Annotated in this window: 48 protein-coding genes, 1 tRNA gene and 1 other annotated feature (1 of these 50 running past the window's edge); of the genes, 23 read left to right on the top strand and 26 right to left on the bottom strand. The window is 39.5% G+C overall.

Going from position 1 to position 57671, the window contains the following annotated elements:
- A protein-coding gene (topA, locus tag AABS66_RS18685) for a type I DNA topoisomerase (RefSeq protein ID WP_206086097.1) crosses the window boundary here: on the bottom strand, window positions 1-1676 show its 5' portion. Its footprint begins 931 nt before the window's first position; 1676 of the gene's 2607 nt are visible here — the first part of the coding sequence; it begins with the start codon at window positions 1674-1676; the stop codon falls past the left edge of the window.
- 289 nt (window positions 1677-1965) lie between these two features.
- Here topA and AABS66_RS18680 point away from each other — a divergent pair, with 289 nt between their 5' ends.
- The gene (locus AABS66_RS18680) at window positions 1966-2223 is read left to right on the top strand and encodes a DUF2498 family protein (RefSeq protein WP_206086098.1); all 258 of its coding nucleotides are present in this window, start codon (window positions 1966-1968) and stop codon (window positions 2221-2223) included.
- A 92-nt stretch (window positions 2224-2315) separates the two neighbouring features.
- Here the strand turns inward: AABS66_RS18680 and sohB are convergent, their stop codons facing one another.
- The gene (gene sohB, locus AABS66_RS18675) at window positions 2316-3362 is read right to left on the bottom strand and encodes a protease SohB (RefSeq protein ID WP_206086099.1); all 1047 of its coding nucleotides are present in this window, start codon (window positions 3360-3362) and stop codon (window positions 2316-2318) included.
- Window positions 3363-3540: 178 nt separating this feature from the next.
- On the opposite strand from sohB, the gene AABS66_RS18670 reads away from it, so the two are divergent.
- The 3 genes from AABS66_RS18670 (at window position 3541) to AABS66_RS18660 (ending at window position 7532) form a co-directional block, all read left to right on the top strand.
- Entirely contained in the window at window positions 3541-4305 is a 765-nt protein-coding gene (locus AABS66_RS18670) for a YciK family oxidoreductase (RefSeq protein WP_430225273.1), read from the top strand.
- Window positions 4306-4311: 6 nt separating this feature from the next.
- Window positions 4312-4902 (top strand): cob(I)yrinic acid a,c-diamide adenosyltransferase, encoded by a 591-nt coding sequence (cobO, locus tag AABS66_RS18665; RefSeq protein WP_206086101.1) that lies wholly within the window; start codon window positions 4312-4314, stop codon window positions 4900-4902.
- A 482-nt stretch (window positions 4903-5384) separates the two neighbouring features.
- Window positions 5385-7532 (top strand): filamentous hemagglutinin N-terminal domain-containing protein, encoded by a 2148-nt coding sequence (locus AABS66_RS18660; RefSeq protein ID WP_430225272.1) that lies wholly within the window; start codon window positions 5385-5387, stop codon window positions 7530-7532.
- Window positions 7533-7593: 61 nt separating this feature from the next.
- Here the strand turns inward: AABS66_RS18660 and aphA are convergent, their stop codons facing one another.
- The 4 genes from aphA to rnm form a co-directional block, all read right to left on the bottom strand.
- Window positions 7594-8307 carry an acid phosphatase AphA gene (gene aphA, locus AABS66_RS18655; protein WP_225819487.1) on the bottom strand — a complete coding sequence of 238 codons (714 nt, stop codon included), beginning with the start codon at window positions 8305-8307 and terminating at the stop codon, window positions 7594-7596.
- Window positions 8308-8659: 352 nt separating this feature from the next.
- Entirely contained in the window at window positions 8660-9577 is a 918-nt protein-coding gene (gene rluB, locus AABS66_RS18650; RefSeq protein WP_206086104.1) for a 23S rRNA pseudouridine(2605) synthase RluB, read from the bottom strand.
- Window positions 9578-9741: 164 nt separating this feature from the next.
- The gene (locus AABS66_RS18645) at window positions 9742-10362 is read right to left on the bottom strand and encodes an L-threonylcarbamoyladenylate synthase (protein ID WP_206086105.1); all 621 of its coding nucleotides are present in this window, start codon (window positions 10360-10362) and stop codon (window positions 9742-9744) included.
- A gap of 148 nt (window positions 10363-10510) precedes the next feature.
- Complete coding sequence (gene rnm, locus AABS66_RS18640) at window positions 10511-11407, bottom strand: RNase RNM (RefSeq protein WP_206086106.1); 897 nt, start codon at window positions 11405-11407, stop codon at window positions 10511-10513.
- 141 nt (window positions 11408-11548) lie between these two features.
- Window positions 11549-11651: a sequence feature (Trp leader region), on the top strand.
- Between the two features lie 26 nt (window positions 11652-11677).
- On the opposite strand from rnm, the gene AABS66_RS18635 reads away from it, so the two are divergent.
- From AABS66_RS18635 to AABS66_RS18600, 8 genes are all read left to right on the top strand, one after another.
- Window positions 11678-13252: an anthranilate synthase component 1 gene (locus AABS66_RS18635; protein ID WP_206086107.1), complete on the top strand. Its 1575-nt coding sequence runs from the start codon at window positions 11678-11680 to the stop codon at window positions 13250-13252.
- A complete protein-coding gene (locus tag AABS66_RS18630) occupies window positions 13252-13863 on the top strand; it encodes a glutamine amidotransferase-related protein (protein WP_206086108.1) in 612 nt (203 codons plus the stop codon). The genes AABS66_RS18635 and AABS66_RS18630 overlap by 1 nt, the downstream gene beginning before the upstream one ends.
- A 20-nt stretch (window positions 13864-13883) precedes the next feature.
- The gene (gene trpD / locus AABS66_RS18625) at window positions 13884-14885 is read left to right on the top strand and encodes an anthranilate phosphoribosyltransferase (protein WP_206086109.1); all 1002 of its coding nucleotides are present in this window, start codon (window positions 13884-13886) and stop codon (window positions 14883-14885) included.
- A gap of 1 nt (window position 14886) precedes the next feature.
- Window positions 14887-16263 carry a bifunctional indole-3-glycerol-phosphate synthase TrpC/phosphoribosylanthranilate isomerase TrpF gene (trpCF, locus tag AABS66_RS18620; protein ID WP_430225271.1) on the top strand — a complete coding sequence of 459 codons (1377 nt, stop codon included), beginning with the start codon at window positions 14887-14889 and terminating at the stop codon, window positions 16261-16263.
- A gap of 59 nt (window positions 16264-16322) precedes the next feature.
- Complete coding sequence (trpB, locus tag AABS66_RS18615) at window positions 16323-17513, top strand: tryptophan synthase subunit beta (protein ID WP_272539865.1); 1191 nt, start codon at window positions 16323-16325, stop codon at window positions 17511-17513.
- Window positions 17513-18319, top strand: coding sequence for a tryptophan synthase subunit alpha (trpA, locus tag AABS66_RS18610; protein WP_206086112.1), 807 nt, complete (start codon window positions 17513-17515; stop codon window positions 18317-18319). The genes trpB and trpA overlap by 1 nt, the downstream gene beginning before the upstream one ends.
- A gap of 509 nt (window positions 18320-18828) precedes the next feature.
- On the top strand, window positions 18829-20985 hold the full coding sequence (locus AABS66_RS18605) for a filamentous hemagglutinin N-terminal domain-containing protein (RefSeq protein ID WP_206086113.1): 2157 nt from the start codon (window positions 18829-18831) through the stop codon (window positions 20983-20985).
- Between the two features lie 530 nt (window positions 20986-21515).
- Window positions 21516-23195 carry a ShlB/FhaC/HecB family hemolysin secretion/activation protein gene (locus AABS66_RS18600; RefSeq protein ID WP_206086114.1) on the top strand — a complete coding sequence of 560 codons (1680 nt, stop codon included), beginning with the start codon at window positions 21516-21518 and terminating at the stop codon, window positions 23193-23195.
- A gap of 345 nt (window positions 23196-23540) precedes the next feature.
- Here the strand turns inward: AABS66_RS18600 and ompW are convergent, their stop codons facing one another.
- Window positions 23541-24191, bottom strand: a complete 651-nt coding sequence (gene ompW, locus AABS66_RS18595; RefSeq protein ID WP_206086115.1) for an outer membrane protein OmpW — start codon at window positions 24189-24191, stop codon at window positions 23541-23543.
- A 417-nt stretch (window positions 24192-24608) separates the two neighbouring features.
- Here ompW and AABS66_RS18590 point away from each other — a divergent pair, with 417 nt between their 5' ends.
- On the top strand, window positions 24609-25364 hold the full coding sequence (locus AABS66_RS18590) for a YciC family protein (RefSeq protein ID WP_206086116.1): 756 nt from the start codon (window positions 24609-24611) through the stop codon (window positions 25362-25364).
- Between the two features lie 63 nt (window positions 25365-25427).
- On the opposite strand, the gene AABS66_RS18585 is transcribed toward AABS66_RS18590, so the two are convergent.
- Window positions 25428-27227: a SulP family inorganic anion transporter gene (locus AABS66_RS18585; RefSeq protein ID WP_206086117.1), complete on the bottom strand. Its 1800-nt coding sequence runs from the start codon at window positions 27225-27227 to the stop codon at window positions 25428-25430.
- 225 nt (window positions 27228-27452) lie between these two features.
- On the opposite strand from AABS66_RS18585, the gene AABS66_RS18580 reads away from it, so the two are divergent.
- Window positions 27453-28010, top strand: a complete 558-nt coding sequence (locus AABS66_RS18580; RefSeq protein ID WP_206086118.1) for a septation protein A — start codon at window positions 27453-27455, stop codon at window positions 28008-28010.
- Between the two features lie 68 nt (window positions 28011-28078).
- Here AABS66_RS18580 and AABS66_RS18575 read toward each other — a convergent pair whose 3' ends face one another.
- Entirely contained in the window at window positions 28079-28276 is a 198-nt protein-coding gene (locus tag AABS66_RS18575; protein WP_206086119.1) for a YqaE/Pmp3 family membrane protein, read from the bottom strand.
- A gap of 290 nt (window positions 28277-28566) precedes the next feature.
- Between AABS66_RS18575 and yciA the strand changes: the two genes are divergently transcribed.
- The gene (gene yciA / locus AABS66_RS18570) at window positions 28567-28995 is read left to right on the top strand and encodes an acyl-CoA thioester hydrolase YciA (RefSeq protein ID WP_430225270.1); all 429 of its coding nucleotides are present in this window, start codon (window positions 28567-28569) and stop codon (window positions 28993-28995) included.
- A 67-nt stretch (window positions 28996-29062) separates the two neighbouring features.
- Here yciA and AABS66_RS18565 read toward each other — a convergent pair whose 3' ends face one another.
- Complete coding sequence (locus AABS66_RS18565) at window positions 29063-29782, bottom strand: TonB family protein (protein WP_206086121.1); 720 nt, start codon at window positions 29780-29782, stop codon at window positions 29063-29065.
- Window positions 29783-29908: 126 nt separating this feature from the next.
- Entirely contained in the window at window positions 29909-30082 is a 174-nt protein-coding gene (locus tag AABS66_RS18560; protein ID WP_206086122.1) for a YciY family protein, read from the bottom strand.
- Between the two features lie 285 nt (window positions 30083-30367).
- Here AABS66_RS18560 and cls point away from each other — a divergent pair, with 285 nt between their 5' ends.
- Together cls and AABS66_RS18550 are read left to right on the top strand one after the other, a co-directional pair.
- Window positions 30368-31828 (top strand): cardiolipin synthase, encoded by a 1461-nt coding sequence (cls, locus tag AABS66_RS18555; RefSeq protein ID WP_206086123.1) that lies wholly within the window; start codon window positions 30368-30370, stop codon window positions 31826-31828.
- 22 nt (window positions 31829-31850) lie between these two features.
- Entirely contained in the window at window positions 31851-32183 is a 333-nt protein-coding gene (locus AABS66_RS18550; protein WP_206086124.1) for an HI1450 family dsDNA-mimic protein, read from the top strand.
- A 35-nt stretch (window positions 32184-32218) separates the two neighbouring features.
- On the opposite strand, the gene AABS66_RS18545 is transcribed toward AABS66_RS18550, so the two are convergent.
- The 8 genes from AABS66_RS18545 to AABS66_RS18510 all read right to left on the bottom strand — a co-directional run bounded on the left by AABS66_RS18545 (window position 32219) and on the right by AABS66_RS18510 (window position 42178).
- Window positions 32219-33610 carry an SMI1/KNR4 family protein gene (locus AABS66_RS18545; RefSeq protein WP_272573174.1) on the bottom strand — a complete coding sequence of 464 codons (1392 nt, stop codon included), beginning with the start codon at window positions 33608-33610 and terminating at the stop codon, window positions 32219-32221.
- Between the two features lie 175 nt (window positions 33611-33785).
- Window positions 33786-34787, bottom strand: a complete 1002-nt coding sequence (oppF, locus tag AABS66_RS18540) for a murein tripeptide/oligopeptide ABC transporter ATP binding protein OppF (protein WP_206086126.1) — start codon at window positions 34785-34787, stop codon at window positions 33786-33788.
- Window positions 34784-35773 carry an ABC transporter ATP-binding protein gene (locus AABS66_RS18535; RefSeq protein WP_430225269.1) on the bottom strand — a complete coding sequence of 330 codons (990 nt, stop codon included), beginning with the start codon at window positions 35771-35773 and terminating at the stop codon, window positions 34784-34786. The genes oppF and AABS66_RS18535 overlap by 4 nt, the downstream gene beginning before the upstream one ends.
- Window positions 35774-35784: 11 nt before the next feature.
- Entirely contained in the window at window positions 35785-36693 is a 909-nt protein-coding gene (gene oppC / locus AABS66_RS18530) for an oligopeptide ABC transporter permease OppC (protein ID WP_206086128.1), read from the bottom strand.
- A 13-nt stretch (window positions 36694-36706) separates the two neighbouring features.
- Entirely contained in the window at window positions 36707-37627 is a 921-nt protein-coding gene (gene oppB / locus AABS66_RS18525; protein ID WP_206086129.1) for an oligopeptide ABC transporter permease OppB, read from the bottom strand.
- A gap of 67 nt (window positions 37628-37694) precedes the next feature.
- A complete protein-coding gene (gene oppA, locus AABS66_RS18520; protein WP_273803157.1) occupies window positions 37695-39335 on the bottom strand; it encodes an oligopeptide ABC transporter substrate-binding protein OppA in 1641 nt (546 codons plus the stop codon).
- Between the two features lie 90 nt (window positions 39336-39425).
- Window positions 39426-41033: an ABC transporter substrate-binding protein gene (locus tag AABS66_RS18515; protein ID WP_371007206.1), complete on the bottom strand. Its 1608-nt coding sequence runs from the start codon at window positions 41031-41033 to the stop codon at window positions 39426-39428.
- Between the two features lie 500 nt (window positions 41034-41533).
- Window positions 41534-42178 carry a YchE family NAAT transporter gene (locus tag AABS66_RS18510; RefSeq protein ID WP_206086132.1) on the bottom strand — a complete coding sequence of 215 codons (645 nt, stop codon included), beginning with the start codon at window positions 42176-42178 and terminating at the stop codon, window positions 41534-41536.
- Window positions 42179-42679: 501 nt separating this feature from the next.
- Here AABS66_RS18510 and adhE point away from each other — a divergent pair.
- Window positions 42680-45388, top strand: coding sequence for a bifunctional acetaldehyde-CoA/alcohol dehydrogenase (adhE, locus tag AABS66_RS18505; RefSeq protein WP_206086133.1), 2709 nt, complete (start codon window positions 42680-42682; stop codon window positions 45386-45388).
- A 180-nt stretch (window positions 45389-45568) separates the two neighbouring features.
- Here adhE and AABS66_RS18500 read toward each other — a convergent pair whose 3' ends face one another.
- Window positions 45569-46198: a thymidine kinase gene (locus AABS66_RS18500; protein WP_430225268.1), complete on the bottom strand. Its 630-nt coding sequence runs from the start codon at window positions 46196-46198 to the stop codon at window positions 45569-45571.
- 530 nt (window positions 46199-46728) lie between these two features.
- On the opposite strand from AABS66_RS18500, the gene hns reads away from it, so the two are divergent.
- Window positions 46729-47139 (top strand): histone-like nucleoid-structuring protein H-NS, encoded by a 411-nt coding sequence (gene hns / locus AABS66_RS18495; protein WP_206086135.1) that lies wholly within the window; start codon window positions 46729-46731, stop codon window positions 47137-47139.
- Window positions 47140-47591: 452 nt separating this feature from the next.
- Here hns and galU read toward each other — a convergent pair whose 3' ends face one another.
- Together galU and rssB are read right to left on the bottom strand one after the other, a co-directional pair.
- A complete protein-coding gene (galU, locus tag AABS66_RS18490) occupies window positions 47592-48503 on the bottom strand; it encodes a UTP--glucose-1-phosphate uridylyltransferase GalU (RefSeq protein ID WP_206086136.1) in 912 nt (303 codons plus the stop codon).
- A gap of 163 nt (window positions 48504-48666) precedes the next feature.
- Window positions 48667-49677, bottom strand: a complete 1011-nt coding sequence (gene rssB / locus AABS66_RS18485) for a two-component system response regulator RssB (protein WP_206086137.1) — start codon at window positions 49675-49677, stop codon at window positions 48667-48669.
- A gap of 125 nt (window positions 49678-49802) precedes the next feature.
- On the opposite strand from rssB, the gene AABS66_RS18480 reads away from it, so the two are divergent.
- The 3 genes from AABS66_RS18480 (at window position 49803) to AABS66_RS18470 (ending at window position 51483) form a co-directional block, all read left to right on the top strand.
- Entirely contained in the window at window positions 49803-50276 is a 474-nt protein-coding gene (locus tag AABS66_RS18480; RefSeq protein WP_206086138.1) for a YchJ family protein, read from the top strand.
- Between the two features lie 112 nt (window positions 50277-50388).
- Window positions 50389-51237: a formyltetrahydrofolate deformylase gene (gene purU / locus AABS66_RS18475; protein ID WP_206086139.1), complete on the top strand. Its 849-nt coding sequence runs from the start codon at window positions 50389-50391 to the stop codon at window positions 51235-51237.
- A 161-nt stretch (window positions 51238-51398) separates the two neighbouring features.
- Window positions 51399-51483, top strand: a tRNA-Tyr gene (locus AABS66_RS18470).
- Window position 51484: 1 nt separating this feature from the next.
- Here the strand turns inward: AABS66_RS18470 and AABS66_RS18465 are convergent.
- Window positions 51485-52360: a LysR family transcriptional regulator gene (locus AABS66_RS18465; RefSeq protein ID WP_206086140.1), complete on the bottom strand. Its 876-nt coding sequence runs from the start codon at window positions 52358-52360 to the stop codon at window positions 51485-51487.
- 541 nt (window positions 52361-52901) lie between these two features.
- On the opposite strand from AABS66_RS18465, the gene xthA reads away from it, so the two are divergent.
- The gene (gene xthA, locus AABS66_RS18460) at window positions 52902-53714 is read left to right on the top strand and encodes an exodeoxyribonuclease III (protein ID WP_206086141.1); all 813 of its coding nucleotides are present in this window, start codon (window positions 52902-52904) and stop codon (window positions 53712-53714) included.
- A gap of 46 nt (window positions 53715-53760) precedes the next feature.
- On the opposite strand, the gene AABS66_RS18455 is transcribed toward xthA, so the two are convergent.
- From AABS66_RS18455 to AABS66_RS18445, 3 genes are read right to left on the bottom strand one after another with little or no spacing between them, the layout of a single operon-like run.
- Window positions 53761-55689, bottom strand: a complete 1929-nt coding sequence (locus tag AABS66_RS18455) for a DNA topoisomerase III (RefSeq protein ID WP_206086142.1) — start codon at window positions 55687-55689, stop codon at window positions 53761-53763.
- Between the two features lie 3 nt (window positions 55690-55692).
- Window positions 55693-56736 (bottom strand): selenide, water dikinase SelD, encoded by a 1044-nt coding sequence (gene selD, locus AABS66_RS18450; protein ID WP_206086143.1) that lies wholly within the window; start codon window positions 56734-56736, stop codon window positions 55693-55695.
- A gap of 10 nt (window positions 56737-56746) precedes the next feature.
- On the bottom strand, window positions 56747-57298 hold the full coding sequence (locus tag AABS66_RS18445; protein WP_206086144.1) for an NAD(P)H nitroreductase: 552 nt from the start codon (window positions 57296-57298) through the stop codon (window positions 56747-56749).
- Window positions 57299-57671 lie beyond the last annotated feature (373 nt).

The following is a 57671-nucleotide window of genomic DNA, read 5'->3' as shown; positions in this document are numbered from 1 at the left end:
TGATTTGCAACATGGTCGAGCTGGTTTTCCATGCGTGCGGTAAAATCGTAGTTCATCAAATCGTTGAAGTTTTCTTCTAAACGATCAGTAACGATTTCCCCCATTTTTTCCGCATAGAAGCGACGGTTTTCAACTTTGACATATCCTCTATCTTGGATAGTCGAAATAATTGCCGCATAAGTTGAAGGACGACCAATTCCACGTTTTTCGAGTTCTTTAACCAGTGAAGCTTCACTAAAACGTGCAGGCGGTTTAGTAAAGTGCTGACTTGGCAATAATTCAATTAATGATAGTTCCGTACCCACTTGAATTGGCGGTAAGGTTTTATCTTCATCGTTTTTGCGCAGTGCAGGCATTACTTTCGTCCAACCATCAAAACGTAACGTACGCCCTTTGGCTTTCAGTTCAAAGTCTCCCGCTTTCACTGTTAAGGTCGTAGAGTCATATTTCGCTGGCGTCATTTGACACGCAACAAATTGGTTCCAAATTAATTGGTACAACCGTTTTGCGTCATTTTCCATATCTTTTAGCGAATCAGGTAATACATCAACACTAGAAGGACGGATGGCTTCATGCGCCTCTTGGGAATTATCTTTGCTGCTATATACATTGGCATCTTTCGGCAGATATTTCGCCCCAAAGTTGTCATTGATATAACCACGAACCATATCCAACGCATCTTGACTCAAGTTAGTTGAGTCAGTACGCATATAAGTAATGTAACCCGCTTCATACAGACGCTGGGCCATCATCATGGTTTTCTTCACCCCAAAGCCTAAACGCGTACTTGCCGCTTGTTGCAATGTTGAAGTGATATAAGGTGCACTTGGTTTACTTGATGTAGGGCGGTCTTCACGGTCAATAACCTCAAAGCGCGCCTTTTCAAGTAATTTTACCGCAGCGGTAGTTTGCGCTTTATTAACAGGTTTGAACGATTTACCTGCTTGCGACGTCACTTCCATGCGTAAATTTGCAATATCTTTATCTGCTAAGTCCGCGTGTAATTCCCAATACTCTTCAGGAACAAACGCTTTAATTTCTCGTTCGCGTTCAACAATCAGTTTCACTGCAACAGACTGAACACGCCCCGCAGACAAACCTCTAGCCACTTTTTTCCACAATAATGGAGATACCATGTACCCCACAACGCGATCCATAAAGCGACGTGCTTGCTGCGCGTTAACCCGATCAATATTTAGCTCACCTGGGCTATCAAATGCTTGGGTGATGGCGTTTTTCGTGATTTCGTTAAATACAACACGACTAAAACGCGAATCATCACCACCAATCACTTCACGTAAATGCCATGCGATCGCTTCCCCCTCGCGGTCCAAGTCCGTTGCGAGGTAGATGTGATCGGCATCCGCAGCCAGAGATTTCAGCTCAGAAACCACCTTTTCCTTACCTGGTAGAATTTGGTAATTCGCCTTCCAACCATGATAAGGGTCGATACCCATGCGATTCACTAATGCATCGCGTGGATCTTTTTTAACTTTCTTTGTTTTCTCGGTAGATGAGCCTGTACTCTTTTGTGAGCCGGTTTGTGAACCAGAGCCGCTTTTCGGCAGATCACGAATATGGCCGACGCTGCTTTTCACAACGTAGCCACTGCCAAGGTATTTATTAATTGTCTTGGCTTTTGCCGGGGACTCCACGATAACAAGAGCTTTACCCATATTTACCTTTACCTAAATATCAACTATGACGCACTTTTACATTAAAATGCGTAAAATGAGAATCTGTTTTTTATATTGCGACACAATCACAATATATCAATATATTTTCAATCAATTATTTGTGTTGAAACAAAACTTATAATCTCAATCACGTTATTCTACAAGTCATGAAAGTCTTCTAGCTGACTGATTTTAACCATATAAAGGCATTAAGCCATAATTGAAAACCACACACTCTACCTGATAAAATGCGAGAAGCAACCAATTATTTTTTCAAGGGAGCCCTATTATGCAAGACGATCTACCGTACATTACAAAAACAGAGTTACTTGAAAAAGCTAACGATATCATACAGAAACATGACGAATATATTCACGGTATGTTTGTAGACACCGTGGAGCAGCATCGTGGTACGCTGGTTTTTAAAGGGGAATTCTTTCTCGATGAAAATGGTATCCCAACATTAAAAAGTACCGCTGCTTTTAATATGTACAAACATCTTGCCCATGTTCTTTCAGAACAATACCAATTACGTGAAAATGATTAATTAACATTCAATAATTGATAAAAAATTACCGGCTTCAGTGCCGGTAATTAATAGTAGAATTAAAACAGAATATTTGCGAGGCGACTATTCATTTATAACATTGGTTTTTGGCCACGCTGCCACCAACGCAATAAAAGGTTATCAACACTATTTGCTGCGCTTCCCATGACTTTATCCACCATTTTTTTACTTAGAACATAACGGACACCAACAATCTCTTTAGCATCAACTGCATCAATAATAATGTCATCACTGACGCCAATGCTATCCACAAGCCCTTTTTCTAACGCCTGTGACCCGTACCAGTATTCACCCGTTGCAACTTTATCAATATCTAATGACGGACGATTTTGATGAACAAATTGCTTGAAAAGATCATGCGTTGAATTTAAATCTTCCACAAACTTTTTACGGCCTTGCTCGGTATTTTCCCCGAGCAATGTCAGCGTTCTTTTATATTCACCTGCCGTATGAAGTTCAACATCAACATCATGTTTTTTCAATAAGCGATGAATATTAGGAATTTGTGCCACAACACCAATTGAGCCAATAATAGCAAATGGTGCAGCAACAATTTTATCTGCAATACAGGCCATCATATAGCCACCACTTGCTGCCACTTTATCAACAGCAACCGTCAACGGAATATTCTTTTCTTTTAAACGACGTAATTGTGATGCTGCAAGCCCATAACCATGGACCATACCGCCAGGGCTCTCCAAACGCAGCAAAACTTCATCTTGTGTATCAGCAACAGCCAGAACTGCACTGATTTCCTCCCTCAAAGATGCCACTTCGCGTGCATCCATGCTGCCTTTAAAGTCTAAGACATATAAACAGGGCTTTTTAATGGATGTTTGCCCAAGTTTAGCCCCTGATTTCTCACTTTTTGATTTTGCTTTTTGCTGTTTTTTGAATGCCTTGAGCCATGCTTTATGCTCAGATTCATTCATTTTCACTTGCTGCATCTGACGCTGGCGTTCGCGATAATTCTCACCCAAATCAGTGAGTTTTAACGAACCTTTAGCACTTTGGCGACGCATACCTACACCAAAGACAAAAACAGCCAGCAAAACGATAGCCACCACGATAGTGACAACTTTTGCTAAAAATAATCCATACAAAGAGAAATACTCCACAACATGATCCTTCTGATATTTATCTTCAACACAAAAATAATCTCACGATTATGGGTAAACAACCAGAAAAAATCGTATTTCACACCATAAACTACGTAGATATCTATGTTAGATTAGCCAAAAAACCAAATCAGTGCGATGATACCGTTACATTTAATTCACAATCATAGGAAAGAATATGCTTCAATATCAGCCTAGACAAGACCTATTGAAAGGCAAAACGATACTCATAACTGGCGCAGGCGATGGCATTGGTCGTGAAGCCGCCCTAACCTATGCCCGATTCGGTGCATCATTGGTTCTTGTCGGAAGAACGCAACATAAATTAGACGCTGTTAGCCAAGAAATCACTGCAATTTCTGGCAAGAAATCGCCATGTTATGTTTTAGATTTATTGACAGCAACCAATGAAAACTGCCAATCATTAGCCACGCAAATATCTAACACTGTTCCTTATCTAGATGGCGTCTTGCATAATGCGGGTATTCTTGGTGTTGTCGCCCCCATTTCAGAACAACCACCTCAACTATGGCATGATGTCATGCAGATCAACGTCAATGCGACCTTTATGCTTACGCAATCCCTACTCCCCTTACTCTTGAAAGCGCCAAATCCATCATTAGTTTTCACAAGTTCGAGTGTTGGGAAACAAGGCCGCGCTGGTTGGGGAGCTTACGCTGTTTCTAAATTTGCAACAGAAGGTCTAATGCAAATGCTTGCTGAGGAATATAAAAATAGTCATTTACGCGTTAACTGCATTAATCCTGGAGGAACCAGAACCAGTATGCGTGCCAGCGCATTCCCCGAAGAAGACCCCGAAAAACTCAAAACCCCAGCAGATATTATGCCTATTTACATTTATTTAATGGGTGATGATAGCATCCGTAAAACAGGCAGCAGTTATGATGCACAACCAGGCCGTAAACCAGGTGCAGCGGAGTAATTTATTATGTCACAAAGCCGACATGAAGAACGTCAACAACGCTTAAAAGAAAAAGTCGATGCGCGTATTGAAGCCGCTCAAATTGAGCGTGGGATTATCATCATCTTCACTGGCAACGGCAAAGGTAAAACGACCGCCGCATTTGGTACGGTTTGTCGTGCCATCGGCCATGGTAAAAAAGCGGCTGTTGTGCAATTTATTAAAGGAAGTTGGGATAATGGTGAACGTGAACTCTTAGAGCCGCTTGGAGCGCCTTTTTTTGTAATGTCCACTGGCTTTACGTGGGAAACACAAAATAAAGAGACGGACACACTAGCCTGCCTTGAAACCTGGCATCATGCAAAACGACTTTTAAGTGATCCTCAATATGATTTGGTTGTCTTAGATGAGCTAACCTATATGGTCAGCTATCATTACCTTGGGTTAGACGACGTTATACAAGCCTTGCTAGATCGTCCTGCCAACCAATCCGTCATCATTACAGGTAGAGGATGCCACCGTGATTTAATTAATTTAGCGGATACAGTTACTGAAATGCGCCCTGTTAAACATGCGTTTGATGTTGGTATTAAAGCGCAAAAAGGCATTGACTGGTAAACGATAAAAGTTAACTTAGCAATTATAAGCTAAAATAAGACTATTGCTAAGTTCTCTTTTTATGCATGATAAGTTTAATCAAACCATCTTGCGTGTTAATTTAATCATTCGCATATATTCCCAATACGGCTTTAATTATATCGACCATTTTTACAATATAAATTCAGACCATAAGTTATTCTAATGATTAAACTCGCCTTTTCCCTATTTAATATAAACTAGTACGTGTTACCCCTTGAGTAAACATACCGAAAATCACAATACAGAAAGAAATTTAACCAACTGATAAAAAACAAGTTAAATACAAAATAACGCATTTATTCTAGCTTTATTCATACTAAGTTATTATTCAATACCGAATAAAAACTTAACTCATGTTAACATTATTAATTTTATTTAATTTTATATTTCCGCATAATTAAATTGCAATAATGGATTGTTAGTTATTTTAGATATTGTCTATTTTAATTTAAGGGATATATATGCAAAACGTTTCAATGAATACTTTCAATGCACCTAAATTGAAATTCAAACCTTTATTTCTGTGTGTTTCAATGATTGTCGGTTCAACAACGGTTGCTCAAGCCGCTATTACTCCAACAAATGGCGCTGGAGTAATGGTTCAAGGTAATGGTCCAACCATTGTTTATATTAATAAACCGTCTGAAAGCGGTGTTTCTCACAATATTTATAGCCAATTTGATGTTGACCAAAAAGGCGTTATTTTAAACAATAGTGCAGGCCTTTCTAATACCACAATAGGGGGTAAAATTGGCGGTAATGGCAATGTCGCAGGTAAACGCGCAAAAGTGATCCTAAATGAGGTCAACTCAAATACGGCAACAACATTAAACGGCATGATTGAAGTCGCTGGCGGTAAAGCGCAAGTGATTGTCGCAAATGCATCAGGTATCACCTGTAATAACTGCGGATTTATTAATACCAACCGCACCACATTAACTACGGGTAAAGTTTCCTTAGATGGCAATAACTTAGTCAATGACTACAATGTGCAGCAAGGAAAAATTGCCATCAATGGTAGTTTCAATGCAAACTCACCTACTGATATAATTGCACGCTCTGTCGCGATTAACGGTGCTGTCACAGCTCAACGTCTAAACGTTATTGCAGGGAATAACCGTGTGAATTCCGCTGGTGATGTTATTGGTACGACAACAGCCATTGGTGCAAAACCAAGTATTGGTATTGACGTTTCCGCCTTAGGCGGCATGTATGCGAATAAAATTTCGTTAATGGCGACCGAAACAGGTGTTGGCGTATCTAACGCAGGTGATATCGCTTCACATAATGGTGCAATTACCATTGATAGCGCAGGCACCGTCAATAATATTAATGGCAACATTCACTCAGCAAATACCCTCTCAATTAATGCGACTGGGCTGACAAATAGCGGCACTATTTCCGCAGCAAAAAGTGTCAACATTCAGGCTGCAGGCACAGGTGCAATTAATAACGATCGTGGGCACATTACGTCCCTGAACAACGATGTAAATTTAACGACGTTAGGTACTTTGTCAAATAACAACGGAACCATTGAAGCCCAACAAAATGTGACCACGTTATCTGATACTATCGTCAATGATAATGGGTCATTTAAAGCCACTCGAGGTGACCTCAACGTCCATTCTACCAATGTAATCTATAACCGCGATAATATGGGGAATCCAAATGATCCAGCGAAGGGTTTTATTGCTGGTCAAGATATCACTATTGATGCCGTTCGTATTGTGAATGAGAACTCCAACATCACTGCGGGTCGTGATATCACCTTAAACGCACAAAACTCTATCGAAAACATGGCTAACAGTAAGATTGTGGCACAGCGACGTGCTGAGATGAATACCATGTATTTAACACAGTCTAATTCAGAGTTAAATGCTGTTAAAGGCCGTATGGATCTTGATGCTTCTGTCGCATTGACTAATGACCCTCGTTCAAAAATTCATAGTGGTAAACTACTGAATATCAATGCAAACCAATTAACAAACTCAGGTTCAATTATTTCTGATAATGGCAAAACAGAAATAAAGTCCAATATACTCAGTAATCGTTCTGGTTATATTAAAGGTAAAAACTTAACAATAACTGCGCATAATATTGATAACCAATCTGGTTTAATTAACGCTGAAAGCAACTTAGATATTGAAACTAGCCATTTAAACAATAACTATAGTGCTGATTTTAAAAACGTAAACGCACAATTTGGTTTAACAGACCAAAATGGTGGTTTGCAAACCAATGATGGTACTATCAAAGTTAAAAGTGATAACCTTTATAACGTATATGGTTCAATCGCAGCCAATGCGAATAATAACGTTGCCTCACGCAGCGATATTGATATTAAAACAAAAGCAACCCTGAACAATAATTATGGCCAAATTACGGGGATTAATAACCATAATGTGAGTGCTGGTACACTCGATAATTATGCAGGAAAAATGGTATCTGGCAAAAACATGACCATTGAAGCTAAAAATCGCGTGAATAACCAATATGGAACTATTAGCTCTAACAATACGACGAAGGTCACTAGTCCAATTGTAACAAGTGGAACAACAGGTTCTATCACGGGTAACCGTGTTGTTATTGACGCAATTGTGAATAACTAACTGTCATTCAAGTATTAAAAAAGGCGACCTCCAAGTCGCCTTTTTCATATTCAAAATTCAATTAGAATTCAGAATTAATCACCACTTCTTCACCAAAACGCCCTGCTTTTGGCAGCGGTTGATAAGATGAGTTGGCTGCACGTAAAATACGAACGCCACGAATACCTAGTTCATGAGCCGCTGCAATATCCGCATCTGCATCTCCATAATAAATAGTTAATTTATGGTCACGCATCCAACTTACTTTATTATTTTGGCCAGGCTCATCACCCGCAAAAATAACAGGTTGCATTTTATCGGCTGGGATCGCCAAGCCTTCTTGAACGTACTTAGTCACAGTTTCAGTTTTCGTTTTAGTACGGCCAGTAATAAAATAAACGGTATCTCCTCGGTCTAAGTGCATTTTGACTAAATCAATACCCACTTGTTTTGGCATACTGAATTTGTCCCACTCATTATTCATTTTCTCCCAAAACTGCTGATTTTTCAAATAACTAAAATCATTTGGGGAAAACTCGAGTTTACCACGGTAAAAACCTGGGCTAGAAAATAACACTGTATCATCGATATCAAAGCCAACTGCCATTGGCGCTTTACCTTCTAGGCTTTGTTTAATTTGTTCAATAGAAACCCAATGAATAGGTTGCTGCTGCGCTAATTCAACAACGGTAACGCCTGGGCTGACAGTTTCTGGCATTGGTATTTTGGCTTGAGACGTTGCCGTAAACGTTAAAGCTAATGCAACCGCGCTCAGCGTCAGTGTTATTTTTTTCATCTTTTATCCTTATCGAGTTTACCCACTTAGAAACCATTCTTTATTCACTTGGATAAACCACATTTTTATATGTAAGTAATAGACATTGCTGCTTATCGTGTTCAGATGTTTATAAGTACATTTTGCAGCAATTATGTGAGTTAAATCTCACATAGAGCTTGATGTTAAGTTTTTTTGTTACATTAAAATGAGACTTAAATCTCATTTCAATTATCTATTACAGACAAGTGTTGTGATTCTGTGACCTAAACCCGCAATTTACAGACACATACAAACAGTAAGCTGTAATTTTTAGGCAATAAAAAAGCGATGGTGTTATGCCATCGCTTCTTAAATAATGATAACGCAGTAATTAGATGCGTGTACGACGCTTCGCTGTCGGGCCTGAAGATTGACGCTTAGATGCAGGGCGTGATGCCACTTGAGTATGACGTTTCACAGCACGACGAATTTGATTCGCTTTGATTCTACGTTGATCACGTTCAACCGCCACTTTACTTTCTGTTTCAGCTGGCAGCTCAACTAATTCACGCAAATAGTTAGTTTGCTCTAAACCCAGCTCCGTCCAACCACCACGCGGTAGCCCTTTTGGCAAATCGATATCACCATAACGCACTCGGATCAAACGGCTAACTTGTACACCAACCGATTCCCACAAACGACGGACTTCACGATTACGCCCTTCTGTTAACGTAACATTGAACCATTGGTTCATCCCTTCACCACCACGATAAGAGACAGTTTTAAAGGACGCAGGACCATCTTCAAGTTGAACACCTTGGGTCAACTGGCGAATTTTTGCATCGTTAACTTCACCAAAAACCCGCACTGCGTATTCACGCTCAACTTCACGGCTTGGGTGCATTAAACGGTTCGCTAACTCACCATCGGTTGTGAATAACAGTAACCCACTAGTATTCACATCAAGACGACCTACCGCAATCCACCTTGCCCCTGTCAGTTTTGGCAAACGCGTAAAAACGGTTGGACGCCCTTCAGGATCGTGGCGAGTACACAATTCACCTTCAGGTTTGTAATAGGCCATCACACGGCAAATTTCTTTTTCCGCTTCTTTAATCGCTAATAAACGACCATCTAAACGAATTTTGGTTGATGCTTTGACTTCGACACGGTCACCCAAAGTGGCGATTTTACCGTCTACGCTGATCCGACCTGCTTGCAGGAAGGTTTCGATTTCACGACGTGAACCATGCCCTGAACGGGCAAGGATTTTTTGTAATTTCTCTGTATTTTGCGGTTTAGCGCTCATGTAACCCTCTACTGTCGCCTTCACAGGCGTCAAATAACTTTTCATCGAGTAAAAAAACGAGTGCAAAAAGTCATAAATTTGAAAACCCGCGCATTATACACAGGTTTCCCCTGAACCCCTATCTTTTATCACCTTATCGCACATTCGCTACCTAAATAGCTTATTTATTCAAAGGGTGATGGATCCCCTGTGCCAACACGGGCTACAACAGGTGTATCATCAGTAAAATCAATGACTGTGGTAGGTTTCTGTCCGATATAACCACCGTGGATCACTAAATCCACTTGTTTATCTAATAAATCACGAATTTCTTCTGGATCAGATTGGGTAAAATCATCACCAGGCATAATTAAACTCGTTGACATCAGTGGTTCGCCAACCGCTTCAAGTAAATCTCGTGCAATCGGATTTGATGGTACGCGCAGGCCGATTGTCTTACGCTTTTCATTCATTAAACGACGAGGGACTTCTTTGGTGGCTTTTAAGATAAATGTATAATTACCTGGGGTATTATTCTTAATTAAACGAAAAACTGTATTATCTACGTGTGCATAGTTAGAAAGCTCAGAAAGATCACGGCACATTAATGTAAAATTGTGGTTAGTATCTAACTGACGGATACGACAAATTCGCTGCAATGCATCTTTTTCTTCTAAACGACATCCAATGGCATACCCCGAATCAGTAGGATAAACAACCACACCGCCTTTATTTAGAATTTCAACACTTTGACTGATTAACCGAGCTTGCGGGTTATCCGGATGGACATAAAAAAACTGGCTCATATATACCTCAACAATTTGGTATCGACAGCATCACCCGGCAAAATACCTAAAAATGGCACTATCTCTTTGCTCAATCGAATGATTGATTTTAATCTAATCACTCTATGTATAGTATTATTTTACACCGACCGACCAATACATCAATGAATTAGCGATTTTTTACGTCCTGCCACAATGTCCAAACTGCTTGCTCATCATTTGGTAACCATAGGTTTCGCCCTAATTCAATCCAAGAACAAGGACGGTGAAAATCAGACCCCACAGATGTTCGTAAATCCGCCATTTTAGCCAATTCAGCTAAATATTGTTTTTCATTAGGGGGTTGCTGGCAATGGGAAATTTCCATCGCATCGCCCCCATGCTCTTTAAAATAAGCAATCACACGTTTTAACCATTTATTTGAAAGCTGATATTTAGATGGATGCGCTAAAACAGCCACGCCGCCAGCGGCATGAATCGCCGCAATGGACGCTTCAATACTACACCATGTTGCAGGCACATAACCTGTTTTGCCTTTAGACAAATAGCGTTTAAATACATTGTTGATGGTTTTTTCTTTGCCTATTTTCATAATATATTGCGCAAAATGCGCTCGGGTAACTTGCCCGCCACCCGATATACTTTGGGCGTTCTCCCACGCATCTTCAATGCCCGCTTTTTGTAAACGGCGGCCTATCTCAATACCCCGAGCTTCACGACGAGCCGATTGCTCCGTAAGTAACGCAACCATTGCTGGGTGTTCAGAGGTGAAATTTAAACCGACGATATGGATTTCAATATTTTCCCAAAGTGTTGAGATCTCAACACCATTCACTAACTCAATCGGCTTTTCGTTATCGCGTATATACTGTCTTGCCTGTATTAAGCCATCACACGTATCGTGGTCAGTGATAGCTAGAACATTGACGCCTTTTTCAATGGCTCGCTCGATTAATTCCTCTGGCGTTAAATCCCCATCAGAGGCTGTCGTATGGCTGTGTAAGTCGTAGCGAGTCAGTAGCGGTGTGGATACAGGTTGCAAGGTGATATCGTCTCCAATTTCCATAAATAGCTATTTTTTCCTAATAAATTAACAAAATACTTGACACTTCAAATGCGATCCAGTTTACTAGTACGCAAGATGGCTTACAGCCAATAACATTCAGTTTATCCAGTGAGGCACATTATGGCTTTAATTAACTTAACAAATCGTTGGTGGCGTGACTTCCCAAATTGGGCGGAAGCCGCACGCGCATAGTTAAACCATGCCTCAGTGCCAAACCCGCCCTTCATACGGCGGGTTTTTTAATGTCAAAAATTAGCGTAAGGCAACAAAATGAACAAACAAAACACCACATTAGCACATTTTACGTATCTGGATAGCCCAATTAACTATCAGCCAGACCCAACGTTGTTATTCAATCACTTATGCCATGCAATTCCATCAACCATGTTGCTGGAGTCAGCTGAAATCAATAATAAAGCTAACTTACAAAGCTTATTGATTGTTAACAGCGCATTGCGTATTCGCGCTTTTGGCCAACGCGTTGAAGTTGAAGCGTTAACATTAAACGGCCAAGCCTTGCTGCCATTATTGTTAGCGCAACTTTCTGGGGTAATTTCCACCCATACCATTGAAACGGCATTATTAGTTGTCACCTTCGAGCAACCTAACCCTGCTTTAGATGAAGACAGTCGTTTAAAAGCAGCATCATGCTTAGACGTGTTACGTGCATTACCTGCCTTAGCTCAAACTTATTCGACTAAGCCAGAAACGGTATTTGTAGGAGGCTTATTTGCCTATGACCTTGTGGCAAACTTTGAGTCCATCCCTGACGTTAAAACTGTCAATCAGTGCCCTGATTATTGTTTCTTCGTCGCGGAACACTATTTAGTGATCGACCATCAAAACCAAGCGGCTCGCATTAAAAGCTGTGTTTTCAATCAAGATGAGCAAACGCTGGCGTCAGTTAAACAACGTCACAATGAAATTATTGCATCTTGCCGTCCATTTTTGCCCGCACTCCCTTTGCAAAGCGAGCCTAACTTTCAAGTTACACTGAGCAAAAACGACCAAGAATATGGCGCTATTGTCATATCATTAAAAGAGGCGATTTATCGTGGAGATATCTTCCAAGTAGTGCCCTCACGAAAATTCACCATGCCTTGTTCACATCCACTGATTGCCTACCAAAAATTAAAAGCGCAAAACCCAAGTCCTTATATGTTTTATATGCAAGATCAGGATTTTACGTTATTTGGCGCATCACCAGAAAGTGCATTGAAATATGCCACCAGCGACCGGAAGGTCGAAATTTACCCTATCGCAGGTACTCGCCCACGCGGTCGTGATGCACAAGGGGATATCGACCTCGATTTAGACAGCCGCATTGAACTATCAATGCGTACAGATGAAAAAGAGCTAGCAGAGCACATCATGCTTGTTGATCTTGCACGTAATGATCTTGCCCGTATCTGTGAAGCAGGTACCCGCTATGTGGCTAACTTAACCAAAGTCGATCGTTATTCCTTTGTGATGCATCTCGTTTCCCATGTTGTGGGAACATTACGTCACGATTTAGACATTTTTCATGCTTATCAAGCCTGTATGAATATGGGCACATTAACGGGAGCCCCCAAAGTGAAAGCCATGCAATTAATTGCGCAGTATGAACAACAGCGTCGTGGCTCCTATGGCGGTGCGGTGGGTTATTTCAACGGCAGAGGTGATTTCGATACTTGTATCGTGATCCGCTCAGCCTATGTAGAAGATGGCATTGCGACTGTGCAAGCTGGTGGTGGCGTCGTATTGGATTCGTTCCCTCAAGCTGAAGCAGATGAAACGCGCAATAAAGCACGCGCCGTGATCCGTGCGATTGCCCAAGCCCACCAAGTGAAGGAGTTATTCTAATGGCGAATATTTTACTGCTCGATAATGTGGATTCTTTCACTTACAACTTGGTCGATCAACTGCGTGCGAATGGCCACCAAGTCGTTATTTACCGTAATACCGTGAGCTCAGAACATATTTTATCTGTATTAAACCAAATGAACTCACCAATTTTAGTGTTATCACCAGGGCCAGGAAAACCGAGTGAAGCAGGCTCTATGCCTGAAGTCTTAAAACAGGTTATCGGCAAAATTCCTGTGATTGGTATTTGTTTAGGCCATCAGGCTATTGTTGAGGCTTACGGTGGTGTTGTCTCTTCCGCGGGGGAAATACTACATGGTAAGGCTTCACTTGCTACCCACGATGGGCAAGCGATGTTTGCTAATCTCGAAAATCCTGTTTCAGTCGCGCGCTACCACTCTTTAGTGGGTAGCCAAATTCCTGAAACACTGACTATTAATGCGCAATCCAACGGAATGGTCATGGCTGTGCGAAATGAGCAAGACAAAGTGTGTGGATTCCAATTTCACCCTGAATCTATTTTAACCACTCAGGGTAAACAGTTGTTAGAAAATACTGTGGCATGGGCTCTTTCTACACCCAATGCAAGCACCACGACTCATTCGCACTAACGGGATATAGAGAGCCAATTATGCAAAATATTTATGATAAATTATTCAACGCGCAGCCACTGACACAACAAGAAAGTCAGTATTTATTTAATGCCATTATTCAAGGTGAATTAACCGAACCACAACTGGCAGCCGTACTTATCAGTATGAAAATGCGTGGTGAACAACCTCAAGAAATTGCAGGTGCCGCCCTTGCCTGCTTAGAAAATGCCCAACCATTCCCTCGACCTGATTATCAATTCAGTGACATTGTGGGTACGGGGGGAGATGGCGCAAACAGTATTAACATTTCAACGGCTAGCGCATTTGTAGCCGCTGAAGCTGGAATTAAAGTCGCTAAACATGGCAATCGCAGCGTATCTAGTCGTTCTGGATCATCAGATTTATTAGCGGCCTTTGGTATTGCACTTGATTTAAGCGCTCAAAGTGCTCGGGACATTTTGGATGATTTAGGCGTGTGTTTCTTATTTGCCCCTCAGTACCATAGTGGTTTTCGCCATGCAGCACCTGTTCGTTCACAACTGAAAACACGAACATTATTTAACGTCCTTGGGCCATTAATCAACCCAGCTCGCCCACCCATCGCGTTAATCGGCGTTTATCAAGAAGCGCTGGTAAAACCCGTCGCTGAAACCTTAGATATGCTTGGTTTTACCCGTGCAGCTGTGGTACACAGTGGAGGGATGGATGAAGTTTCACTTCATGCCACAACCCAAGTTGCTGAATTAAAAGACGGTGTGTTACATCATTACCAATTAACCGCCGACGATTTTGGCTTAACACCGTATCAATTACGTGATTTGGAAGGCGGCACTCCTGATGAAAACCGTATTCTACTGACCCAGTTATTACAAGGCCATGGTAAAGCCGCTCACGAGGCTGCAGTCGCGGCTAATGTGGCAATGTTAATGCGGATTAATGGCCATGAAGATTTAAAACAAAATAGCGAACATGCTCTCTCAATTATTCGCAGCGGCAAATCATTCGACCGAGTCACTGCGCTCGCGGCAAGGAACCAGTAAAATGAAAGCGACTGTATTACAAAAGATTGTTGATGACAAAGCCGTTTACCTTGTTGAACGTAAGGCTAAACAGTCCTTAGACAGTTTCATTGACACATTACAGCCAAGTCAACGCAGCTTCTATGATGCATTAAGCGCTAAGCGCCCAGTGTTTATTTTAGAATGTAAAAAGGCGTCTCCTTCAAAAGGGTTAATTCGAGAAAATTTCGATCCCGAAGTGATTGCGAAGACCTATGCACCCTACGCATCTGCGATTTCCGTCCTCACTGACGAAAAATATTTCCAAGGCAATATGGATTATCTGACGATTGTCAGTAACACAGTTAAGCAACCTGTTTTATGTAAAGATTTTATTATCGATCCATACCAAATATACCTTGCACGTCATTATCAAGCTGATGCTATCTTATTGATGTTATCGGTATTAAATGACGAAGAATATGTGGCCTTAGCGAATGTTGCACATCAATTAAATATGGGCATTCTAACGGAAGTCAGTAACGAAGAAGAATTAGAACGAGCCATAAAATTAAAGTCTAAAGTGGTCGGTATTAATAACCGGGACTTGCGTGATTTATCCATTGATTTAAATCGCACCCGCGAATTAGCACCGCGTTTAGCGCCAGAAACAATTGTGATCAGTGAATCCGGTATTTATTTACACCAGCATATTCAATCTCTTAGCCAATATGCTAACGGTTTTCTGATTGGTAGCGCTTTAATGGAACAAGATGACCTTGCAAAGGCACTGCAAAAATTGCTCGTTGGTGAACATAAAGTGTGCGGCTTAACCCGTGAACAGGATGCAAAAACCGCTTTCGACGCGGGTGCTTGTTTTGGAGGATTAATATTTGCTGAATCCTCCCCTCGAAAAGTGACGCTGTCACAAGCTGAACGTATTGTTCATTCCGCCCCGCTAAAATATGTTGGTGTATTTCGTAATCAATCGGCCGATTTTGTCGCGCATATCGCGAAAAAGTTAGCGCTCTTTGCCGTGCAGCTACACGGTAATGAAGACCTACAATATATTCAAGAAGTTCGCTCTCAATTACCAAGTTATTGTGAAGTGTGGAAAGCGCTGGATATGTCGCAAGCAAACGTATCTGAATACGAAACTCAAGATATTGATGTTCTATTACTCGATAACGGGCAAGGCGGAACAGGTAAAAGTTTCAATTGGTCGGCCATTCCAACAACTGCAAAGCAAAAGCTAATGATAGCGGGCGGATTAAATCCTCAAAACTGCCTTCAGGCCGCGAAATTGCTGTGTAATGGGCTTGATTTTAATTCTGGTGTCGAAATTGAGCCTGGTATTAAGAGTGAGCAAAAAATTAAGTTAGTGTTATCAACGTTGCTGGCTGAATCAACAATCCAATAAAGCAATAAGATAAGGCTAAACAATAATTACGTTTTAACTGATGAGATGGATAACAAATAATGAGCAAATTAGATCCGTATTTCGGTGAGTTTGGTGGGCAATATGTGCCAGAGATTTTAATCCCTGCACTCAATCAATTAGAAGATGCCTTTATTGCTGCACAAGACGACGCAGAATTTATCAAAGAATTCCATGACCTACTTAAAAACTATGCAGGTCGTCCGACAGCTTTGACCCTCTGCAAAAATCTCACTGCAGGCACCAAAACAAAGTTGTATTTAAAGCGTGAAGACCTGCTTCATGGCGGGGCGCACAAAACAAACCAAGTTTTAGGCCAAGCGCTACTGGCTAAACGTATGGGCAAAACAGAGATTATCGCTGAAACAGGTGCGGGGCAACACGGTGTTGCGACAGCATTAGCTTGTGCGCTTCTCAACATGAAATGCCGTATTTATATGGGCGCTAAAGACGTTGAACGTCAATCCCCTAACGTATTTCGCATGAAACTGATGGGCGCAGAAGTTATCCCTGTTCACAGTGGTTCCGCCACCCTAAAAGATGCTTGTAATGAAGCACTGCGAGACTGGTCTGGCAGCTACGATAACGCGCATTATCTACTGGGCACTGCCGCTGGCCCACACCCTTACCCAACCATCGTGCGTGAATTTCAACGCATGATTGGTGATGAAGCAAAACAGCAGATTCTTGAAAAAGAAGGCCGTTTACCCGATGCAGTGATTGCGTGTATTGGTGGTGGATCCAATGCCATTGGCATGTTTGCGTCTTTTATCCCTGAGGAAAATGTCAATCTTATTGGCGTTGAACCTGCAGGTTTAGGTATCGAGTCAGGGCAACATGGCGCCCCATTAAAACATGGACGCGTGGGTATCTACTTTGGAATGAAGTCCCCAATGATGCAAACTCGCGAGGGACAAATAGAAGAATCTTATTCAATATCTGCAGGGTTAGACTTCCCTTCAGTTGGGCCACAGCATGCACATTTAAATAGCATCGGTCGTGCTGAATATGTCTCTATTACCGATGATGAAGCATTAAATGCCTTTAAACTTTTATCTCGCAAGGAAGGCATTATACCTGCGTTAGAATCTTCTCATGCTTTAGCTTATGCGTTAAAAATGGCAGAACAAGAACCCAATAAAGAGCAATTATTAATTGTGAATTTATCAGGTCGCGGCGATAAAGATATTTTTACTGTGCATGATATTTTAGCTAACAAAGGGGAAATTTAATGGAACGTTATAACCAACTTTTTGAACGTCTAAACAGCCTAAATCAAGGTGCTTTCGTTCCCTTTGTGACATTAGGTGATCCCGATGCTGAAACATCACTGAAAATTATTGATGCTTTAATTGAAGGTGGCGCTGATGCGCTAGAGATTGGTATTCCCTTTTCAGATCCTCTGGCAGATGGCCCGACAATTCAAAACGCCAACCTGCGAGCATTTAAAAGTGAAATTACACCCACAATTTGCTTTGAATTATTAAGCCGCATTCGAGCAAAACACCCAACCATGCCAATCGGTTTATTGGTATATGCAAACCTCGTTTTTACAAATGGAATTGAAAATTTCTATATCCGTTGCCAGAAAGCAGGGGTTGATTCTGTATTAGTTGCAGATGTTCCCATGAGTGAATCAAAACCTTTTCGTGAAGCTGCCCTTACCCATAATATTGCCCCTATTTTTATTTGCCCTCCTAATGGTGACGATGCCTTATTACAACAAATCGGCGAACATAGCCGTGGGTATACTTACTTATTATCAAGAGCTGGTGTGACGGGTACTGAACAACGTGCTCAAATGCCATTAACACATTTGGTCGATAAGCTTAAGCAATATCAAGCCGCACCTGCACTCCAAGGGTTTGGCATTTCTGAACCAGAACAAGTCACCGAGGCAATTAAAAATGGTGCCGCTGGTGCCATTTCAGGCTCTGCTGTGGTTAAAATTATTGAAAATAACCTTGATAAGCCAGATGTCATGCTAAAAGCATTAACTGAATTTGTAACTAAAATGAAAGTAGCCACACAAAAATAATATATTTAAAATTTTAGCCACCCTATTTTACTGGGTGGCTTTTTTTTTTAAAAAAAATATTAAATACGCAATATTAGGATTAATTGCTTATTTATTTATCTAACTTATTTTTATTTATTAAATTTTTTAAATAAAAATTTCCAGCAACCATCTAAATTATTAACCTTAATAATAAAATTACGTACCTTTTCTTAATAAACATAAATAACTCTGAATTATCAATTTATAAATCAATATCATGGTTACGTGTTACTACCCGCGTACTATCCCTTACGATACCCATTACAGAGTAAATATAATTCGATGATTTATATCATATTTATGCTTACAATAATATAAAAGACCACTATTAAAAACATAAAGCTATTTTGTTCTTTTAATATTTAACTCAATCAACTTAAGTACAATTAAATTTTATTGCAAATAATAATAACGCATAATCCCTACGCTTTAATGGAATTTTAATTAGCTATTTTTAATTTTATCTATAGTCAATTTTAGGGATATTTATGAAACAATTTAATCATAAATCTATCAGCCAGCCTACGCTGAAGATTAAACCTCTGTTCTTAAGTGTATGCGTTATTTTAGGATCAGTTTCAGTCTCACAAGCTGCAATTACTAATATTAATGGCGCTGGAGTAATAAACCAAAATAATGGCCCGACTATCGTTCATATCAAAGGTGCAAGCGATAAAGGCGTTTCTCATAACATCTATAGCCAATTTGATGTTGATCAGAAAGGCGTTATTCTCAATAACAGTGCAACCAACACAAATACCACTCTGGGTGGTCAAATCAATGGGAACCTCAACCTAAATAATGGTAACGGCCCTGCAAAAGTGATTCTTAATGAAGTTAACTCCACAAATGCAAGTACCCTCAACGGTATGGTTGAAGTGGCGGGTCAGAAAGCACAAGTCATTGTCGCTAACGCATCTGGGATTACATGTAATAACTGTGGTTTTATTAATACCGACCGCGTTACCCTAACAACAGGTAAACCTATTGTTGCGGGGGGAGAAGTACTTGGCTATAACGTAGAAAAAGGCCAGATCATCATCAATAGCCGCTTACAGTCTGATTCTCCAACAGATATTATTGCGCGCTCGGCAGTGATCCGTGGTGATATTAACGCAAAAGAAATTAATATTGTTGCAGGTAATAACTTTGTTGATGCAAAGGGTAACTATGTCACTAATGTACAAGGTGTAGGTTCAACAGCTCGAGTCGGTATTGATGTGTCCGCATTAGGGGGTATGTATGCCGATAAAATTACATTAGTTTCAACAGAGAGTGGTACTGGTGTATCCAACTATGGCAGCATGGTTGCAGGCTCGGGCGGTATCAATATTGATTCAAAAGGCCTGGTTTATAATCAAAACGCCAAAATGAATGCCAACGGTAAAATTAATATCAAAACTAACTCAGGATTGTACAACAACTCCACAATCGCGAGTAACAATGATATTGATATCAATACTAACAATGGCATTTTAAGTAATGTGAATGGCCAGATTAAATCCAATGGCGGTAGTGTTACATTAACCACAGGATCAAACATTGATAACCGAAGTGGTATTGTTGATGCACAACAAAATATTAATCTGGTATCAACTAACTTGTATAACACTAACGGCTCAATCAAAACTAACCGTGGTGATATCGATATTCGTTCTACGGGAACCATTGAAAACTATTATAACTTACGTAATAACGTCATTAATACAGATAATCGTGGGATCCGTTCAGGAAACAACGTAACTATCAATGCGGGTAAAGTTGTCAATAGTAACTCAACAATTTCAGGCCGTGATATTGCGATTAATGCACGTACTTTAATTGCTAATGAAAACAGCAGTGAGATTGTAGCTAAACGTCGCATTGATATAGATGCTGAGACATTGCAAAACAGCAATTCACTGATCAAAACCACCAATGGACAAACGAATATTACGTTGTCTCACAACCTAGTAAACAATGGTTATGCAGCTATAGATAGCGGTAAAGCACTAAACATTACGGCTAATATCCTTCAAAACCAAGGTTCTTTAGTTTCTAACTCGGGAAAATCTAAATTTAATGTTTATAGCTTAATCAACCAATATGGTTACATCAAAGGAACTAATTTAGATATTAAAGCAACGAATGTAACAAACAATCGTGGCCTGATTACCGCTGACAACGACGTTGTTATCAATACGACTTCTCTGGATAACAGCTATGCAAGCGGCTTCAATGCTTATGCCAGTAAGTTCGGTGTTTCAGGTAGAACAGGCGGAATCTATGCTGAAGACGGCGCGGTTAACATTAACGCAAATAGCTTGAACAACTACTCAGGTATTATTGCTGCGGATGCATCTCAAAAAGCGGGAGTCAAAGGTGATATCAATATTAAATTGAGAAATGACTTAGATAACCGTTACGGTAAAATTCAAGGTGCAAATACTGTCAAGCTTGATGTTAACAAGTTAAATAATACTTATTCAGGCTTAGTAGATGCAGGTAAAGATTTAATCATTGATGCATTTACTCGTGTTGATAATAATAATGGCCGTTTAAGTTCTATGGGAACCACTAAAATTACAAGCCCTGTAATTTATAACAGCCCATACGGAAAAATCTTAGGCTCCATGATCATTTTAAACACACCTAATTATTACTAATTAGAGCATAAAGGAGGCTAATTAGCCTCCTTTTCATATTAAATTTACCTCTTTCAACCTAATTAGTTGTTATTCCTTACTCTATATAAATTCAGTTAAAACTATTTAATATCTCATTGAAATAAATCATAATTAAAAAACTCAAAAAACAAGTAAAAACACCTAAATACACCATTTTGGGATTTATTGTATCTAATTAATATTTAATAAAAAAAATATAAAACCAATATTTTATATCATTATCATAATATACACCGAACTAATGGCTTTTCACTTATTTCATAACTTAATTAATATAATTAATTTTCTTTAAATCCCATTTTAACGCATAATCTAAAAGTTTATAAACTTACTTAAGACTATTTTTCTCGGTGAAAGCCCATAGGGATATACATGAAAAAAAACTCAAAAAAAATTAATTACCAATAAGAACAATCTTATATAATAAAGAATAAACCTTCATCATAAAAATATTCTTAATTATATTTCCAATATTTTTTAATGATCATTTAAGAATAAAAGTGGTGGCCATGAATTTTCGTTTTATTTTTTTATCCAGTACCCTATTCGCTTTCCCATTTTATGCATCAGGGACTCCCTCTTCGACCGTTGATCAACAAATCAATAATCAAATAAGCCAAGATAAATCTCGCCAGCAACAAATACAATTAGAAGCTAAAGATGTTTTAGGGAAAAAACAAGAACGCGCTAACAATATTCTAATCTTTGATAAAGAAGAACAATGTTTTGATATGAAAAAAGTAATTTTGGTGTCTGAACCTAAATTACCGTCAATGCGCCCTCTTGAAACTTATGCTAACCAAGTTGTAGGAGTCTGCATTGGAATTAAAGGGGTTGAAACATTAGCAAAAGGCTTACAAGATAATATTATTAAATCAGGTTATGTCACCACTCGAGTCAATATCCCTGAGCAAAATATTAGCGAAGGCATTTTGACGCTAGAGATAATACCCGGCAAAGTCGCTAATGTAAAATTATCTGAAGATAGCGATACCTATATTACGCTCGGTGCAATCATGCCCGCAAAAGAAGGCGATATTCTGAATATTCGCGATATAGAACAAGGCTTAGAAAACTTGGAACGCATTCCTGGAGCCAAAGCCAATATCGAATTATCCCCAGGGAAAGATTTCTCTACATCAGATATCACTATTCAACGAGAAAAATCCCCCCATGTTAATGTCGGGGGATATTACAATAACTCAGGCAGCCGCCAAACGGGTAAAGACCAAGTTGGTGTAACCATTTATGGTAATAACTTAACCAGTTTGAATGACACAGTGTATATTTCAGCAGGTAAGAACCTAAAAAACCAAGAACGATACAGTACAAGTAATGCCGCAATTTACTATGCTGTACCCTACAATTATTGGCTTTTTTCTATCTATGCTAGCAAAAGTGATTATAAACAAACGATTAAAGATATTGTCAGTTATAAATATTATGGCGACAGCAAATATTACAATGCGACTGCTAGTAATGTTTTTTTACGTGGGCAAACATTCAAAGATACCGCGTCTATTCAGTTAATAAAGCGTAAATCAGAGTATAAGCTTGAAGATGTCAAACTATTGTCTCAGGAGAGGAATTTAACCACCTTTAAAGTGGGAGTCAATCACCGACAAAATATCGACAATTCAACACTGGATGCCTCAATCAATTATCAGCGTAACGTTCCTTGGTTAGGTGCGGAACAGAGCTGGGACATGAAATACGGCGATGCAAGCCATATGGCCCGAGTTTTTACACTGGATGTGTCTGGCATGATCCCTATCTCTTTTGATAATTTTGTCATGAGTTACAATCCTCAGCTTTTTGTTCAGTACAGCAAGGACAGATTAACAATTCAAGATCAATTTTCACTCGGTAATCGATGGACAGTACGTGGTTTTGACGAAGAATTTTCACTTATTGGTGATAAAGGCTTCTATTTAAGGAATGAATTTAACTTTTATATTCCAGGTTTTTCTTTCTATCCTTATTATGCGATTGACTACGGCCGTATATTTGGTGGTGTATATCCTCTTGGCCTTTATTCCGATGACCAACTTTTAGGAACGGCAATTGGTATGCGTGGAAGCGTCAATATCTTCAGTTATGATTTATTTCTAGGCGCTCCACTTTATAAACCCGATGAGTACGAAACCAATAGCGTCAACGCAGGATTAAATGTTCAATGGTTTTGGTAATGTGACAGCTTAGATCAGCTGACTAAAAGCTAAATATCACAATGAGGTATTTAGCTTTTATGTCCCTGTAAATATTTCCCCTCACCTAATGGCGCTATCATTTATTTCGTTCTTTAACAATCAAGATAATAAAATAGACAAAAAAAGTGGTAACTCTATATTTTTAATATTTAAAAACCAAGTAATTGTAATGCAATATGCGCTTTATTGTTATAAAAATGTTTAATTGATCTTACTGTCTTTATATAATGAAAAATCCGAGAATATAAATACTCTCGGATTTCCTACTGCACTCTATTCCATCAGAATTCAGGTATTAACCTGTATTGCATCCTATCAAAACTATTAGAAGCGATAACCTGCTCCAAACATAAATACAAATGGATCTAAGCGAGTACTTACTTTTTGTTGCTCACCCATTGCTTTATATTTTACATCCGTTTCAATATTCATCCACCAAACTGATGCGTTCAACATCCAGTTATCAGTCAGCATATAATCCATACCTGCTTGTGCCGCAAAGCCCCAAGAGCTAGATAGGTCTAAATCAGATAATTGATATGTGTCTTTACCTTTGGAATTAAATTTTTCATCAAAGAAGAACGTATAGTTCAGACCTGCGCCTAAATAAGGGCGTAATTTATCTTGTTTACTACCAAAATAATATTGTGCCATTAAGGTTGGCGGTAAATGTTTAACAGTTGCAATATTACCAGTTACACCAGTGCCAACTTTGTGTTCAAACGGCGTTGCTGCTAATAATTCCACACCGATATTATCAGTGATCATATACCCAAAGGTTAAACCTAATTGTGTATTATTACTAACACCAAACGAATCATTTAATCCATATGCTCCTAACGCATTATCCGAGCCTGCATTAGGTCTTACAGTTGCAGTACCGGCGCGAAATAGAAAATCGCCAGCTTCATGAGCAATAGAAGCAGCTGGAGCTAAAGTTGCAGCCGCTAATACAAGCGCAGTGAGTTTTTTCATTATCAATCCCATTCCTGTGTTTTTATTTTAGTAAAATATACCGCATTATATAAATTGATGTTCAAATCAAGATCACATCTTTTACCAATTTATAGGTAATCCAATAAATATAGTTTTATTATTCCATCTATTCTTTTTTTAATTTTGATTTAAATCAATTTTTGGAAAATAACTAATAAAATAAAAACTTGATCCTTAAATTTATATATTTACCCTATACATAAAACATATATTTAAAATGCAATTTAAGTAATTCTAATTAACCCTCTCAATTAATTTGGTTAAATATTGAGAATCATTCCCTTTACATACTTACGTTAACTTCCCGAAATTTCTTATCTTTCTCTACCTCTATGTCTGATACTCAGTTACAATTGCCTTAAAATTTTGATCCCGTTTGTAGATAGGAGCAGTTAAATGTCCATTTCGGCCAACTCACTCATCAGTGACAGCGTTAATTTTTTCAAAAATCAACTGAGTGGCCTTTTCACCATTGTTGTGTTGGCAACGGCGGTGAGCCTCGTGATTTACGCAATGATGATCCCGAATGAACAAATGATTGGTGTGCTTGCTCAAGCACAAAACCAAATGATTGAGTCAGGGAATGCAGGTTTACAAGATTGGATATTAGGCCTTTCAGAGCAAGACAAAAGCAGCATTCTACGTGTTTCCTTTGGGCTAATTCTTTCTGTAACGCTAGGCAGCTTAGTGCTTATCTGTGGCACTTTATCCTATATTGCAGGGATGTCCCGCGGTGAAGCCATGAATGCGACGCAGGCACTTAGCGCTTCATTAGGCAAAGCCCCTTCTATGTTTTTGTTACTCGTTGTTTGCTCACTTCTCATTCAACTTGGCATCACCATTATGGTGCTCCCAGGGATTGTTCTAGCGATTGGTTTTTCTCTCGCACCAGCTATCTTAATTAATGAAAAAACAAACCCGTTTAGTGCGATGGGTAAAAGCTGGAAAATGGCGTATGCAAACTGGCGTGTTGCCCTGCCAATGATTTTAATTTGGATGGCTGCACAAATGTTGGTGAGTGTATTATTAAGCAGCTTACAGATGAACCACATTGTCATTAACGGTATATCATTCCTGCTGAATAATATCGTTGCTGCTTTCGCCTTAATTTATTTCTACCGTTTATACATGTTAGTCAATAAAAACGCTTAATTTCGATTTAAAAAAGGGAGCCAAGTGGCTCCTTTTTTCTAATGCAATCAATTGAGAAAAATCTTAATTCTTTTCTGGTTTCAAATTAAGTGATTCATCAATATCTTCACAATCCCTTTGTTGTTCTAACGCGTTCATCTCTTCTTGCGCTTTTCTCTCTTCAACACATTTAATTTGAATTTGTTGCTTACTTTGAATTAAACGAATTGCAAAATAAATATCAGGGACAACTAATAAATCATCATCAGAGCGTGTAATTTTATTTTGTTCTAGCCAACGTTTAATTGATGTACGACGCCCTGCCAACACTAACGTGACACCTTTCGCTTTCAAAGATGTGACGATATCATTAAGAGTTGAAAATACACTCACATCATTATGGGTAAAACTTACCGCGGCGTCGACGATCACCCATGCAGGTCTCTTTAATTGGTTATCTAAGTGCTTATTCAACCGCTCTTTAAAGTAATTCACGTTGAAGTAAGTCAACGGAGAGTTAAAACGATAAATTAATACACCTTCAATAGGTTGAATATCATTATCTGATGTCATTGAATGCAACATGCCTTGCTCATCCACACCAAGTTGCTGATCGGTTGGCCTAAATATCACTCGGATAAACTGCAATAAACCCAATAATACGGCTAAACCCACACCACTGATTAGCCCAACTAGCAACACAGCAACTAACGTAAAGACACATAAGAAGAAGGCTTCTCTATTACGCTTACGCATGGATAAAATACTACGAAAGCTAATTAACGAGAACGTCGAAACGACCAGTACCATTCCCAAGGCTGGCATCGGAATATATTCCAATAAGTCCATAGAAAATAACAATACGGCTAAAATCGTTAGTGCCGCAACAATAGAAACGAGCTGAGTTTTCCCCCCCATCATATCGTTAACTGCAGTACGGCTGCTTGCCGCACTCACCGCAAAGCCTTGGGAAAACGCAGAGGCGATGTTGGCTATCCCTAATGCACGTAGTTCCTGATCCGCATCAATAGCATAGCCATTTTTACTAGCGAAACTACGCGCAGTCATCATAAAACTGACAAAGCTGATCACTGCCAAGTTCATTGAAGGAATAACTAAGTCGCGTAGCAGTCCCGGTGGGAACTCGGGCATTGGAATAGAAGGCAACCCGTCTCCTAAATCCCCGACAATACTAATACCATACTGTTCAAGATTAAACACGATACTAGCAACCGTCGCGAGAACCATGGCAATCAATAATGATGGCCACTTACTACGCACACGTTTAATAATTAATGTGACTGCTAATGTTGCCGCCGCAACCAATAAGGTTGGTATATGCGTTTGTGCTATTGATTGAGGAAACGCAATAAGGCGCTCGATAAATCCTGCAGGTAATGTGGTAATACCAAAAATTTTACCCATTTGGCTAACAACGATGGTTAATGCCACCCCATTTAACAAGCCTTGTAATATCGGGCGGGATAGAAAATCAGCAAAAGTTCCTAAACGGAATCTTGCTGCAATCAAACACCAAATACCCGTCATGAGGCTCATTACAATGATTAACTGCCAGCGAACATTTTCATCCCCCATTGCAAGTGGAGCAACGGCAGCAGCAATAACCGCGCAAGTCGCCGCATCAGGGCCAATAATCAGTTGCTTTGATGTCCCAAACAACGCATAAAAAAACATAGGAAGGATACAGGCATACAATCCAACAATAGCGTTCACCCCCATTAATTCGGCATAAGCAATCGCAACAGGTAATGCCACCGCCGCAACGGACAATCCAGCTTTCACATCAGAACCTAAGTTTGAAAGCTGGTAGTTAAACAGCGTTTCTAAACCTGGCATCCAGACAAATAGCTTCGCCTTTATCATTGAGGAAAAACACCTATAAATTAGTAAGTTAAATTATCTAAAACCTTATTTATAGCCGAACTGATAAAGTTTATCTAGAAGTAAGTCAAATAATAGTAAAATTGTGCAAATATGATTGGTAACAAGGCATGTTTATTGGTAAAAAGGTGCAAACTTTTAACAATTAATGCCAATATCGGTTAAACTACTCTATTATCTTGACGTTGAGGCGCTGTATTCACTGTTATGAAACAACTTATTGATTTTATCCCTCTGATTATCTTTTTCATCGTGTATAAGCGATACGACATTTTTTACGCAAGTGGTGCCTTAATGGTCACTACACCACTGGCATTGTTAGCCACTTATCTTATTTATAAGAAAGTTGAAAAAGTAGCCAAGATCACCTGTGCTATTGTGATGGGTTTTGCGGCATTAACACTAATTTTCCACAGTGATGCATTCATTAAATGGAAAGTCACCATCATTTATGGTGCATTCGCTATCGCGTTATTATTCAGCCAATGGTTTACTGAAAAACCATTAATTCAACGTATGCTAGGAAGTAACCAAGAAATTAAGTTAGCGGATAGTTACTGGAATAAGCTTAATAGTGCATGGGCTATCTTCTTTGTTTTTTGTGCAGTTTTAAATATTTATGTCGCATTTTGGATGGCACAAGATATTTGGGTCAATTTCAAAGTATTCGGTCTGACGGCAGGAACACTGATTTTTACTGTGTTAAGCGTAGTATATATTTTTAAAAACATGACCAAAGAAGCGGTTGAAAAACACGAAGAGTAGTCATGTTTCTGAATATCTAAACAAAAAAACCTGCTTTATCTGATTGAGCAGGTTTTTTTGTTTTTAAGCTAATGTCGGTTTTGACCAAACGCTTTTTCAATCTTTTTGTCAGTATTGTATTGTGATAACGCATATACAGACCAGATAGCCGCTGGCAACCAACCAATTAAAGTCAGTTGTAAAATCAGACAAATTATTCCTGCAAATGGACGACCAATAGTAAAAAATTGCAACCACGGTAATAATATCGCCAAAATGAGTCTCATACTTTCTCCCCAAATACTTATCAACGGTTTATGGTTTAAGTATAGGCAATCTAGTCAATTGACTAAATACAAAAAACACTTCTAGCGTTTTCTTTGCATAACTCTAACTTTCAGCCGAATTTAAACACAATACGCCGATGTTCTGCGCTATTTATTGGATTTTATTGGCTAAACACGTTTTATTGGCGATACTTGGACAATAAGTCTGTAGTTAGAGTTTACTTGAGTATCAGTAATTTGCTATAAATGCTAACTAGTCGTTTTTATTCCCTTTTTAATAAGAGTTAAATATGCAATTACCAAACGGTGAATTGGTTTTACGAACCCTCGCCATGCCTGCGGATACAAACGCCAATGGTGATATTTTCGGTGGCTGGTTAATGTCACAAATGGACATTGGCGGTGCTATCCTTGCAAAAGAAATCGCGCTCGGCCGTGTTGTTACCGTCGCAGTGAATGGCATAAAATTTCAAAAACCTGTCGCAGTCGGTGATGTGGTCTGTTGCTACGCGCGCTGCTTAAAAACAGGTAAAAGCTCAATTACCATTAATATTGAAGTGTGGGTGAAAAAAGTTGCAACGGAACCTGTAGGCCAACGTTACCGTGCCACCGATGCGGTATTTACCTATGTAGCCGTGAATGATGATAATACGCCACGAGAGTTACCAACAGAAAAACAGCATTTCCAATTAGCCAGCTCTGAGCAACTCACTGAATAATCGTTTAATTCACGCTTAAATTAAAAAAGCACCGTTTTGGTGCTTTTTTAATGGCTTAATCAGCAAGTTACACTTGGCTAACCGTACCATCCAGTTTGAAGTAAATTTCGGTGACATAACCTTTTGCGGGTTGTTTCTCGAATGTCCAGCGGTTCATTGCTCGTTTAACATCTCGCTCAAACAAACCTTTCGGTGAAACCTCAACAAACTCGATATTCGTCACACGGCCGCCGTCGTCAATATCATAACGCACCTTAACATACCCCTCTTTCCCTAAACGGCGTGCACGTTCTGGATAAACAGGAGCTTGTTTATGTAGAGCCCTTGGACCACTTTTCGCGGTAGACTGGCTATTACTCGCCCCAGTATTTTTTGCGGTCGTTACTGGATTATTGTTTGTTTTCGGTGCTGTTGCATCTGATTTGATGTTATTCATCGCAAGTTGTTTTTCAACTGGCTTAACATCTTCTTTAATTTTTTTCTTTTCTTCCTGCTTTGGTTTTGGCTTCTTCTTCACTTCAGGTTTTTTCTTCGGCAAAACAATCGCAGGCTCAACCACAGGTTCGGGTTCAGGTTCGATAATCGGTTCTGGCTCTGGTTCGACAGGTGTTTCAACCTCAGGAACAGGCTCTGAAGCAGGTTCAGGGGCAGCAAAAGCAACCATCGCAATCGTCATTGGCTCAGGATCTCTAGCCAAATTAGGTTGATTAAAAATCCATGCCATCGCAAGACCTGCATGAATAGATAACGAAATGACGATAATTAAACTCCAACGGATCCAACGCATATGCAATTTCTACCCTACACCTGTCGACCTAAAAGAATATAGTCACTAGTTTAAATGCAAATAGCAATCATATTCAATAAGGTTTGTCATACAAAGTGAAAAATGTGAATGTGCGCCCTAATAACCCTACTCAACCCATTGAGTAAAAAGTAGTGAGTGTCGACGGCGATAAATATCGATTTTGCGCATGGCATAAATGTGCATATTGCGTCTTGAATGCCCTTCTAGCCAGCGTCGACGGCGACGTTGCACTTGTCTTAACATTCTCCAACGACCGACCTCATGCCTACTGCGTCTCATTTTTCTGCCCTTTTTTATGAAAAAATACGGTGAGAAAATATTATATTCCTTTGAAAAAAAGAGCCAAGAAGATCTTTTATGGTCTATCTCATAATAATTATTTAATTTCAATGTTTATTATTTCAATTTGAAATTATTATTTCCTCATGAATTATCTATTACACAAAGCTTTTACTGCAAAATTTTGCTAAATTCTATTAAGTTAATATATTGCTCACTGTTTTTTCAGGTAAAACTTCTTTTTTCGATGGTATTTCCCTATTAGCGAGAGGCATTTAATCCATTATGGCAACTGTTTATACCCTTATGAGTTGGCTTCTATTTTTCCTTTACTGGCTACTTATTGCAGCAATTACTGTCCGCATTTTAGTTAAAAGGAGGCCTGTGACCTCTGCAATGACATGGTTGTTAATTATTTATATCCTTCCTTTAGTTGGGATAATTGCCTATGTCGCCTTTGGTGAGCTTCATTTAGGGAAACGCCGTGTTGATAAAGCCCACCATATGTGGCCTTCTGTCGCCACATGGCTCGAAAACTTACGCCATTCAAAACATATTTTTGCAAATGAAAACAGTTCGGTAGCAGAACCGCTTTTTCAACTGATCGAAAAACGTCAGGGCATCGCTGGCGTTAAAGGAAACCGTATCCAACTATTAACCACTTGTGAAGATTCATTAAAAGCCATTGTTAATGACATTAATAATGCACAGCATTCTATCGAGATGGTGTTCTACATTTGGCAACCTGGTGGATTGGTTGATGGCGTAACGGAGGCTCTGCTAAATGCCGCTAAACGTGGCGTAAAATGCCGCATCATGGTTGACTCCGCAGGGAGTTGGCACTTTTTCCGCAGTGATTATCCTGCAAAAATGCGCGCAGCAGGCATTGAGTTTGTCGAATCGCTAAAAGTGAATTTAATGCGTTTCTTCTTACGTCGCATGGATTTACGCCAACACCGTAAAATTATCATTATCGATAACTATATTTCATACACTGGAAGTATGAATATGGTTGACCCTCGCTATTTTAAACAAGACTCAGGTGTTGGTGAATGGATTGATATTTTAGTGCGTATGGAAGGCCCTGTGAGCACCACTTTAGGGATTGTGTATGCATTTGACTGGGAAATGGAAACAGGCCAACGTATTTTGCCACCACCACCAGACAGCAATATTATGCCGTTTGAGCAAGCCAATGGTCACACCACTCAAACCATCGCTTCAGGGCCTGGTTTCCCTGATGAACTGATTCAACAATCGCTGATGACCGCCATGTTTTCTGCTCGCAAACAGTTAATCATGACAACGCCCTATTTTGTCCCTAGTGATGACCTTCTGCATGCTATCTGTACCGCGGCCATGCGCGGTGTCGATGTGAGCATTATCATGCCAAGACAAAATGACTCTTTCCTCGTTCGATGGGCAAGCCGTTCATTTTATAGCGAATTACTTGAGGCTGGCGTAAAAATTTATCAATTCGAAGATGGCTTATTGCATACTAAAAGTGTCCTTGTGGATGGCGAACTCAGTTTAGTTGGTTCCGTTAATCTCGATATGCGTAGCTTATGGCTTAACTTTGAAATCACCGTCGTTATTGATGATAAAAGTTTTGGTAGCGATCTGACGTTAGTTCAGTATGATTACATGGCTCGATCAACACGCTTAGAAATTGAAGAATGGGAACAACGCCCCTTCTGGAACCGCGTAGTTGAGCGTGTTTGTTATTTCTTTAGCCCACTGTTATAGCGTAAATGAATTAGGAAAGGTCATGACTGAGAAACACAATATACATTTAATCGATGAAGACGATATCATTGAAATGGCTTATGACCTTTTTCTCGAAGGCGCAATGGATAATCTAGAACCTGCTGACCAGCTTATTTTTGCCTTACAGTTTGAAGAATCTGGTGCAGCTGAAATCATTGATTTAACTGATAATTGGCAAGGTATTCTGCCGAGTGAGGCAAATTTATCACAGTTCAGTGAAGTGATTATTGGGCTAGCGAAAAACCCTGATGACGAACTCGACGATATCTTTGCTCGCGTCTTAATTAGCCGCCATCCTACAGAACCTTTCCACTCTATTCTCTGGAAAAAATAACGATTGAGGGGCATTAGCCCCCTCTTTTTCACATCTTAATCTTCTTTAGGAAAGTCGCCTGTCACTGAAAATTTTCGCAAATAATTCTGAATATTGGTCCTGACATATTCATTTTTCTCTTTTGGGAATTTTTTCCATGCACATTCTAATAGAGGAATAACATCAGGTATTACAGTATTAAGTTCAACTAGCGTTCGAATGGCCAGACAAGCCATGTCACCATCATCTGACGTAATGCTTGGATAAAAAAGTGCAGATTTTTCCTTAACATTCGTATCAGAACTCGCTGCATAAAGAGCAGTTCTCGCAAGGTTTAGGTTCGAATGTTTAAATAAATGAGCAAAATCTTCAGCTTGCGTGGCAGCTAAGTCTTTAAGTATGTACCCTGCAAAACGAATAAAATCGGCATCTTCCACACTTTTGATTAGCTCCAAAATATTATCTTTATAATCGGCTAAGTTCTCTTTTTGATTAAAAAAGATAGTACTAATCGCTAAATTTTGCCATGCACGGTCGGTGCTTTTTAACGCAGACATAAGGTATGAGGAAGCAATATTAGGTGCATATTGCGCTAAAACTCTCAAAGCCAGTTTTGACTCTTCCCCTTGGTTTTCTTTAATAATTTCGGTCAATAACACCAAACCTTTATCAGATAAAAGCTTAAGTTTAGTCAACCCTGACAATACCTGACATCTTAATTCCGAACTATCCATTTGGATGTATAAATCAAATAACGTTTGCTCATCACCGCCAATTCTGTGACCAAACCAACTAGTTTCATAGCCTTGAATAACTTCATCTAACCAACGTTCATACCATTGTGAAAAACTCAGTTCGTAAGAAAAGAAGAAAGGCTGATTAGAACCACACCAATGGTTTGTATAAATAATTCGCCCTGCATATTCCCCTGTAATCACTAATAATAAATCATATTCACACCCGCACGTTCCAAGGTAAAAAACACCTTGGTGAATATAGTTTTCTCGCTCATCGAATTCTTCATCACTGCAATCATCATCAAGGAAAGTCAGTTTCTGCCATTCCTCTTGGCTCATCGTAGGACTTAAAATAGAGGGTAATGCTGCGGTTTGATCAAAGCGGCTTTCGCTATCTTCAAAACGGACAATTCCATAATAAGGCCCTAGTCCACCATTACCAATTTGCGTTAAAAACTGTACAAAATCTTGCGGTAATGTCGCCCCCGTTCGCTTTTGCCATTTTTCAATATCTGCTAAGGCAATAACGGGGTTTAACTCATATTCATGGCTATCTGCACCAAATAAGTTTAACTCGCTATCTACTTGTTTAACTAAAGGGATTTTCTCACGAATTCGTGCTAATGCGTCGTTTGGATACTGTTCATTAATCTGCTGCCATTGGCGTAAAACCGAAACCGTCTCTTCATCCTGTAAAAAATCATTCGTCATTTATGTTGAACCTTTATTTTATTGCCTCAATGAATAATTAGTTTATTAACATGTTTTGCTTCCATTATTTATCAGTCATTATCTGAACACAGCTAAAAAAGTGGTTTTTAAGATTAATAACAAAAAAGCAGAGCCAATTGACTCTGCTTTTAAGGTTAATTGTTGGCAAAAATGATTAAAGAGGGTCTATTTTCAAACAAGAGACTGCATGTCTAAAACTACCTTCTAACAACGGACGCGTTTTCGCACACCCTTCATCTGCCAATGGACAACGTGTTCTGAAAACACAACCTGAAGGAGGGTTAATCGGTGATGGCAGCTCCCCCTCGAGTAATTCAATGCTTTTATTTTTTTCCTTGTCAGGGTCTGGCACAGGAACCGCTGACATCAACGCTCGAGTATACGGGTGTAAGGGGTTATTATAGACCTCATCATAGGTACCTAATTCCACGGCATGTCCCAAATACATCACCAGTACACGGTCAGAAATGTGCTTAACCACGGCTAAATCATGAGCAATAAATATCAGCGATAATTTCATTTCACGCTGTAGTTCTTGCAGTAAATTCACCACTTGCGCCTGAATGGATACATCCAGCGCAGAAACTGGTTCATCACAAATAACCAATTTTGGTTCTAATATCAACGCCCTAGCAATACCAATTCGCTGGCACTGCCCCCCAGAAAACTCATGGGGATAGCGGTTAATCAAGTTCGGTAATAACCCCACTCGCATCATCATCGCTTTTACTTTTTCGGTGATTTGCGATTGTGGCATTTTCGGGTGATAGGTTTTTAGTGGTTCAGCAATAATATCACCAATGGTCATTCGCGGGTTTAATGAGGCCAATGGGTCTTGGAAAATCATTTGAATATCGCTACGCACACTGCGCCACTCTTTATCACTTTTACCTAATAAATTTTGACCTAGCCAGCTAACGGTACCATCTGTCGCTTTGACTAAGCCAATTAGCGCACGAGCAAAGGTGGATTTACCACAACCAGACTCACCAACCACCCCCAGAGTTTCCCCTTCGTATAAGCGCAGTGTGACGCCATCCACCGCTTTTAAACTTTTGTCGGGTTGCCAAAACCACTGCTTTTTATCCCTAATGGAAAAGTGCACTTTTAGATCATTAACTTCCAGTAACACAGGCCTATTTTCATGAGTCGTCATACTAATTCCTCCATAGGCTTGAAGCAGGCACGCAGGCGGGTTTGCGCAAAGGATGATAAAGCAGGTTCACTTTCTACACATTGCTGTGTTGCATATTGGCAACGTGGTGAGAACGGACAACCTTTTGGTAATCTTAATAGATTTGGTGGGTTACCTGGTATTGTTGCGAGACTTTCATCATCCCCATCGAGTCGCGGAACTGCCGCTAGTAACCCCAAAGAATAAGGGTGAGATGGCTGATAAAAAATATCTTTGGCAGTGCCATACTCCATAGTGCGCCCCGCATACATGACCAACACTTTGTCGCAAACGCCAGCCACAACCCCCAAGTCATGGGTGATCAAAATAATTGCTGTATCAAACTCATCTTTCAATTCATTCAGCAACGTCATGATTTGCGCTTGTACCGTCACATCTAACGCCGTTGTTGGCTCATCTGCAATCAGTAATTTTGGTTGGCACAATAGTGCCATCGCAATCATCACCCTCTGGCGCATTCCGCCTGAGAATTCATGGGGATACATGTTCATACGCTTACGCGCTTCAGGCATTTTAACCGCATCCAGCATTTTCACTGATGCCTCGAAAGCGTCACTTTTGCCCATCCCCTTATGGAGCATCAGTACCTCAGATAGCTGCGTGCCAATTTTTAAGTAGGGATTTAATGACGTCATTGGGTCTTGGAAGATCATGGAGATTTCTTCAGCCCGCATCCGATTTAATTCTTTTTCTTTTAAATTCAGAATTTCACGACCATTAAACATCACCGAACCATTGATTCGGCCATTTTTTGCCAGTAGTCCCATCAAAGCAAATGCCGTTTGCGATTTCCCTGACCCTGACTCCCCAACAATACCCAAGGTTTCCCCTGCGCGTAAATCAAAATTAAGCTTATTAACCGCAGTGACATCGCCATCTTGCGTAGAAAAAGTCACACTCAAATCTTTAACTGATAACAGAGGGCTTTTGGTTGAATTTATTGACATAACATTTCCCTCTAACGGTCTTTCGGATCGAGGGCATCACGTAAGCCATCGCCGATAAAATTAAAACAAAACAACGTGATAACCAGAAAACCTGCAGGGATCAATAATAACCATGGTGTCACTTCCATCGAATTTGCCCCATCACTGAGCAAAGCCCCCCAACTACTGAGTGGCTCTTGTGTGCCCAAACCTAGGAAGCTGAGGAATGATTCAAACAAGATCATGCTCGGTACTAACAAGGATGCATAGACTACCACCACACCCAGCACATTTGGCACAATATGGCGTAAAATAATATGGCGCGTGCTGACACCGCAAACTAATGCCGCTTCAATAAACTCTTTACGTTTTAACCCCAGTGTTTGACCACGTACAATACGTGCCATATCTAACCAAGAGACCATCCCAATTGCGACGAAAATCAATAAGATATTGGTGCCAAATAAGGTCACTAATAAAATAACGAAGAACATAAATGGAAATGAATTCAGAATTTCCAATAAACGCATCATGATTGAGTCAACTTTACCACCGACATAGCCTGCCAGTGAGCCATATAACGTCCCAACCACTACTGCCACCAGCGCAGCAGCAACGCCGACCATCAGCGAGATACGCCCACCAATTGCGACACGCACTAGCAAGTCACGCCCCGACGCATCCGTACCAAAATAATGGCCTGTCGCCATATCTGGCGGCATGGACATCATCTCCCAATCGGTATCATCGTATAGGAATGGTGATAGCATCGGCGCAAAAATGACAAATAATGTGATTAAAAACAACACACATAAACTGAAAATTGCCGCACGGTTATGCATGAAACGACGACGTGCATCTTGCCACAAACTTCGCCCTTCAATATCCAATTGCTCTGAAAAATTCGCCAGAGCTTCACTATTTTTTTGATTCGAAATCATAGCGCTTCTCCAATTAGTAGCGAATTTTCGGGTCAATGACGGCATACAACACATCGACAATAGCATTAAAGGTTATCGTTAATACCCCAACCAAAATGGTTAAGCTCAACACCAAGGAATAATCGCGGTTAAGTGCGCCATTAACGAATAATTGACCAATGCCAGGTAAGCCAAAAATAGTTTCAATCACCATTGAACCCGTAATGATTCCCACAAATGCAGGGCCCATATAAGAAAGCACTGGGAGCAACGCAGGTTTTAAGGCATGGCGTAAAATGATAGTTCTCAGTGGTAAGCCTTTAGCGCGTGCAGTACGGATAAAATTTGAATGCATAATTTCTATCATCGAGCCACGAGTGATACGGGAAATACTGGCAATATAGGCTAATGACAGTGCCACCATCGGCAAAATCATATGTTTCAAATTACCGCCGTCCCAGCCACCGCCGGGGAGCCATTTCAAGTGAATGGCAAATATCAGCACCAAAAGAGGTGCCACAACAAAGCTGGGGATGACAACCCCCGTCATGGCAAACCCCATGACTGTAAAGTCCCATTTAGTATTTTGATTAAGGGCAGCAATGACCCCTGCCGTGACACCAAATAAAACAGCAACCACAAAGGCAGTAGCCCCCAGTTTCGCAGAAACAGGGAAAGCTTTCGCTACTAAGTCATTGACACTATAGTCTTTATATTTAAATGAAGGCCCAAAATCGCCTTGTGAGAGTTGAATAAGGTAGTTGAAGTACTGCTTATACATCGGATCATTTAAATGGTATTTGGCTTCAATATTTGCCATCACCTCAGGTGGTAGCTTACGCTCGCCTGTAAACGGACTACCCGGCGCTAAGCGCATCATAAAAAATGAGATGGTAATGAGAATTAAAAGAGTCGGGATCGCCTCAAGCACCCGACGCAAAATAAATTTCAGCATTGCTCGTTCCTGCTTCTATTGCCCATTAGGCTAATATCTGGCCCCTCTCGGAGCCAGAGCATTGTTATTAGTGTTTGATAATATATAAATCTTTAGTATGTAAGTTATCTAATGGGTCTTTACCACTATAACCACCAACGTAAGGTTTCACCAAACGGGTGTTAACGTAGTAGTAAAGCGGAACAATGCCTGAATCTTTATCGAGTAACTTTTCAGCTTGTTGATATAAGGCCGCTCGTTCTTCGTCTGTTTTCACCTGTAATGTTTTCTTCATCACAGCATCAAAGTCCGTATTTTTATAGTGAACCGTGTTGTTACTACTGTAGGAAAGCAGCATATTCAGGAACGAAGATGGTTCGTTATAGTCTGCGCACCATCCTGCGCGGGCAACATCATAATTACCTTGATGTCGGCTATCCAAGAAGGTTTTCCACTCTTGGTTTTCGAGTTTAACGTCTGCGCCGATATTTTTCTTCCACATAGAAGAGGCAGCAATCGCAATACGTTTATGCAAATCTGACGTATTATATAGTAAGTTGAATTTTAATGGGTTTGCTTTGTTATAACCCGCCTCTTCCAGCAATTGTTTCGCTTTTTCATTACGCTGTTCCTGAGTCATATTGGCGTACCAATCTGGTTTCTCAGTTTTCATGCCGCTGGTAAAGGGTGGAGTAAAACCATAAGCGGGGATATCCCCCTGCGCTTTCACTTTATAGGTGATAGTGTCTCTGTCCATCGACAGTTTTAATGCTTCACGAACACGCGGGTCGTTAAATGGTGGTTTTTCGTTATTAATTTCATAGTAGTAAATACACAGATAAGGATTTACACGTAACTCATTGGGCATGTTTTGTTGTAAGCTTTTAAATTGCTCAATAGGTAAGTTACTGTACGTCATATCAATTTCACCACTTCGGTAGCGGTTTACATCGGTGACTTCAGACGAAATTGGCAGGAAAGTCACTTGATCAATAACTGTATTCGCATTGTCCCAGTAAGTTGGGCTGCGCTCTAATACAATACGCTCGTTAACAGTCCAATCTTTCAGTTTATAGGCTCCGTTACCGACAAAATTTTGGGGTTGTGTCCATTTAGCTCCATTCTTTTCAATCACTTTTTTGTTTACTGGAGACATGGATGAGTGAGCTAATAATTTAGGAATATAAGGAACGGCTTCACTGAGCGAAATCACTAATGTTTTGTCATCAAGCGCTTTGACACCAAGTTCTTGCGGTTTTTTCTTACCCGCAATAATATCGTCAACATTTTTGATATGCGCGTATTGTAGGTAGCTTGCATATGGAGAGGCGGTATCAGGGTCTGCTAAACGTTGCCAACTATAAACGAAATCCTCTGCCGTGACAGGGTCACCATTTGACCATTTTGCCCCATCACGAATTTTAAACGTCCACTCGGTAAAATCTTTGTTTTCCCAGCTGGTTGCTGAGCCAGGTAAAATTTCCCCATCTGGCCCAACAATAGTAATCCCTTCAAATAGATCCCTTGCTAAAGCTGACTCTGGTACCCCTTCAATTTTATGTGGATCTAAAGACTGTGGCTCTGAACCGTTATTTCTGACCATCACTTGCTTTTCAGCAAGTTCAACACCAGCTGGAACCGTCGCAGCAAAACTGGTTGCTATTGACCCCATCGCTAACCCAGCGGTAACGCTAAGTGCAATAATCGATTTATTGATTAATTTACTCATCTTATCGGTTACTCCCATACATATTTATTATGATTGTGTGTTGATGCAGGTTTATCTTAGAGATAAACACTTTTTATAATTATTTGGATATTATTTATTAGGTTCACTTATATATAACCGTTTAATATCCGTATAATCAAGGGGGTCTTTACCTTTAAATCCACCAACGGTGGGTTTTACCATACGTGCGCTGACGCGATAATAGACAGGAACTAACGCAGAGTCCTTGTCTAACAAGGCTTCAGCTTGTTGATAAATCTGATGGCGCGCTTGTTCATCTTGTGCAGTTAACGCTTGGGCAAGTAATGCGTCAAACGTGGCGTTTGAATAGAAACCAGTGTTATTGCTGTTGTCCGTTAACATCATATTTAAAAATGCAGTTGGTTCATTGTAATCAGCACACCAAGTCGCCCTTGCAACGTCGTATTGCCCTTCATGACGGCTTTGCAGTGAAGTTTTCCATTCCTGATTTTGTAGCGTAACTTTCGCACCAATATTTTTTTGCCACATAGAAGCGGCAACAATCGCTTGCTGTTTATTTTGGTCTGACGTGTTGTATAACAACGAAAATTTCAGGGGATTCTCTTTGGTGTAACCCGCTTCTGCCAATAGTTCTCTCGCCCGTTGATAACGCTGCTCAGCGGGTAAACTGGCCCACTGCGGTGGCTCAAAATTGCCATTATTAATAAATGTTGGTGTGAACCCATAAGCCACGGTTTGGCCTTGGTTGATGATTTTATTCGTAATGGTTTCTCTATCTAACCCTAATTTAATAGCCTCCCTCACTCTAGGGTCATTAAATGGTGGGCGTTTATTATTAATTTCATAATAAAAAGTACACAAATAAGGCCTTACATATAACTCATTGGGCTTTTCTTGCTTCATCTTTTGATAAAGCGCGGGCGGAATAGCGGAATTGCTGATATCGGTTTCCCCACTGCGATAGCGGTTGATATCACTAACTTCAGAAGAAATTGCGAGGAACGTCGCTTGGTCTATCTGGCTCTGCACATTATTCCAATATAACGGATTACGTTTTACAACAATGCGCTCGTTAACCACCCATTTATCCAGCAAATATGCCCCATTACCCACAAAATTTTGTGGTTGAGTCCATTTATCACCATGTTTTTCAATTGTCTGTTTATTAACAGGCTTCATCGCTGTATGGGATAGCATATCAACAAAATAGGGGACAGGATGGCTTAACGTGACTTGTAAGTGATGAGGATCTAAGGCTTTTACGCCAAGTTCATTGACAGGCTTTTTCCCTGCCAAAATAGCATCTGCATTTAAAATATAAGCGTTTTGTAGGTAACTTGAATAAGGTGAGCCCGTTGCTGGATCTGCGAGACGTTGCCAGCTATAGACAAAATCTTCCGCGGTGACAGGGGTTCCATCACTCCACTTTGCGTCATCTCTGAGCGTAAAAATCCAAGTAATGTAATTATCATTTACCCAGTTTTTTGCCACACCTGGTGTCACTTTGCCATCGACATCAGTATAAACTAGGCCTTCTAACAAATTTAAAATAACATTACTTTCAGGCACTCCCTCCACTTTGTGCGGGTCGAGGGAAGCCACTTCTGAACCATTGTTAATCACAATTGACTGTACAGGTTTAACAATATTGGCACTCATTGATGATGTCGTAATAAATAATGACAGTGCTCCCAAACCCATTGCCGTTCTTATCATTTTATCCCTCATGATTAGCAACCTTCGCAGTAATTAACGAAACCTTTTATCTAGCCGAACATGGCCAAATGCACCCTTTGAATATGAATAATTAAAACAATTAATTAACATTTGTTAGTTAAAAATTTCATGCTATTTCTAAAAAAAACTCATCAATACACCATTAAACACATTAAAATCAATGCCATACCATAAACCCCATCATATCGTACAGCATGTCCCCCCTTCACACTTCCAAACATATCATTAACAAACACCAATTAAAATAGTGAATAAATTTACGTAGCTCACAATTCCTTACTTTTTATCCCTGTTTTAGCAAAAAATGCGATATTTAATTACAGATGTGACTTTTATTATTGCTGATTGTTTGTTGTGAAAGAGATTAGATAACGACATATCCTGCTATTGGATACCACAATACTGTTTTTGAAAGGCGATAGTTTTTCTCAATGCTGCTGTCAGCAAAATGCATAACAGCAGCATTGGAAAGAGGTGTTTTAGAGTAAACCTGGGAAAAGTGCTTTAACCCCTGTGACGATAAATTCGATGCCCAACGACATCAATAATAATCCCATAATACGCGTAACAACGTTGATCCCTGTCTGCCCTAAATAGCGTACTAATAACGAAGCGGAGCGAAATAATAACCAACAACAAAAGGCAAAGAAAATACTGGTTAGGGCTAAACCCAAGAAATTTTGCCAGCCATGCCACCTTGAAGACCAAACAATACAAGAACTTATTGCTCCAGGGCCAGCCATTAACGGTAATGCCAGAGGCACAACACCAATGCTGTCGCGAACCGCTGTTTCTGTTTTTTCTTGTTTATTCTGTTTGTCTTCACCAATTTTCCCGCTGATCATCGACATTGCGATGGTGACAATCAATATCCCCCCTGCAATACGGAATGAATCAATAGAAATCCCAAATAATTGTAAGATTGAATCGCCAATTAATAATGACGTACATAAAATAATAGCAACGGAAGTATTCGCAATGGTATTGGTTTTATTTCTCCCTGCATTACTTTGATAATTAGTCATACTGATAAACACAGGCAAAATACCCACAGGGTTTACCAATGCAAATAAACCGATAAAAAATTTAATGTAGCCCGATAAGTCAAGTAATGCTGCACTCACTCATTCATTTCCTTAAATAACTCTTGTTAGAGGTTTATTGATGTCTTTAATAATTTTATCACTGATGCAGTAAATTTCCTTGAGAAAAGCACTAATTTCTGTGAATGTCTCTTTTTACCCCATTTTTTGTTAGCTTTATTATCAATCTCGACGCATTTAGCTTACTTATGTGAAAGTTAATTAATACACCAACAACACTATTTCAAATAGTACAAAAATAGCCATGCTGAAAGGTGTCAGCTTGCCATTTTCGTGATTTAGATCACTTTATTTAATTCCTGTTTTGTTAATCTATCCTTAACTGATAGACAGAGTTAATGGTGAACCAATCATCAATAATTCACGTTTTAACAAGGTTTTTAAGCCAATAGGCGATGATGAGCTACGTTATTATAGATATTATCTATACTTTCTTTTTTAAGTGGTCTTTTTTAAACCTCTTTATAATAGATACATTGCTCATTGGCTTAAAAAGTTTAACATTTATCAGGAGTAATCTATATGTCCGTAACTAACGTTACCGAACTCAATGAACTCGTTGCTCGTGTCAAAAAAGCTCAACGCGAATTCGCTAGTTTTTCGCAAGAAAAAGTAGATGAAATCTTCCGCGCTGCTGCCCTTGCTGCTGCTGATGCACGTATCCCTCTCGCAAAACTCGCGGTAGAAGAGTCTGGAATGGGTATTGTTGAAGATAAAGTGATCAAAAACCACTTTGCCTCTGAATATATCTATAATGCCTATAAAGATGAAAAGACCTGCGGTGTACTTTCTGAAGACCCAACATTTGGTACGATTACAATCGCAGAACCTATTGGGATTATTTGTGGTATCGTACCAACCACAAACCCAACATCAACAGCCATCTTTAAATCCCTGATTAGCTTAAAAACCCGTAATGCCATTATCTTTTCTCCGCACCCTCGCGCAAAAGTAGCTACTAACCGTGCCGCCGAAATTGTTCTTAATGCCGCTATCGCAGCAGGTGCGCCAAAAGATATTATTGGTTGGATTGATTCCCCATCAGTTGAATTATCCAATGCATTAATGCATCACCCTGATATTAACCTGATCTTGGCGACAGGTGGCCCTGGTATGGTTAAAGCGGCTTACAGCTCAGGAAAACCCGCTATTGGTGTAGGTGCAGGAAACACCCCTGTGGTTATTGATGAAACTGCAGATATTAAACGCGCAGTGGCTTCTATTTTAATGTCCAAAACCTTCGATAACGGTGTTATCTGTGCATCTGAGCAATCTGTTGTCGTTGTCGATGAAATCTATAGTCAAGTACGTGAACGTTTTGCAAGTCACGGTGGCTACTTACTGCAAGGTAAAGAACTCAAAGCTGTTCAAGATATCATCTTAAAAAATGGCAATTTAAACGCAGCTATCGTGGGTCAACCTGCTTATAAAATTGCAGAGATGGCTGGCATTACGGTGCCAATCAATACAAAGATTTTAATTGGTGAAGTGAAACTGATCGATGATTCAGAGCCCTTTGCTCATGAAAAATTGTCTCCACTGTTAGCCATGTACCGCGGCAAAAACTTTGAGGATGCAGTATCGAAAGCTGAGCAGCTGGTTGAGATGGGCGGTATTGGCCACACATCTTGCTTATATACAGACCAAGATAATGAACATGAACGTGTCAATTATTTCGGTCAAAAAATGAAAACGGCGCGTATCCTGATCAACACCCCTGCCTCACAAGGTGGGATTGGTGACTTGTATAACTTTAAATTAGCCCCTTCTCTCACACTCGGCTGCGGTTCTTGGGGGGGTAACTCTATCTCTGAAAACGTTGGTCCTAAACATTTAATTAATACCAAAACTGTGGCGAAGAGAGCTGAAAATATGTTGTGGCATAAACTTCCAAATTCAATCTACTTCCGCCGTGGCTGTTTACCTATCGCCCTAGAAGAAATTGCAACTGACGGTGCAAAACGTGCATTTATTGTCACCGATGGCTATTTATTTAATAACGGCTATGTGGATGAAGTGGTTAATGTCCTCAAAAAACACCATATCGAAACCGATGTTTTCTTTGAAGTTGAAGCTGACCCAACGTTAACAGTTGTTCGTAAAGGTGCGGCACAAATGCAAGCTTTCCAACCTGATGTCATTATCGCATTAGGTGGCGGTTCCCCAATGGATGCGGCGAAGATCATGTGGGTTATGTATGAGCACCCTGAAACGCATTTTGAAGAGCTGGCGTTACGCTTTATGGATATCCGTAAACGTATTCACCGTTTCCCGAAAATGGGTGTGAAAGCAAAATTAGTTGCTATTACAACAACATCAGGTACAGGTTCTGAAGTCACACCATTTGCAGTTGTCACCGACGATAAAACAGGACAAAAATACCCATTAGCGGATTATGCATTAACGCCTAATATGGCAATTGTCGATGCTAACCTTGTAATGAACATGCCTAAATCGTTAACTGCTTTTGGTGGTTTAGATGCCGTCACCCACGCATTAGAAGCTTATGTCTCCGTGTTAGCTAATGAGTTTACCGATGGTCAAGCTTTAAAAGCGCTAAGCTTATTAAAAGATTACCTGCCAGCAAGTTATCATGAAGGGGCTAAAAACCCAGTGGCACGTGAGCGTGTACACAATGGTGCAACCTTAGCAGGTATTGCCTTTGCTAACGCCTTCTTGGGTGTTTGTCACTCAATGGCACACAAACTGGGCTCTGAGTTCCATATTCCTCATGGTCTTGCGAATGCATTGCTAATTTGTAACGTTATTCGTTTCAATGCGAATGATAACCCAACCAAGCAAACTGCTTTTAGCCAATACGACCGTCCTCATGCACGCCGCCAATATGCTGAAATTGCAGATCATTTGGGGCTCACAAATGCAAATGACCGTACGGGTGTTAAAATTGAGAAATTATTAGCGTGGTTAGATGAAATTAAGGCTGACTTAGGCATTCCTAAATCTATCCGTGAAACAGGTGTTTCTGAAGCTGATTTCTTAGCCCGCGTTGATAAACTGTCAGAAGACGCTTTTGATGACCAATGTACAGGGGCTAACCCACGTTATCCATTAATCTCTGAAATTAAACAGTTATTACTGGATTCATATTATGGCCGTGAGTTTATTGAACATACAAGTGCACCATCTGCAGAAGTAAAGACAGAAAAAAAAGTTGTTGAGAAAAAGACGACAACGAAAAAAACGGCAGAGAAAAAATCATCTAAAAAATAATTTTTTGGATAATTAAATAATAAAGGCACTGCAAATGCAGTGCCTTTAATGTTTTACAAGTCAAATAATGCTATTAATCACAATCATATATTAGAGAAATTATACACAAGGGCTTTCATTAAAAGCCCATAGGTCTATTCTAAAAATAGGTTATTTTTCACTTTCCATTTTATTTTTCGTTTAATTGAAGTGAATAGCTTTTTTAGGAATAGTCCCTGCGTTCATTAATTTAGCTTGTTCAATCGCATCTGAATAATGCTTGCGACACACAGAGATGTATTTCTCATTTCCCCCTATATCCACCTGTGCGCCCTCATAAACTGGGATCCCATCACTTCCTACACGTAATACTTTATTCGCTTTACGGCCGCAGTAACAGACTGTTTTAAGCTCAATTAATTTATCAGCCCAAGCAAGTAAATATTGGCTTCCTGCGAACAGTTCACCTGCAAAATCAGTGCGTAAACCATAACATAAAACAGGGATATCGCAGTTATCAACGATATCGCATAATTGCGCTACTTGTTCTTTTGTTAAAAATTGACACTCATCAATAAGAACACAATGTACTTTCTGTGTGCTATTTTCACGTTTAATAATCTCTGCCATATTTGTCGATGGTGAGAATAATAACGCTTCAGCTGATAGCCCAATACGCGAGGATACCCTTCCTAGGGCAAAACGGTTATCAATTTCTGCCGTGAATATCAATGTTTGCATCCCTCTTTCGTTATAGTTATACGATGACTGTAACAAAGACGTTGATTTCCCCGCATTCATTGCTGAATAATAAAAATAAAGCTGAGCCATCTCGCTGTTTCCTCAAAAATTATATTCGAAATAATTTTATCATAAAACATATCATTAGATTAACTATAACCACTCTTTCTTACCTTTACTTATTGAAAATTTAACTCTTTTTACGTAAACATATCTGTATTTTATACTTATAATGATTATCTTATATGCAATAAAAACCAGTTCAATATTAACGACAAATGTTTTTGCTGAAGCACTGATGGCAAAAACCTCATCAAAAAAAGAAAATTTAAGTTAATCCCTGACATCGCTTCGTTTTGAGCTAAAGTAAAAAAGACCTTTTACTCATTTTACAGAATATTAAGTTAGTAAAACTTTTTCATATTGCTATTTTTTTCATTAGTTCAGTTATTGATAATAGTGGTATATATATCTACGAAAAGTTTATATTTCTTTTGTAAAAAAATTGCATTCGTTAAAGATTACTTTTAAACTAGGGGCGTAATTTAGCTATTGCAGAATTTAAAATAGCATTCTATTATTACTGTACACATGCCAACAAATAATTTGAGACCAGGAAAATGAGCGAATCATTAAAAGCGTTAAATAACATCCGTACTCTTCGTGCTCAAGCTCGCGAAGTTACTTTAGAATCTTTAGAAGAAATGCTGGAAAAATTAACGGTCGTTGTTGATGAGCGTCGTGATGAAGAAAGCCAAGCACGCGCGGAATTAGAAGAACGTAACCGTAAATTGGAAAAAGTTCGTGAAATGATCCTAGAACAAGGCGTAGATTTAAATGATCTTCTGCAAACTATGGACTCAGGTAAAACGACAAGCACTCGTGCTAAACGCGCTGCACGCCCTGCTAAATACAAATATGTTGATGAAAACGGCGAAACAAAAACGTGGACTGGCCAAGGCCGTACACCTGCTGTAATCAAAGTTGCTATTGAAGAGCAAGGCAAATCGTTAGACGATTTCTTAATCTAATCAACTAAACACGTATTCTAAACACCCTTTTTGAAGGGTGTTTTTATTTATAGCCTTATATATTATTTTATATTTCTCTGTGTCAGAAGTATCTTCATGCATATAAAACCAGCATCCTAATTTCAATTATTTCATATAGACTTCTCTTAAAATGCATATTCTTCGTTGTTCAAATGCCTAAAAAAATTAAATAAAATATTGTTATAGTAAAGAAATGTAATCTTAATTAGAAATAACAGGTGCATAGACAAGCATTTATTGACCTACTCTGTAAGCATATTTTTAATACTTTCATCGTAAAAGCTAAATGCCACAATTGTTGCATTTGCAATGTAAGATATACCACTTAATACTTAGCTACTGGCATTAATATTACCGATTTATCTGCACAAAAAAGGCTAACAGATAAAATTAGCCTTTAATAAAATTTGACGGATTGAAGCGATTTAGGTTTATTTAATGTTTGATGACAATTCTTTCACCCACTGTGTAAAATCATCGCCCAATGTATCGTGCTGCATTCCATATTCAACAAAAGCTTTCATGTAACCTAATTTATTTCCGCAATCATGGCTTTTACCACATAAGTGGTAGGCTTCAACAGGCTCGTTATTTTCCATCATTAAAGCAATTGCATCAGTTAATTGTATTTCATCACCAGCACCTGGTGTTGTCTTCGCTAATGCACCCCAAATCTTTTCAGATAATACATAACGGCCAACAATGGATAAATTAGATGGTGCTTCGTTTTGTTTTGGTTTTTCAACCATACGTAAAATCTTTTTACTATCGCCAGGTTGTAAGCTTTCACCATTACAATCCACAATACCGTAATTAGAAACTTCCTCTTCGGGTACAGGTTCGACCAAAATTTGACTCGCCCCTGTTTCCTCGAAATGTTCAAGCATTTCACGTAAGTTAAATTTAGTTAAATCTGTGCTGTAACGATCTAAAATTACATCAGGTAAAATTACTGCAAATGGTTCTTCGCCAACCAGGGGTTTAGCACATAAAATAGCGTGACCTAACCCTTTTGCGATTCCTTGGCGCGTTTGCATAATCGTAACATGACTTGGGCAAATAGATTGCACCTCGTCGAGTAATTGGCGCTTAACACGGGCTTCTAAAATGGCCTCTAACTCAAAGCTTGTATCAAAATGGTTTTCAATTGAGTTTTTAGAAGAATGTGTGACAAGGACAATCTCATTAATACCCGCGGCAATACATTCATTAACAACATATTGAATCAACGGTTTATCAACGATTGGTAGCATCTCTTTAGGGATCGCTTTCGTTGCTGGAAGCATCCTTGTTCCTAATCCCGCAACGGGGATTACCGCTTTACGCACCTTACGTTGTGTCATTTTATACTCCATATAATTTCTGCACACCTTTACCTCATTTTTCAAAAAAGTGAATGAGGTTTTTTTAGTGCGCAGAAGTATATCAGGAATTATTAATGAATAAATAGCGATGAGTCTGATTAGCTTTATTTGGCGCTTTACTGTGAGTCATTTTAAGATAATGCTAACTTTCAGGGTTAAACATAAGTTTTATTTTCTGGCTGTTATTACGAATTAAACACTGCCAAGCCGTTCCTTTTACTTCTAAATGATTCGGATGGTAGAATTTTAGAGCACCCAATGGAATACTTCTGTCTAATTTAAAATGGGATTCTTCTGTAGTCACTTCCGCTTCTAAACCTGCACTTGCCATAATAATCGCTTTATTCTGAGTATTAAAATACCCAAGAAGTAGAGGAAAATGGCCGGTAAACCCTGAGTCTTCTAACAAATGATTTATTTGATTAATAATTTTATCAATATTTGGTAGTTTTTTATCTGGGTAGCTCACCGCGTTTTTCAACAAATCATTGAAAACAACACGAATCAAAAACGCAGCCATGATCCCCTCTTGTGCTGAGCGCTCTGTATCAATGCAATAAAAACCGATTTGGCTTTCTGAAATTGGCGCTAAATCTAGCAACAGTCCAAATCGGTTAGCCTCATTCAATTGGCGATAATTAATTCGATAACCATTAATAATCTGATGCACTGGTGGCTGCAATTGTTTCAAGACGGCTAGCATATCTTGCGTATTACTTTGCATCAGAGACGCAATCTGGTGTATTTCATCACCAATTTGAGTGCTAAGATCATCTTCTTCGGGATAGAGAGCAGACAAAATTGTAATTTTGACTTCATCTAAATTCTTTATTGGCTTAAGTAAAGCATCCTTTGCACCAAGACGAAACATGCGATCAAGCTGAGTAAAATCTGTCGTTGCAGAAATAACGATCACAGGTGTGGTTATATTACTAGCAACCAATTCACGCATGAAGTCTTCCCCATTCATCACTGGCATATTTAGATCACAAAGAATAATATCAGGGTCAATTCCCTCAACCGTCAACATCTCAATCGCTTGTTGGCCATTACTTGCGGTATAGATCTCTAGCTCTAAACTTTCTAAGTACGTTTTCAAGATAGTACAGAAGGTGATTTCGTCTTCGATTATCAATATTTTTCTATTTTTCATTTGATACCTACCGCAATAACCCTGTTTAATTAACAATACTATTATTCATATAATAAAATCATTTTTCATCCATCATTTGAGTATAGTGATTTTTCAACCTTCTACTTATTTTTATCGAGAGTATTATGGATCACCAAGAAGAAAGTAAGTGCCATTGTGGCAGCAGAGCACAATTTGAACATTGCTGTGCCCCATTCTTACGCAATGAAGCCACCCCAGAGACGCCTGAACAGCTTATGCGTTCACGTTATAGTGCCTATGTATTGCATAACGCTGATTATTTAATTGAAACATGGCATCCAGATTGCAATGCACAAGAGTGGCGGCAAGAAATGACAAATAGCTTCGAGCATACACAATGGGTAGGGCTCCGTGTTATTAGTTCTTCTTATGCTAAAAACGCCGATGAAGGCTATGTCGAATTTTCGGCTTGCTTTATTGATGAAAAAGCTGATCATAAACAGCTTATTCATGAACGTTCCCGCTTTATTCGTTTGAATTCGCGTTGGTATTATCTCGATGGTATTACCCCCAAAGTTGGACGTAACGATTTGTGTCCCTGTGGTTCTGGCAAAAAATATAAAAAATGCTGTGAATAAAACGAATACTTTTCGTTATAAACACTAAATACTATCTACCTACGCGAGTTCATTACGCCGTATGTATTAGCCTGAAAAATAAGGCTCTGTTAGTTAAGGATTAGGCAGTTTCATGCAACACAAAATTGTACAAAAAAAAATCCTCAGGACTATTTGCCCTGATGCGAAAGGATTAATCGCAAAAATCACCAATATTTGTTACAAGCACCAACTCAACATTGTGCAAAATAATGAATTTGTGGATCACCATACGGGTCGTTTTTTTATGCGAACAGAACTTGAGGGTATTTTTAATGATGAAACCCTCCTCGCCGATCTTGATGACGCATTACCCGCGGGTTCAAAACGTGAGCTCAATGCTTCTGGCCGCCGCCGTATTGTTATCATGGTGACCAAAGAAGCACATTGTTTGGGTGACTTGTTAATGAAGAGTGCTTACGACGGGTTAGATGTTGAAATTGCAGCCGTTATTGGTAATCACGACACATTGAAAAATTTGGTTGAGCAATTTGGTATTCCATTCCATCATATTAGTCATGAAGGTTTAACTCGCGAACAACATGATGAAAAGATGACGGCGCAGATTGATCAATATCAACCTGATTATGTCGTTTTAGCAAAGTATATGCGAGTTTTAACCCCTGAGTTTGTCCAGCATTATCCTAATCAAATTATTAATATTCACCATTCATTCTTACCTGCTTTTATTGGTGCACGCCCTTATCATCAAGCTTATGAGCGTGGTGTGAAGATTATTGGCGCTACCGCACACTTTGTGAATGATAACCTGGATGAAGGTCCTATTATCACGCAAAACGTGATTAACGTTGACCATACATTTACAGCAGATGATATGATGCGAGCAGGTCGTGATGTTGAAAAAAATGTCTTAAGTCACGCATTGTATTGGGTGTTGGCGCAACGTGTATTTGTATATGGTAACCGCACTATCATTTTATAAACAAATACACGTAAGCCCTTTCTAGTAATAATTTGTAGTATTTACAATCATTAAGAACAAAAAAACAGCAAACGAATGTTTTTTGAAAATTAATGCTTTACAGCGGCGCGTCATTTGATATGATGCCGCCCGCTGTGACCGATTACAGCAATTCAAAATCTGGTGGGATACCCAAGCGGCCAAAGGGAGCAGACTGTAAATCTGCCGTCACAGACTTCGAAGGTTCGAATCCTTCTCCCACCACCATTTAAAGACACTCTACACCAAGCTTATCAACGACCCCCATAAAACGATTTAGTACACTTGAATGTGCCTTTGACTTATAGACATAACATTCGCTCTGCCCCAATAATTTATTCAGTGATATATATATTAATGACTTATCGATTAATTCTTCTTCAGGATAGTGATCAATAATGCCAATAAAATCACCATCTTGAATAAAACTCTGGCAACAACCAATATTATCCATTTGCCTCACACTCACTTTATTATCGAGTGTTTCTATTTTTTCTAATAAATCACTCATCAGTGAACTTTTATAAAACGCAGGATCACAAAGCCATGTGCTTTCTTGTAATAATGCGACAAGGTCATGATTAAATTTCTCATAAAGAGCCTTACGACAGTAAATACCCAATGGTGAATTCTCTATTTTTTTTTGTAATGAAAATCGTTCACTTATCACTTGTTCAGAACTTAAAATCAGTGTATTTCCATCATAGTCAACTATTTCATCCACCTCATCATAATTAAACCTTAATATATTTACTTGTACATTATTTTGGTGAGCTGCTTGGTAAAGATTAATCAAATGATTTTCCTTTCCCCAGTCATAGTAAATATTTGCTTCATTGACAATATAACCTGAAAAATGTTTTTTAGTGATTTCCTTCTCCTGCAAGTACAGATCTCTAAGATCATTATAAAGTTCCTGGCCATCCTTAGTTAATGTCATTCCAAATTTTTCTCGTTTAAAAAGCCGTTTACCTAGGCTTGTTTCGAAGTCCTTGATAGACTTAGCGATAGGAGGCGTCGTTCGGTTCATCACTCTCGCAGCTTTACTTAACGAGCCATTTTCAACAACCGCCATAAACGCCTCTAATTTTCTTGAAAAGAACATATCTATGACCCCATTCTATTTATTAATATGTTAATCAACAAAATTATTATCCAATAGATAATATATTGATTATCCCATAACCAAAATCATTCAATAAAAAATAAAATTTAATTTTTTATTGAATGAGTAACAATATTTCATAAAAGTATTTTTATAATTTCCAACATAGCAAAGCAATATATTATACTGTTTCTTTTAATTATTTTTTATGCCACCACTATTAAATCACATTAAAATACAAATAACCAATTGACTTTAAATGAAATTAACAATGCTTATTTCAAATAATTAACAACCATTTTTTAATCATCAACCATAACTTTATATTAATGACAATTGAATCACACACAATAAATTATAAATAATTAAATATATCCTTATTTATTTTTAATATAGCTATTTTCCATTACCCCCCTAATTCATATCTTTAATTAATTGTTATTTTTTATATTAGCCAATAACCACTATCATATGGGTTACAGTGACGATTGCATCTGTTAGAATTAACCATAAGAATATTAAAAATAGGTGATAAAAATTCATGAAATTCATATCGTTTAACATCAATGGTCTTCGTGCTCGCCCGCATCAACTTGCCGCTATCATCGAAAAACATCAACCTGAGGTCATCGGCTTACAAGAAACCAAAGTACATGATGATATGTTTCCTTATGATGAAGTGAGCCAATTGGGTTATCATGTTTTTTATCACGGCCAAAAAGCACACTACGGTGTTGCGCTTCTGACTAAAAATGAACCTATCGCTGTCCGTAAAGGCTTCCCGACTGATGATGAAGAAGCTCAACGGCGAATCATTATGGCTGACATTCAAACAGAGCGGGGATTACTCACTGTAGTCAATGGTTACTTCCCTCAAGGTGAGAGCCGTGACCATCCAACAAAATTTCCTGCAAAAGAAAAATTTTACCGTGACTTACAAAGTTATGTGACTTCCACACAAACCGCGGACTCCCAGCTACTCATCATGGGTGATATGAATATTAGCCCAACAGATTTAGATATTGGTATTGGCGATATCAACCGTAAGCGCTGGTTAAAGACAGGAAAATGTTCATTTTTACCTGAAGAACGAGAGTGGCTAGACAAGCTAATAGGTTGGGGTTTAGTTGATACTTATCGCGCAAAAAACCCAGATGTCGATGACCGTTATTCATGGTTTGATTACCGTTCGAAAGGTTTCGATGATAATCGTGGTTTACGCATCGATTTATTACTGGCATCCAATAAGCTAGCAGAACGCTGTATTGCAACAGGTATTGATTATGAAATTCGTGGAATGGAAAAACCGTCTGATCATGCCCCTGTTTGGTCTGAGTTCGATTTAACTAAATAGTTAATATTATGTGGAAAGGCGCTCAAATCAGCGCCTTTTTATTGACTTAGCCATCCGCTTTCTTCTTACTTTTCTTCGCAGTTTTAGCCATTTTCTTACCACCTTTACTTGGCGGCGGAGGTAACTCTCTAAATGCTCGTAAATTAGTAAACTGGCGTGCGTGATGAATAAGCTGTATCAATGTTTCACTCAGTGGATGCATAAAATCATCATAACGAGTTTGCTTTTCACTGATTTGCGTTAAAACTGATTCCCAGTGCGCTGTCATATCAGGCAACGTAGCCATGTCAGGCAATACATGAATCAAGGCTCTTCCTGCAGGAGATGAATGAATATATCGCCCTTTTTTATACAGAAACTGGCGTTTAAACAATAAATCGATAATCCCAGCTCGGGTTGCTTCAGTGCCAAGACCATCTGTTTCTCGCAATACTTTTTTTAATGCTTTATCTTGAACAAATCGCGCAATACCCGTCATAGCAGAGAGTAAAGTGGCATCAGTAAAAGGCCTCGGTGGCTGAGTTTGCCTCTCAATCACTTCTCCTTTTTCACACAAAAGCTCATCATCTTTAGCAACAACAGGCAATGGCATCCCATCGTTTTCAGCATCACGCTCTTTCCCGCCTAAAACAACCCGCCAGCCTGCTTCAGCTAAGAAGCGAGCTTTGGCAACAAATTTGCCCTTTTCAATTTCCAGTTCAATCGTGCATTTGCGAAAAATAGCATCAGACATAAACTGGATAATATATTGGCGTGCAATTAGCTGATAAATATGATTTTCATTTTCTGTTAATTTTACTGCTGTTGCTTTAGCTGTAGGGATAATCGCATGGTGAGCATCAACTTTTTTATCATCCCAGCAACGGTTTTTCTTATCTAATTCAGGTAATTCAAATTCTGTTAAATCAGGTTGATGAACCGCAATTGCATTTAATACACTATGTCGCCCTGCAAAGTGCTCATCGGGTAAATAACGGCTATCTGAACGTGGATAGGTGATTAATTTATGGGTTTCATATAAGCGCTGGCAGATATCCAACACTTCTTGCGCACTTAACGCGTATTTTTTAGCTGCTTCTATTTGTAATGCAGACAATGAAAAAGGCAGTGGCGCAATTTCAGACTCTCGTTTGTCTTGATACAGCGTGACAATTGCGGGTTTTCCCTCAATACGAGATACGACATGCTCAGCCAACGGTCGATGAAATAAGCGCCCTTCTTCATCCTGATAATCAATACAAGACTCACTCGGTTGCCAAGTCGCAACAAAGCGTTCATCGTTTGGGGTGACAATGTGCGCTTTCACTTCAAAAAAGTCTTTAGGCACAAAATGTTCTATCTCTTCATCACGCCTCACTACCAGCCCTAAAACAGGGGTTTGTACTCGACCAACAGAAAGAACACCTTGATAGCCGCCACGTTGCCCTAGCAACGTGTAAGCGCGAGTCATATTAATACCATACAACCAATCTGCTCTTGCCCTTGCAAGGGCAGATACACACAATGGGATAAACTCGCGGTTTTCCCTTAACCGGTCAATAGCGCGCTCAACGGCTTGGGGATTAAGGTCATTGATAAGGCAACGTTTAACGTTTTTGCGTTTTTCCACATCAAGTTTTAGAAAATCGAGCACTTCATCCACCAGCAACTGACCTTCTCTATCAGGGTCTCCTGCATGGATCACAACTGTTGCTTGTTTAAGCAGTGCTTCGATGGTTTTCAGTTGTTTGGTTACTGCGGCACGCGGTTTTAGCTGCCACTTTTCAGGAATAATTGGCAAGTCTTGCAAATTCCAACGCGCATAGCGTGGCTCATAAGCATCGGGCTCAGCCTGTTCAAGAAGGTGACCAATGCACCATGTGACCGTTTGGCCATCACCGCATTTAATAAAACCATCCCCCCGCTGGTGAGGTTTTGGTAGTACATCGGCAATCGCTCTAGCGAGGCTCGGTTTTTCCGCAATAAACAAACGCATGAATTAATCTATCACTTCAACTAGTGGGACATTGTCCTGATGGGGGAGTAATCTTCCGATAGACTGTAGCAAAACACCTTGCTGCTGTGCAATCTCTTTAATTTTAATGACTTCAGATGGTTTTACAGCAATAAGTAACCCACCAGAGGTTTGAGGATCACACAATAATTGACGCTGCATATCACTCATAGGACCAATAAGATGACCATAGCTATCAAAATTACGTGATGTTCCGCCTGGCACACATCCCGCTTCGATATATTTTTCAACATCGGCTAATTTTGGCACTTTGCTAAAAGAAACCTGTGCGCGAACGCCAGAACCTTCGCAAATCTCACTTAAGTGACCAAGTAAACCGAAACCTGTCACATCCGTCATTGCAGTGACACCTTCTAGGGGGGCAATCACGGCGCCGAGTTTATTCAACTGGCACATGGTTTCTGCGGCAAGGTGCTGGTGCTCTTCTTTGAGTAAACCTTTTTTCTCCGCGGTCGTTAGCACGCCAATACCGAGTGGTTTTGTCAAAAACAGCTCACAATCTGCTGTTGCAGCACTATTTTTTTTCACATACTCCGTGTTGACGACCCCCGTGACAGCCAAGCCAAAAATAGGCTCAGGGGCATCAATAGAGTGCCCACCCGCAAGGGAAATTCCAGCATCTGCACAAGCAGCACGACCACCTTCAATCACTTCACGAGCAACCTCTGGTGGTAATTTAGCGATCGGCCATCCTAAAATCGCAATCGCCATAATCGGCTTACCCCCCATAGCAAAAATATCGCTAATCGCGTTGGTTGCCGCAATGCGCCCAAATTCAAATGGAGAGTCAACGATTGGCATAAAGAAGTCAGTGGTACTGATGATCCCAATACCATTACCTAAATCATAAACAGCAGCATCATCCTTAGTTTCATTGCCAACTAACAAATGTGGATCATGAAATTTGGCTTGTTCTGTATGTAAAATCTGTTCTAACACTTTCGGGGCAATTTTACAGCCGCAACCCGCTCCGTGACTGTATTGCGTTAGCCTAATTTTCTCAGTCATTATTGTTCCCTTAAAAATGTGTGATAAAACTGTCCATATCTGGTGTTTGAACTTTTGCTGGCGCTTTTAGTTCTGGGGTGCCTAAGTAAAGGAAACCGACAATACGGTCATTTTCTTCGCAACCTAACCCTGCACGAACAACGGCATCTTCTGTCCATGAACCTGAGCGCCAAATCCCACCAAAACCTTGTGCAACTGCAGCCATTTGCATCGCTTGGACAGTACAACTCGCAGCAACTAATTGCTCCCACTGTGGCACTTTAGCGTGATCTTTAATTTTCGCGATCACTGTGATGATTAAGGGTGCACGAAAAGGTGCATTACGTGCTTTTTCTTCAACTTCTGCACCTAGTTTGCCTTCAATCGCTGCTTTTTCTAGCAATTGACTAAAGCGCTTAATACCCGCATCTTGCATAATAACGAAATGCCATGGGCGTAATGCACCGTGATCGGGTGCTCTCATTCCTGCCGCAAGAATATTGTTAAGTTCTTCGCCTTGTGGTGCTGGTGTAGTGAGTCTGGAAGCTGAACGACGGTTCAACAAAAGAGTTAAAGCATCCATATTGGTCTCCGATTAAGAGTAGACTGATTTGATAATCATTCAATCAGGTAATTATACCCACACAACCTATTGTTATAGTAAGCTTATCGTTACACTCTGACTTGCTTGACGATTAACGTGGGTTGCATTAATTAGATTATTAATTCATTGAATTATATCATTTGTCATGAGTGAAAAATATCATTGTGGCATTGTATATCGCGCATAACGGATTTGTTATGCATAAAAAATGATTCATTATCAAATAACTGTATTGTTAATAAATCAAATTTAAAGCAGTATCCAAAATAGTTTGTGCCACAAGTAGGCGGCAAGCGATTGAAGTCCCTAGGAGCATACATAAGTATGTGACTAGGGCGAGTGAGTGAAGCCA

Source organism: Providencia sp. SP181 (genome assembly GCF_050446505.1).
GTDB lineage: Bacteria > Pseudomonadota > Gammaproteobacteria > Enterobacterales > Enterobacteriaceae > Providencia > Providencia vermicola.
The sequence above is the reverse complement of the archived record's forward strand: the minus strand, read 5'-3'. Positions and strand labels throughout refer to the sequence as shown.

Coding starts and splice junctions, on each gene's coding strand:
- AABS66_RS18680 (WP_206086098.1), top strand. CDS start 1,966: ATGCAAGACGATCTACCGTACATTACAAAAACAGAGTTACTTGAAAAA.
- AABS66_RS18670 (WP_430225273.1), top strand. CDS start 3,541: ATGCTTCAATATCAGCCTAGACAAGACCTATTGAAAGGCAAAACGATA.
- cobO (WP_206086101.1), top strand. CDS start 4,312: ATGTCACAAAGCCGACATGAAGAACGTCAACAACGCTTAAAAGAAAAA.
- AABS66_RS18660 (WP_430225272.1), top strand. CDS start 5,385: ATGCAAAACGTTTCAATGAATACTTTCAATGCACCTAAATTGAAATTC.
- aphA (WP_225819487.1), bottom strand. CDS start 8,307: ATGAAAAAAATAACACTGACGCTGAGCGCGGTTGCATTAGCTTTAACG.
- rluB (WP_206086104.1), bottom strand. CDS start 9,577: ATGAGCGCTAAACCGCAAAATACAGAGAAATTACAAAAAATCCTTGCC.
- AABS66_RS18645 (WP_206086105.1), bottom strand. CDS start 10,362: ATGAGCCAGTTTTTTTATGTCCATCCGGATAACCCGCAAGCTCGGTTA.
- rnm (WP_206086106.1), bottom strand. CDS start 11,407: ATGGAAATTGGAGACGATATCACCTTGCAACCTGTATCCACACCGCTA.
- AABS66_RS18635 (WP_206086107.1), top strand. CDS start 11,678: ATGAACAAACAAAACACCACATTAGCACATTTTACGTATCTGGATAGC.
- AABS66_RS18630 (WP_206086108.1), top strand. CDS start 13,252: ATGGCGAATATTTTACTGCTCGATAATGTGGATTCTTTCACTTACAAC.
- trpD (WP_206086109.1), top strand. CDS start 13,884: ATGCAAAATATTTATGATAAATTATTCAACGCGCAGCCACTGACACAA.
- trpCF (WP_430225271.1), top strand. CDS start 14,887: ATGAAAGCGACTGTATTACAAAAGATTGTTGATGACAAAGCCGTTTAC.
- trpB (WP_272539865.1), top strand. CDS start 16,323: ATGAGCAAATTAGATCCGTATTTCGGTGAGTTTGGTGGGCAATATGTG.
- trpA (WP_206086112.1), top strand. CDS start 17,513: ATGGAACGTTATAACCAACTTTTTGAACGTCTAAACAGCCTAAATCAA.
- AABS66_RS18605 (WP_206086113.1), top strand. CDS start 18,829: ATGAAACAATTTAATCATAAATCTATCAGCCAGCCTACGCTGAAGATT.
- AABS66_RS18600 (WP_206086114.1), top strand. CDS start 21,516: ATGAATTTTCGTTTTATTTTTTTATCCAGTACCCTATTCGCTTTCCCA.
- ompW (WP_206086115.1), bottom strand. CDS start 24,191: ATGAAAAAACTCACTGCGCTTGTATTAGCGGCTGCAACTTTAGCTCCA.
- AABS66_RS18590 (WP_206086116.1), top strand. CDS start 24,609: ATGTCCATTTCGGCCAACTCACTCATCAGTGACAGCGTTAATTTTTTC.
- AABS66_RS18585 (WP_206086117.1), bottom strand. CDS start 27,227: ATGATAAAGGCGAAGCTATTTGTCTGGATGCCAGGTTTAGAAACGCTG.
- AABS66_RS18580 (WP_206086118.1), top strand. CDS start 27,453: ATGAAACAACTTATTGATTTTATCCCTCTGATTATCTTTTTCATCGTG.
- AABS66_RS18575 (WP_206086119.1), bottom strand. CDS start 28,276: ATGAGACTCATTTTGGCGATATTATTACCGTGGTTGCAATTTTTTACT.
- yciA (WP_430225270.1), top strand. CDS start 28,567: ATGCAATTACCAAACGGTGAATTGGTTTTACGAACCCTCGCCATGCCT.
- AABS66_RS18565 (WP_206086121.1), bottom strand. CDS start 29,782: ATGCGTTGGATCCGTTGGAGTTTAATTATCGTCATTTCGTTATCTATT.
- AABS66_RS18560 (WP_206086122.1), bottom strand. CDS start 30,082: ATGAGACGCAGTAGGCATGAGGTCGGTCGTTGGAGAATGTTAAGACAA.
- cls (WP_206086123.1), top strand. CDS start 30,368: ATGGCAACTGTTTATACCCTTATGAGTTGGCTTCTATTTTTCCTTTAC.
- AABS66_RS18550 (WP_206086124.1), top strand. CDS start 31,851: ATGACTGAGAAACACAATATACATTTAATCGATGAAGACGATATCATT.
- AABS66_RS18545 (WP_272573174.1), bottom strand. CDS start 33,610: ATGACGAATGATTTTTTACAGGATGAAGAGACGGTTTCGGTTTTACGC.
- oppF (WP_206086126.1), bottom strand. CDS start 34,787: ATGACGACTCATGAAAATAGGCCTGTGTTACTGGAAGTTAATGATCTA.
- AABS66_RS18535 (WP_430225269.1), bottom strand. CDS start 35,773: ATGTCAATAAATTCAACCAAAAGCCCTCTGTTATCAGTTAAAGATTTG.
- oppC (WP_206086128.1), bottom strand. CDS start 36,693: ATGATTTCGAATCAAAAAAATAGTGAAGCTCTGGCGAATTTTTCAGAG.
- oppB (WP_206086129.1), bottom strand. CDS start 37,627: ATGCTGAAATTTATTTTGCGTCGGGTGCTTGAGGCGATCCCGACTCTT.
- oppA (WP_273803157.1), bottom strand. CDS start 39,335: ATGAGTAAATTAATCAATAAATCGATTATTGCACTTAGCGTTACCGCT.
- AABS66_RS18515 (WP_371007206.1), bottom strand. CDS start 41,033: ATGATAAGAACGGCAATGGGTTTGGGAGCACTGTCATTATTTATTACG.
- adhE (WP_206086133.1), top strand. CDS start 42,680: ATGTCCGTAACTAACGTTACCGAACTCAATGAACTCGTTGCTCGTGTC.
- AABS66_RS18500 (WP_430225268.1), bottom strand. CDS start 46,198: ATGGCTCAGCTTTATTTTTATTATTCAGCAATGAATGCGGGGAAATCA.
- hns (WP_206086135.1), top strand. CDS start 46,729: ATGAGCGAATCATTAAAAGCGTTAAATAACATCCGTACTCTTCGTGCT.
- galU (WP_206086136.1), bottom strand. CDS start 48,503: ATGACACAACGTAAGGTGCGTAAAGCGGTAATCCCCGTTGCGGGATTA.
- rssB (WP_206086137.1), bottom strand. CDS start 49,677: ATGAAAAATAGAAAAATATTGATAATCGAAGACGAAATCACCTTCTGT.
- AABS66_RS18480 (WP_206086138.1), top strand. CDS start 49,803: ATGGATCACCAAGAAGAAAGTAAGTGCCATTGTGGCAGCAGAGCACAA.
- purU (WP_206086139.1), top strand. CDS start 50,389: ATGCAACACAAAATTGTACAAAAAAAAATCCTCAGGACTATTTGCCCT.
- AABS66_RS18465 (WP_206086140.1), bottom strand. CDS start 52,360: ATGTTCTTTTCAAGAAAATTAGAGGCGTTTATGGCGGTTGTTGAAAAT.
- xthA (WP_206086141.1), top strand. CDS start 52,902: ATGAAATTCATATCGTTTAACATCAATGGTCTTCGTGCTCGCCCGCAT.
- AABS66_RS18455 (WP_206086142.1), bottom strand. CDS start 55,689: ATGCGTTTGTTTATTGCGGAAAAACCGAGCCTCGCTAGAGCGATTGCC.
- selD (WP_206086143.1), bottom strand. CDS start 56,736: ATGACTGAGAAAATTAGGCTAACGCAATACAGTCACGGAGCGGGTTGC.
- AABS66_RS18445 (WP_206086144.1), bottom strand. CDS start 57,298: ATGGATGCTTTAACTCTTTTGTTGAACCGTCGTTCAGCTTCCAGACTC.